At 73.5% G+C, this 56,794-nt stretch carries 49 protein-coding genes and 1 other RNA gene (1 of these 50 cut by a window edge); 18 read left to right on the forward strand and 32 right to left on the reverse strand.

Annotated elements, in window-relative coordinates; genetic code table 11:
- Positions 1-126: 126 nt before the first annotated feature.
- The gene (locus tag ACE3Q3_RS02785; RefSeq protein WP_374441480.1) at positions 127-651 is read right to left on the reverse strand and encodes a carbonic anhydrase; all 525 of its coding nucleotides are present in this window, start codon (positions 649-651) and stop codon (positions 127-129) included.
- A gap of 554 nt (positions 652-1,205) precedes the next feature.
- On the opposite strand from ACE3Q3_RS02785, the gene ACE3Q3_RS02790 reads away from it, so the two are divergent.
- The 3 genes from ACE3Q3_RS02790 to ACE3Q3_RS02800 are packed head-to-tail and all read left to right on the forward strand — an operon-like array spanning position 1,206 to position 3,959.
- Positions 1,206-2,780 (forward strand): AMP-binding protein, encoded by a 1,575-nt coding sequence (locus ACE3Q3_RS02790; RefSeq protein WP_374441482.1) that lies wholly within the window; start codon positions 1,206-1,208, stop codon positions 2,778-2,780.
- A gap of 13 nt (positions 2,781-2,793) precedes the next feature.
- Entirely contained in the window at positions 2,794-3,666 is an 873-nt protein-coding gene (locus tag ACE3Q3_RS02795; protein ID WP_374441485.1) for a phosphonopyruvate hydrolase, read from the forward strand.
- Positions 3,667-3,692: 26 nt separating this feature from the next.
- A complete protein-coding gene (locus ACE3Q3_RS02800) occupies positions 3,693-3,959 on the forward strand; it encodes a GIY-YIG nuclease family protein (protein WP_374441609.1) in 267 nt (88 codons plus the stop codon).
- A 144-nt stretch (positions 3,960-4,103) separates the two neighbouring features.
- Here ACE3Q3_RS02800 and ACE3Q3_RS02805 read toward each other — a convergent pair whose 3' ends face one another.
- Together ACE3Q3_RS02805 and ACE3Q3_RS02810 are read right to left on the reverse strand one after the other, a co-directional pair.
- On the reverse strand, positions 4,104-4,955 hold the full coding sequence (locus ACE3Q3_RS02805) for a GNAT family N-acetyltransferase (RefSeq protein WP_374441488.1): 852 nt from the start codon (positions 4,953-4,955) through the stop codon (positions 4,104-4,106).
- Positions 4,942-5,979, reverse strand: a complete 1,038-nt coding sequence (locus ACE3Q3_RS02810) for an NAD-dependent epimerase/dehydratase family protein (RefSeq protein ID WP_374441491.1) — start codon at positions 5,977-5,979, stop codon at positions 4,942-4,944. The genes ACE3Q3_RS02805 and ACE3Q3_RS02810 overlap by 14 nt, the downstream gene beginning before the upstream one ends.
- Positions 5,980-6,090: 111 nt before the next feature.
- On the opposite strand from ACE3Q3_RS02810, the gene ACE3Q3_RS02815 reads away from it, so the two are divergent.
- From ACE3Q3_RS02815 to ptsP, 5 genes are all read left to right on the forward strand, one after another.
- On the forward strand, positions 6,091-6,528 hold the full coding sequence (locus ACE3Q3_RS02815) for an HPr kinase/phosphorylase (protein ID WP_374441494.1): 438 nt from the start codon (positions 6,091-6,093) through the stop codon (positions 6,526-6,528).
- A gap of 82 nt (positions 6,529-6,610) precedes the next feature.
- Positions 6,611-7,501 (forward strand): RNase adapter RapZ, encoded by an 891-nt coding sequence (gene rapZ, locus ACE3Q3_RS02820; RefSeq protein WP_374441496.1) that lies wholly within the window; start codon positions 6,611-6,613, stop codon positions 7,499-7,501.
- 57 nt (positions 7,502-7,558) lie between these two features.
- Complete coding sequence (locus tag ACE3Q3_RS02825) at positions 7,559-7,963, forward strand: PTS sugar transporter subunit IIA (protein WP_374441499.1); 405 nt, start codon at positions 7,559-7,561, stop codon at positions 7,961-7,963.
- On the forward strand, positions 7,960-8,244 hold the full coding sequence (locus ACE3Q3_RS02830) for an HPr family phosphocarrier protein (RefSeq protein ID WP_374441502.1): 285 nt from the start codon (positions 7,960-7,962) through the stop codon (positions 8,242-8,244). Before ACE3Q3_RS02825 ends, ACE3Q3_RS02830 begins: the two co-directional genes overlap by 4 nt.
- Positions 8,234-9,994 (forward strand): phosphoenolpyruvate--protein phosphotransferase, encoded by a 1,761-nt coding sequence (gene ptsP, locus ACE3Q3_RS02835; protein WP_374441504.1) that lies wholly within the window; start codon positions 8,234-8,236, stop codon positions 9,992-9,994. Before ACE3Q3_RS02830 ends, ptsP begins: the two co-directional genes overlap by 11 nt.
- Here the strand turns inward: ptsP and ACE3Q3_RS02840 are convergent.
- Genes ACE3Q3_RS02840 through ACE3Q3_RS02850 form a run of 3 tightly spaced genes read right to left on the reverse strand, consistent with a single transcriptional unit; the run spans position 9,978 to position 14,304 of the window.
- Positions 9,978-10,868, reverse strand: a complete 891-nt coding sequence (locus tag ACE3Q3_RS02840) for a 4-(cytidine 5'-diphospho)-2-C-methyl-D-erythritol kinase (protein ID WP_374441507.1) — start codon at positions 10,866-10,868, stop codon at positions 9,978-9,980. The genes ptsP and ACE3Q3_RS02840 overlap by 17 nt on opposite strands.
- The gene (locus ACE3Q3_RS02845; RefSeq protein ID WP_374441510.1) at positions 10,858-12,657 is read right to left on the reverse strand and encodes a tetratricopeptide repeat protein; all 1,800 of its coding nucleotides are present in this window, start codon (positions 12,655-12,657) and stop codon (positions 10,858-10,860) included. Before ACE3Q3_RS02845 ends, ACE3Q3_RS02840 begins: the two co-directional genes overlap by 11 nt.
- A gap of 12 nt (positions 12,658-12,669) precedes the next feature.
- The gene (locus ACE3Q3_RS02850; RefSeq protein WP_374441512.1) at positions 12,670-14,304 is read right to left on the reverse strand and encodes an electron transfer flavoprotein-ubiquinone oxidoreductase; all 1,635 of its coding nucleotides are present in this window, start codon (positions 14,302-14,304) and stop codon (positions 12,670-12,672) included.
- Between the two features lie 73 nt (positions 14,305-14,377).
- Here ACE3Q3_RS02850 and ACE3Q3_RS02855 point away from each other — a divergent pair, with 73 nt between their 5' ends.
- The 7 genes from ACE3Q3_RS02855 to ACE3Q3_RS02885 all read left to right on the forward strand — a co-directional run bounded on the left by ACE3Q3_RS02855 (position 14,378) and on the right by ACE3Q3_RS02885 (position 22,588).
- Positions 14,378-15,238 (forward strand): uracil-DNA glycosylase, encoded by an 861-nt coding sequence (locus ACE3Q3_RS02855; protein ID WP_374441514.1) that lies wholly within the window; start codon positions 14,378-14,380, stop codon positions 15,236-15,238.
- A 239-nt stretch (positions 15,239-15,477) separates the two neighbouring features.
- Positions 15,478-17,196: a lytic transglycosylase domain-containing protein gene (locus ACE3Q3_RS02860; RefSeq protein WP_374441516.1), complete on the forward strand. Its 1,719-nt coding sequence runs from the start codon at positions 15,478-15,480 to the stop codon at positions 17,194-17,196.
- On the forward strand, positions 17,183-17,725 hold the full coding sequence (gene moaB, locus ACE3Q3_RS02865) for a molybdenum cofactor biosynthesis protein B (RefSeq protein ID WP_374441518.1): 543 nt from the start codon (positions 17,183-17,185) through the stop codon (positions 17,723-17,725). The genes ACE3Q3_RS02860 and moaB overlap by 14 nt, the downstream gene beginning before the upstream one ends.
- A gap of 7 nt (positions 17,726-17,732) precedes the next feature.
- A complete protein-coding gene (locus ACE3Q3_RS02870) occupies positions 17,733-18,767 on the forward strand; it encodes a phosphotransferase family protein (RefSeq protein ID WP_374441519.1) in 1,035 nt (344 codons plus the stop codon).
- Positions 18,768-18,811: 44 nt separating this feature from the next.
- Positions 18,812-21,106, forward strand: coding sequence for an ATP-dependent helicase (locus tag ACE3Q3_RS02875; protein ID WP_374441521.1), 2,295 nt, complete (start codon positions 18,812-18,814; stop codon positions 21,104-21,106).
- Positions 21,103-21,744 carry a pyrrolidone-carboxylate peptidase gene (locus ACE3Q3_RS02880; protein ID WP_374441523.1) on the forward strand — a complete coding sequence of 214 codons (642 nt, stop codon included), beginning with the start codon at positions 21,103-21,105 and terminating at the stop codon, positions 21,742-21,744. The genes ACE3Q3_RS02875 and ACE3Q3_RS02880 overlap by 4 nt, the downstream gene beginning before the upstream one ends.
- Positions 21,719-22,588: a 50S ribosomal protein L11 methyltransferase gene (locus ACE3Q3_RS02885; protein ID WP_374441526.1), complete on the forward strand. Its 870-nt coding sequence runs from the start codon at positions 21,719-21,721 to the stop codon at positions 22,586-22,588. Before ACE3Q3_RS02880 ends, ACE3Q3_RS02885 begins: the two co-directional genes overlap by 26 nt.
- Before the next feature lie 61 nt (positions 22,589-22,649).
- On the opposite strand, the gene ACE3Q3_RS02890 is transcribed toward ACE3Q3_RS02885, so the two are convergent.
- Positions 22,650-22,859: a hypothetical protein gene (locus ACE3Q3_RS02890; protein ID WP_374441529.1), complete on the reverse strand. Its 210-nt coding sequence runs from the start codon at positions 22,857-22,859 to the stop codon at positions 22,650-22,652.
- A 4-nt stretch (positions 22,860-22,863) separates the two neighbouring features.
- Positions 22,864-23,196, reverse strand: coding sequence for an RSP_7527 family protein (locus tag ACE3Q3_RS02895; protein ID WP_374441532.1), 333 nt, complete (start codon positions 23,194-23,196; stop codon positions 22,864-22,866).
- Between the two features lie 185 nt (positions 23,197-23,381).
- Between ACE3Q3_RS02895 and ACE3Q3_RS02900 the strand changes: the two genes are divergently transcribed.
- The gene (locus ACE3Q3_RS02900) at positions 23,382-25,241 is read left to right on the forward strand and encodes an aminopeptidase P family protein (protein WP_374441536.1); all 1,860 of its coding nucleotides are present in this window, start codon (positions 23,382-23,384) and stop codon (positions 25,239-25,241) included.
- Between the two features lie 8 nt (positions 25,242-25,249).
- Positions 25,250-26,581 (forward strand): methyltransferase, encoded by a 1,332-nt coding sequence (locus ACE3Q3_RS02905; RefSeq protein WP_374441539.1) that lies wholly within the window; start codon positions 25,250-25,252, stop codon positions 26,579-26,581.
- A gap of 7 nt (positions 26,582-26,588) precedes the next feature.
- Here the strand turns inward: ACE3Q3_RS02905 and ligA are convergent, their stop codons facing one another.
- Complete coding sequence (gene ligA / locus ACE3Q3_RS02910) at positions 26,589-28,703, reverse strand: NAD-dependent DNA ligase LigA (RefSeq protein ID WP_374441541.1); 2,115 nt, start codon at positions 28,701-28,703, stop codon at positions 26,589-26,591.
- Positions 28,700-30,409 (reverse strand): DNA repair protein RecN, encoded by a 1,710-nt coding sequence (recN, locus tag ACE3Q3_RS02915; protein WP_374441544.1) that lies wholly within the window; start codon positions 30,407-30,409, stop codon positions 28,700-28,702. Before recN ends, ligA begins: the two co-directional genes overlap by 4 nt.
- Positions 30,410-30,524: 115 nt before the next feature.
- Between recN and ACE3Q3_RS02920 the strand changes: the two genes are divergently transcribed.
- The gene (locus ACE3Q3_RS02920) at positions 30,525-31,265 is read left to right on the forward strand and encodes a peptidoglycan-binding protein (RefSeq protein WP_374441548.1); all 741 of its coding nucleotides are present in this window, start codon (positions 30,525-30,527) and stop codon (positions 31,263-31,265) included.
- Between the two features lie 357 nt (positions 31,266-31,622).
- Here ACE3Q3_RS02920 and ACE3Q3_RS02925 read toward each other — a convergent pair whose 3' ends face one another.
- The 22 genes from ACE3Q3_RS02925 to ACE3Q3_RS03030 form a co-directional block, all read right to left on the reverse strand.
- Positions 31,623-32,444, reverse strand: coding sequence for an outer membrane protein assembly factor BamD (locus ACE3Q3_RS02925; RefSeq protein WP_374441550.1), 822 nt, complete (start codon positions 32,442-32,444; stop codon positions 31,623-31,625).
- Between the two features lie 126 nt (positions 32,445-32,570).
- A complete protein-coding gene (lpxC, locus tag ACE3Q3_RS02930; protein ID WP_374441612.1) occupies positions 32,571-33,497 on the reverse strand; it encodes a UDP-3-O-acyl-N-acetylglucosamine deacetylase in 927 nt (308 codons plus the stop codon).
- Between the two features lie 172 nt (positions 33,498-33,669).
- Positions 33,670-35,211, reverse strand: coding sequence for a cell division protein FtsZ (gene ftsZ / locus ACE3Q3_RS02935; RefSeq protein ID WP_374441553.1), 1,542 nt, complete (start codon positions 35,209-35,211; stop codon positions 33,670-33,672).
- A gap of 102 nt (positions 35,212-35,313) precedes the next feature.
- The gene (ftsA, locus tag ACE3Q3_RS02940) at positions 35,314-36,567 is read right to left on the reverse strand and encodes a cell division protein FtsA (protein WP_374441556.1); all 1,254 of its coding nucleotides are present in this window, start codon (positions 36,565-36,567) and stop codon (positions 35,314-35,316) included.
- Positions 36,568-36,594: 27 nt separating this feature from the next.
- Entirely contained in the window at positions 36,595-37,467 is an 873-nt protein-coding gene (locus tag ACE3Q3_RS02945; RefSeq protein WP_374441558.1) for a cell division protein FtsQ/DivIB, read from the reverse strand.
- A complete protein-coding gene (locus tag ACE3Q3_RS02950) occupies positions 37,455-38,375 on the reverse strand; it encodes a D-alanine--D-alanine ligase (RefSeq protein ID WP_374441560.1) in 921 nt (306 codons plus the stop codon). Before ACE3Q3_RS02950 ends, ACE3Q3_RS02945 begins: the two co-directional genes overlap by 13 nt.
- A complete protein-coding gene (murB, locus tag ACE3Q3_RS02955) occupies positions 38,372-39,328 on the reverse strand; it encodes a UDP-N-acetylmuramate dehydrogenase (protein WP_374441615.1) in 957 nt (318 codons plus the stop codon). The genes ACE3Q3_RS02950 and murB overlap by 4 nt, the downstream gene beginning before the upstream one ends.
- Positions 39,328-40,749 (reverse strand): UDP-N-acetylmuramate--L-alanine ligase, encoded by a 1,422-nt coding sequence (gene murC / locus ACE3Q3_RS02960; RefSeq protein WP_374441563.1) that lies wholly within the window; start codon positions 40,747-40,749, stop codon positions 39,328-39,330. The genes murB and murC overlap by 1 nt, the downstream gene beginning before the upstream one ends.
- Positions 40,746-41,861: an undecaprenyldiphospho-muramoylpentapeptide beta-N-acetylglucosaminyltransferase gene (gene murG / locus ACE3Q3_RS02965; RefSeq protein WP_374441565.1), complete on the reverse strand. Its 1,116-nt coding sequence runs from the start codon at positions 41,859-41,861 to the stop codon at positions 40,746-40,748. Before murG ends, murC begins: the two co-directional genes overlap by 4 nt.
- Positions 41,858-42,979, reverse strand: coding sequence for a putative lipid II flippase FtsW (gene ftsW / locus ACE3Q3_RS02970; RefSeq protein WP_374441568.1), 1,122 nt, complete (start codon positions 42,977-42,979; stop codon positions 41,858-41,860). The genes murG and ftsW overlap by 4 nt, the downstream gene beginning before the upstream one ends.
- Entirely contained in the window at positions 42,976-44,367 is a 1,392-nt protein-coding gene (murD, locus tag ACE3Q3_RS02975; protein WP_374441571.1) for a UDP-N-acetylmuramoyl-L-alanine--D-glutamate ligase, read from the reverse strand. Before murD ends, ftsW begins: the two co-directional genes overlap by 4 nt.
- Before the next feature lie 8 nt (positions 44,368-44,375).
- Complete coding sequence (gene mraY, locus ACE3Q3_RS02980; RefSeq protein ID WP_374441575.1) at positions 44,376-45,464, reverse strand: phospho-N-acetylmuramoyl-pentapeptide-transferase; 1,089 nt, start codon at positions 45,462-45,464, stop codon at positions 44,376-44,378.
- 17 nt (positions 45,465-45,481) lie between these two features.
- The gene (locus ACE3Q3_RS02985) at positions 45,482-46,918 is read right to left on the reverse strand and encodes a UDP-N-acetylmuramoylalanyl-D-glutamyl-2,6-diaminopimelate--D-alanyl-D-alanine ligase (RefSeq protein ID WP_374441578.1); all 1,437 of its coding nucleotides are present in this window, start codon (positions 46,916-46,918) and stop codon (positions 45,482-45,484) included.
- A complete protein-coding gene (locus ACE3Q3_RS02990; RefSeq protein WP_374441581.1) occupies positions 46,915-48,354 on the reverse strand; it encodes a UDP-N-acetylmuramoyl-L-alanyl-D-glutamate--2,6-diaminopimelate ligase in 1,440 nt (479 codons plus the stop codon). Before ACE3Q3_RS02990 ends, ACE3Q3_RS02985 begins: the two co-directional genes overlap by 4 nt.
- Positions 48,355-48,430: 76 nt before the next feature.
- Entirely contained in the window at positions 48,431-50,185 is a 1,755-nt protein-coding gene (locus ACE3Q3_RS02995) for a peptidoglycan D,D-transpeptidase FtsI family protein (RefSeq protein ID WP_374441584.1), read from the reverse strand.
- Entirely contained in the window at positions 50,182-50,571 is a 390-nt protein-coding gene (locus ACE3Q3_RS03000) for a hypothetical protein (RefSeq protein WP_374441587.1), read from the reverse strand. Before ACE3Q3_RS03000 ends, ACE3Q3_RS02995 begins: the two co-directional genes overlap by 4 nt.
- Entirely contained in the window at positions 50,568-51,572 is a 1,005-nt protein-coding gene (gene rsmH / locus ACE3Q3_RS03005) for a 16S rRNA (cytosine(1402)-N(4))-methyltransferase RsmH (protein ID WP_374441590.1), read from the reverse strand. Before rsmH ends, ACE3Q3_RS03000 begins: the two co-directional genes overlap by 4 nt.
- A 41-nt stretch (positions 51,573-51,613) precedes the next feature.
- Positions 51,614-52,087: a division/cell wall cluster transcriptional repressor MraZ gene (mraZ, locus tag ACE3Q3_RS03010; protein ID WP_374441593.1), complete on the reverse strand. Its 474-nt coding sequence runs from the start codon at positions 52,085-52,087 to the stop codon at positions 51,614-51,616.
- A gap of 2,016 nt (positions 52,088-54,103) precedes the next feature.
- An RNA gene (gene rnpB / locus ACE3Q3_RS03015) (RNase P RNA component class A) lies at positions 54,104-54,515 on the reverse strand.
- Between the two features lie 52 nt (positions 54,516-54,567).
- Positions 54,568-55,194 carry an N-acetylmuramoyl-L-alanine amidase gene (locus ACE3Q3_RS03020; RefSeq protein WP_374441617.1) on the reverse strand — a complete coding sequence of 209 codons (627 nt, stop codon included), beginning with the start codon at positions 55,192-55,194 and terminating at the stop codon, positions 54,568-54,570.
- 68 nt (positions 55,195-55,262) lie between these two features.
- Entirely contained in the window at positions 55,263-56,135 is an 873-nt protein-coding gene (locus ACE3Q3_RS03025) for a DMT family transporter (RefSeq protein ID WP_374441595.1), read from the reverse strand.
- A gap of 61 nt (positions 56,136-56,196) precedes the next feature.
- Positions 56,197-56,794 carry the final stretch of a TRAP transporter large permease gene (locus ACE3Q3_RS03030; RefSeq protein WP_374441598.1) on the reverse strand. The gene runs 722 nt beyond the window's last position, so the window shows 598 of its 1,320 coding nt (coding positions 723-1,320); its start codon lies off the right edge, out of view; the stop codon is at positions 56,197-56,199.

Below are 56,794 nucleotides of genomic sequence, written 5' to 3' on the forward strand. Positions count from 1 at the left end.
GTTTCGACTTGACGACGGCCACCACCAACCCTTTCCTCTAAAAGTCTAACATCAGCACCCCGCCCATTATGTGCGCGGCCGCCGGCCGGCCGGGCTTGCCCCGGCCGGCCGGCATCTCGCGACGGCTCAGGCGAAGAACTCGACCCGCCCCTCGTCGAGGTCGTAGCGCGCGGCCACCACCTTCACCTTTCCCGCCTTGATCAGGTCGGCGACGATCGGGCTCCTGGTCGCGACCTTGCGGGCCACCCGGCGCGCGTTCTCGCGCACCGTGTTGTCGACGAAGTCCCCCGGCTGCTTGGCGACCGCCTTCGCCGCCGGCACGATCGGCTTCACCATCGGCCCGATCGAGCCCGGGAACTTGGCGTTCTTGGTGACGACATCGCAGGCGGCGGCGACGGCGCCGCAGCGCTCGTGTCCGAGGACCACGATCAGCGGCACGCCGAGCGCCGCCGAGCCGTACTCGATCGTCCCCATCGTCGCGGTGTCCACGAGGTTGCCGGCGTTGCGCGCGACGAAGAGCTCGCCGGGGCCGACGCCGCCGAAGAGCAGCTCCGGCGTGACGCGGCTGTCGGCGCAGGCGACGATCGTCGCCCACGGCGCCTGCGAGTTGGCGACCGCGCTGCGGCCGGCGGCGAGCTGCTGGACGCACATGTCGGGCGCTGCGACGTAGCGCGCGTTGCCCGCCTTCAGCTTCTCCAGCGCCTGGTCTGCCGTCAGGCTGGTCGTCGCGCCGCCGATCAGGCGGGCCCCACCCCGGCCCCCCGCGGCGCCGGCGCGCCCCGCCCCTCCCGACCCCCCCCACGCGCGCCCACCGGTCGGCCGCGCCCCCGACGCCCCCGTGCCCCGCCTGCCGCTCCCCCCCCGCCGGGTCGCCCGCCCGCCTGCCCGACGCCCCCCCGCGGGCGCGGGCCGATCCCGGGCCGAAGGCGGCGACGGCGAGCCCGGCCAGTCCGAACCCCAGCAATGCGCGACGGCCGACGCGGCGGTCACGGTCACAGATTCTGCACATCGCATCCCCCATGCGTTCCGGTGTCGAACCGGCGGCGACCCCCCATCGGGATCGCCGGGGCGCATGCTATTGCCGGGCGATTGCATAACTCAAGGCGAACCTAGCCCATGAATAGCGGTCGCTCCGGTGGCGTCGCCCGCCTTGCCTCGCCGCGGGCCCGCCGCTCACAATGGCGCCGCCGCTGGGAGGGCGGTCCATGAACGACAATCCCGCAACCCGTCTCTCGCCGACCGATGCCGCCGCCGTCGGCATGCACATCGCCATCCACGCGGCGGCGGCGCCGGACCGCCTGGCGCTCGACGGGCCGCTCGGCCGGCGCAGCTACGGCGAGCTGAACGCCGCCTGCAACCGGCTGGTCCGCCTGCTCCGCAGCCGCGGCCTGCAGGCGGGGGACGCGATCGCCCTGCTGGCGCCGAACCGGCCCGAGTTCGTGGAGGTGATCTATGCCGGGCTGCGCGCCGGCTTCCGGGTGACGCCGCTCAACTGGCACATGGTCGCCGACGAGGCGACCTATGTCGTCGGCGACTGCGAGGCCAAGGTGCTGGTCGCCGATCCCCGCTTCGCCGCGGTCGCCGGGGCGCTGGCGGCGGCGCTGCCGGCGGCGACCAAGCTGGCGCTGGGCGAGGGGCTGCCCGGTTTCGAGTCCTACGACGCGGCGTTGGCCGGACATCCCGGGCACGACATCGCCGACCCGGTGCTCGGCTCCTCGATGCTCTACACGTCCGGGACCACCGGCCGGCCGAAGGGCGTCCACCGCGTCCATTCGCCGATGGAACTCCTGGGCGCCATCCTGAAGACGGCCGACCTGCGGCCCGGCGACGATCTGGCGCTCAACACCGGGCCGCTCTACCACGCCGCCCCCCTGCGCCTGAACCTGCAGCTGCCGCTCAACAACGGCGTCGGCGTCTACCTCATGGACAAGTGGACGCCGGAGGAGATGCTGGCGGTGGTCGCGGCCCGGCGCATCACCCATACCCACGCGGTGCCGACCATGTTCCACCGCCTGCTGGCCCTGCCGGAGGCCGAGCGGCGGCGCCACGACCTTTCCTCGCTGCGCTGGCTGCTGCACGGAGCGGCGCCCTGTCCGCCGATGGTGAAGCAGGCGATGATCGACTGGCTGGGGCCGGTCCTCTACGAGTACTACGCCGGCACCGAGGGTGGCGGCACCTTCATCGACTCCCACGAATGGCTGCGGCGTCCGGGCAGTATCGGCCGGCCGGCCGCCGGCTGCCGGGTCGAGGTGCATGACGAGGAGGGCCGCGTCCTGCCGCCGGGACAGTCGGGCCGGATCTTCGTCTACACCGCTCCCGAGAAGCGCTTCGTCTACTTCAAGGACCCGGCCAAGACGGCGGCCGCCTGGGACGGCGACTGGTTCACCATGGGCGACGTCGGCTACACCGACGCCGAAGGCTACTTCTTCCTCTCCGGCCGCAGCGCCGAGACGATCATCTCGGGCGGCGTCAACATCTACCCGGCCGAGATCGACGCCGTCCTGCTCCAGCATCCCGCCGTCGAGGACGTCGCCACGGTCGGCGCGCCCGACGACGAGTGGGGCGAGGCGGTGGTGGCGGTGGTCAAGCTCGCGCCCGGGCACGCCGCGACGCCGGCGACGGGCGAGGCGATCCGCGCCTTCTGCCGCGGCCGCATCGCCGACTTCAAGGTGCCGCGCCGGGTCGACTTCGTCGATGCCCTGCCGCGGATGGAGACGGGCAAGATCCAGCGTCACCTCGTGCGCGGCCGCTACTGGCAGGGCCGCGACCGCAAGATCTGAAGGAAGAACTCCCATGTCCAAGCGTGCGACCTTCCGCGCCCGGCTGGCGCAGAAGCCCCTGACCGCGATCATCGGCTGCCACAACCCGCTCGGCGCGCGGCTCGCCGCCGAGGCGGGATTCGACGGCATCTGGGCCAGCGGCTTCGAACTCTCCGCGGCGATGGGCGTGCCCGACGCCAGTATCGTCACCATGACCCAGCATCTCGAGATCGCCCGCGCCATGGACCAGGCCACTTCGGTCCCGGTGGTTGCCGACATCGACACCGGGTTCGGCAATGCGACCAACGTCATCCATGCCACCCGCCAGTACGAGGCGGCCGGGGTGGCGGCGCTGGTGATCGAGGACAAGACCTTCCCCAAGGACACGAGCCTGCTCGCCGGCGGCCGGCAGGAACTCGTCCGGGTGGCCGAATTCGAGGGCAAGATCGCCGCCGCCTGCGCCACCCGCCGCGACCCCGACCTGCTCGTCGTCGCCCGCACCGAGGCGCTGATCGCCGGCCTCGGCCAGGAGGAGGCGCTGATGCGCGCCCGCGCCTACGAGAAGGCCGGCGCGGACGCCATCCTCATCCATTCCAAGCAGAAGACGCCGGACGAGATCGTCGCCTTCGTCGATGCGTGGGACGGCGGCGTGCCGCTGGTGCTGGTGCCGACCGCCTACCCCGACCTGACCGAGGAACGCATCCGGGCGCTCGGCAAGGTCCGGCTCGTCATCTACGGCAACCACGGGGTGCGGGCGATCACCCAGGCGCTGACCGACACCTTCCGCCGCATCCGCGCCGACGGCGGCGCGCTCGGCGTCGAGGCGACGATCGCGCCCACCGAGCGCGTCTTCGCGGTCCAGGGGGTGCCGGAGATGAAGCGCGAGGAGGAGCGGTTCCTGCGCTGACCGGGCCCGGCGCGAGCGTCTACATCCTGCGATGCGCCGACGGCAGCTGCTATGTCGGCCTCACGCGGACCACCGGCGCCGAACGCCTCGCCCAGCACGAAGCCGGAACGTTCGACGGTTGGACCGCGCGGCGACGGCCGATCGCGCTGGCGTTCCAGGAGCACTGCCCGAACATCGTCGATGCGATCGCGGCCGAGCGCAGGATCAAGGCCCGGAGTCGCGGCAAGAAGGAGGCCCTGGTCGCGGGCGATTGGGCGCGACTGCGGGAACTGGCGCGAGGGCGGGACCGCTGACGCCGACTGTGCCCGCCGATCGCTCACGGCGCTCGCCGGTGCCCGTGCCTCCCTCGACTTCGCTCGGGGTGAGGGAATCCGAGAATGCCGGCAGTCCTCATCCCGAGCGAAGTCGAGGGACGCACCGGCAGTAACTGCCCGGCGCTACCCGAACTCCGGCCCCGCCAGGGCGTAGAGCCGGTCGGTGCGGTCCAGCGCCGGGTCGTCGCCCTTGACCATGCGGGTGAAGCCGCGCTGGCGGGCGAAGCCGGCGGCGGCCAGCGCGGCGGCGAACGCCGTCCGGCCGTCCGGCACGTCGATCATCGTCGGGCCCGGAGTGGCGCGGCCCGCGGCGGCGGTGAGCGCGGCCGCGGTGGCCGGGTCGTCGGCGACGACCGGGCCGATGCCGCTGGCGCGGACGCCGTCGCGCCCCAGGACGAAGCCCGCGATCCGGCCGCCCCGTTCGGCGAGCCAGGCGGCGGCGGGGCGGCGCGTGCGGAGATGGGCGAGGAGGAAGAGCCGGTCCGAGCCGGTCGCCCGGGCGTCGTAGGCGGCGACCGCCGGCAGGTCGTCGGCGCCGATCGGGCGCAGTCCGACGCCAGGGTCCGCCGCCGGCCAGTGCGGCGCGTCGGCGCCGAGGCGCGACAGCGCGAAGAGGGGTCGGAAGCCGAGCCGCTCGTAGACCGGCCGGCCGAGTTCGGTCGCGTCCAGCCCGGGCACCAGGCCCTGGCCCTCGACGGCCGCGATCTGCCGCGCCATCAGCCGCGTCGCGTGGCCTTGCCGGCGCGCCGACGGCGTCACCAGGACCATGCAGATCCACCGGCTCCGCGGCGTCAGCGGCACGGCGCAGGCGCTGGCCAGCGGCCGCCCGTCGGCGGCGAAGACGCCCTCGCCGGCGCCGTGCTCGAGGATGACGCGCCAGTCGTCGGCGGTCTGGTTCCAGCCGGCCTCGGCCGAGAGCCCGGTCAGCGCCGCCGCATCCTCAGGTGCCAGCGCCCGCGGCTCAGTAGGTGCCATCGCGCGTCTCGAAATGGGTCGGCTTGTCGAGCGAGGCGCCGCCGCCGGCGAGCCAGTCCGCGACCCAGTCGATCATCGCCGCGAGCGGCACGGCCGGATAGCCGAAGAGGCCGTGGGCGAGGCTCGCGTCGTTGAGCCAGGCGGTGGGCGCCTCGCTGCCGGTGACGATGGCGGGCCGGCCGAAGCGGCGGCCGAAGGCGTGGGCGAGCGCGCGCACGCTCACCGTCTCCGGCCCGGTGACGTTGATCGGCGTGGTCGGTGCCGTGGCATGGGCGAGGCAGCGCAGCGCCTGGCTGTTGGCGTCGCCCTGCCAGATGACGTTGACATGGCCCATGGTCACGTCGACCGGCTCGCCCGCGAGGACCTTGCGGGCGACGTCGTGGAGCACGCCGTAGCGCATGTCGATCGCGTAGTTGAGGCGGAAGAGGCGGCCGGCTGTGCCCCAGCGCCGGCTGCCATACTCGAACATGCGCTCGCGGCCGACGCAGGTGGCGGCATAGGCGCCGGGCGGCGGCACCGCGGGCACCTCCTCGGTGGCGCCGCCCGAGAGCACGTCGACGTAGGGATAGACGCACCCGGTCGAGAAGGCGACGATCCGCGAATCGCGGAAGGCCTCGGCCACGGTCGCCGGGACCAGCACGTTCATCGCCCAGGTCAGTTCCTCCGACCCGGAGGAGCCGAACTTGCGTCCCGCCATGAAGACGACGTTGGGCAGGCGCGGCAGCGCCATCACCGCCTCGCGGTCGAGGAGGTCGCACTCCATGGTCTCGATCCCCCAGCCCTGCAGCCGCTCGCGCAGGCCGGGCTCGCTGAAGCGGGCGACGCCGACGACCCGGCGGTCGGGACAGGCCCGCTTGGCGAGCCGGGCGAGCGTCGGGCCCATCTTGCCGCCGACGCCCAGCACCAGGATGTCGCCCGGTGCGCGGGCGAGATCGGCCTGGAGCGCCGCGGTCGGGCGGGTCATGAACTCCTCGACCGCCGCCACGTCGGGAAAGCGGTCGGGCAGGGCGGTCACGCTGGTCATGGGCGATCCTGACGTCGGAAGGAACGGGGCGAAGCAATATCGGAACCGGCTCCGGCTCGCCAGCGGCGCGGCCCGGTTCCGATGCCCGGCCGCCGGCCCTAGGATGCGCCGATGACGCAAGCGCCGGACGCCGCCGAACTGCTGCTCCACGCCACCACGGTGGCGGTCGCCGGCGTCGGCGTGGCGATCACCGGGCCGAGCGGCAGCGGCAAGTCGGATCTGGCGCTGCGGCTGATCGACGGCGGGGCCCGGCTCGTCGCCGACGACCAGACCCTGGTCGCGCGTCGCGCCGACCTGCTGACGGCCCGCGCGCCGCCCGCCATCGCCGGCCTTCTGGAGGTGCGGGGGATCGGCATCGTCCGCCTGCCCAGCCTCGCGGAAGCGGAGCTGCGGTTGATTGTCGCAGCCGTGCCGCCCGCGGAGGTCGAACGGATGCCCGAACCGGCGTCGCGGACGCTGCTGGGCGTGGTGCTGCCGCTGCTCCGTCTCGATCCGTTCGCGGCATCGGCGGCCGCCAAGCTCCGGCTTGCTGTCTCCAACCTCGCCTGACCATAATGCCGCCGCCATGAGCGGGCCCGCCCTCTGCATGACCCGGAACGTCGACCCAGCCGCAACGGGTCGGGAGGCCGAGGTGCGACCGGAGCCGGACGCCGCCGCCGGGGCCCGGCCCAGCGTCGTCATCGTCACCGGCATGTCGGGCGCCGGACGGACCACGGCGCTGCGCGCGCTCGAGGATCTCGGCTACGAGGCGGTCGACAATCCGCCGCTGGTGCTGCTGGCGGGCCTGCTGCACGCCGATGCTCCGGCGCCGCGGCCGATGGCGATCGGCATCGACGTCCGCACCCGGGACTTCGCCGCCCCCACCTCGCTCGCGCTCCTCGACCGCATCGTCTCCGAGAGCGGGCGGCGGACGACGCTGCTCTTCCTCGACTGCGAGGACGAGGTCCTGGGCCGTCGCTTCACCGAGACCCGCCGGCGGCATCCGCTGGCGACCGACCGGCCGGTGCTGGACGGCATCCGCCGCGAGCGCGAGGTGGTGTGGCCGCTGCGCCGCCGCGCCGACCTCGTCATCGACACGACCGCGCTGCCGCCGGCCGAACTGAAGCGCCTCCTCGAGGGACACTTCGCGCTCGGTGTCGCCCCCGGCCTCGCGCTCTCGGTCATGTCCTTCTCGTATCGCCAGGGCCTGCCGCGGGAGGCCGACCTGGTGATCGACGTGCGGTTTCTCGACAACCCGCACTACGACCCGGTGCTGCGCCCGCTCACCGGCCGCGACCCCGCCGTCGGCGCGCGCGTCGCCGCCGATCCCGACTTCCGTGCCTTCTTCGAGGGGCTCACCGGCTGGCTCGGCCCGCTGCTGCCGCGCTATGCCAAGGAAGGCAAGAGCTACCTCACCATCGCCGTCGGCTGCACCGGCGGCAAACACCGGTCGGTCTATGTCGCCGAGCGCCTGGCCGCCTGGCTCGCCGCCGAGGGGCGGCCGGCGCGCGTCCACCATCGCGACGTCGACCGTGCCTCCTGACCCCGACCGCCCCCGGACGGCCCCACGGCCGGTCGCCCGCCGAACGGTAGGAAATTCATGATCGGAATGGTTCTCGTGACCCATGGACGCCTCGCCGAGGAGTTCGTGGCAGCCCTGGAACATGTCGTCGGCCGCCAGACCCACATCGCCGCCGTCTGCATCGGCCCCGAGGACGACATGGAGCGGCGGCGGCAGGACATCCTCGACGCCATCCAGGCCGTCGATGCCGGCCAGGGCGTCGTCCTGCTGACCGACATGTTCGGCGGCACCCCGTCCAACCTCGCCATCTCCGTCATGGAGCCGAACCGGGTCGAGGTCATCGCCGGGGTCAACCTGCCGATGCTCATCAAGCTCGCCTCGGTGCGCGCCGGCACGAAGCTGCAGCCGGCCGTCGGCGCCGCCCAGGAGGCGGGGCGCAAGTACATCAACGTCGCCTCGCAACTGCTGGCGGAGGGGCGATGAGCGGGGATGCGGCGGCGGTGCGCCGCACCGTCGTCGTCGTCAACAAGCGTGGCCTGCATGCCCGCGCCGCCGCCAAGTTCGTGAAGCTCGCCGCAACCTTCACCGCCGAGGTGAGCGTGTGCCGCAACGGGACGGCGGTCTCCGGCAGTTCGATCATGGGGCTGATGATGCTGGCCGCCGGGCCGGGGGCCGATCTGACGATCCTCGGGTGCGGCGACGGGGCGGAGGCGGCCGTCGAGGCCCTGGCCCGCCTCGTGGCGGCGGGCTTCGATGAGGACTGACCGGCCGGAGCGGGTGCTGGCCGGGCTGGCGGTTTCCCCCGGCATCGCCATCGGCCCCCTCCACCTGCACGATCCGGGGGCGGTCTCGGTCCGGGCCTATGCCGTCGCCGAGGACGAGGTCGCGGCCGAGCGCGGGCGCTTCCGCCGTTCGGTGGATGCCGCGCTCAAGCAGATCGACAAGCTCCGCCAGCGCGCCGAGCTCCTGCCCGAATCGGCGCAGGAGGCGGCGGTCGCGCTCCTCGACGTCCATCGCCAGATGCTTTCCGGCTCGCGGCTGGTGCGCGGCGTCGACCGCCGCATCGCCGAGACCCGCACCAATGCCGAGGCGGCGCTGGAGGCGGAACTGGCGACGATCGTCGAGAGCTTCCAGGCGATCGCCGACCCGACGATCCGCTCGCGGGTGGACGATGTCCGCGGCGCCGGCCAGCGGGTGCTGCGCCACCTCACCCAGACCGGCTACCAGTCCTTCGCCCGCATTCCGGCGGGGTCGATCATCCTGGCCGAGGAACTGACCCCGGCCGACGCCGCGCTGATGGACCCGGCACGCATCGCCGGCTTCGCCGCCGCCATGGGCGGCGTCGAGGGGCACACGGCGATCATGGCGCGCGCGCTCCACCTGCCGGCGGTGCTGGGGGTGCGCGGGCTGCTCGACGCCGCCCATGGCGGCAGCACCGTCATCGTCGACGGCAGCGAGGGCCGGCTGGTCCTCGACCCTGGCGCGGACACGCTCGCCGCCTACCGCCGCCGCCGAGCCGCGCTCGCCCGCCAGCGCCGCCGGCTGGTCGCCGTGGCGGCGCTGCCGGCCGTCACCGACGACGGCGTCGAAATCTCGCTCAACGCCAACATCGACCTGCCGGTCGAGGTCGACGAGGCCCGCGCCCTGGGCGCCGACGGGGTCGGGCTGCTGCGCACCGAAGTCCAGTTCATGAACCGCGACGACCTGCCGGACGAGGAGCAGCAGTACGAGATGCTGCGCGCCGTCGTCGAGGGGCTGGAGGGGCGCCCGGTGACGATCCGGACGCTCGACATCGGCGGCGACAAGCGCGCGCCGGCGCTGGCCGCGCATTTCCCGGAGGGCCCGAACCCGGCGCTCGGCCTCCGGGCGATCCGCTACTCGCTCAAGATGCCGAAGCTGTTCGAGACGCAGGTGGCGGCGATCCTGCGCGCCGGCGCCCACGGCTCGATCCGCATCCTGCTGCCGATGCTGACCTCGGTCGGCGAGATGCGGCAGGCACGGAACCTGATCCAGCGCACGGCGCGGCGGCTGCGCCGGCAGCGGGTGCCGATCGCCGATCCGCTGCCGCCGATCGGCGCCATGATCGAGACGCCTGCCGCCGCCCTCGGCGCCGACGCGCTCGCCGCCCATTCCGACTTCTTCGCCATCGGCACCAACGACCTCACCATGTACACGCTGGCGATCGACCGCAGCGACGAGCAGGTGGCCAACCTCTACAACCCGTTCCATCCGGCGGTCCTGCGCCTGATGGTCTTCGCGGTGACGGCGGCGCGGGAGCGCCAGATCCCGATCAGCGTCTGCGGCGAGATCGCCGGCGACCCGCGCTATACGGCGCTGCTCCTCGGGCTCGGGCTGCGCGAACTGTCGATGTCCCCGGGCAGCCTGCCGCGGGTCAAGGAGCGGCTCCGCGCCATCGACGCGGCCGAGGCCCAGACCCTGGCGGCACGCTCGCTCACCGCCCATGACGCCGCCCACGTCATGGTGCTGGTCGAGCATTTCAACGCGGCGCTGTAGCCCCTTCGAGGCGGGTCGCCCGCACCCACCAGCCGGGATGGCGGCGGCGCAGGCGGCGGGCCGCCCGGGTCGCGGCCTGGGCGTCGCCGAAGAGCCCGAAGCAGGTGGCGCCGCTGCCGGACATGCGCGCCAGGCGGCATCCGGGCGTGCCCTCGAGGGCGCGCAGGGCGGACCCGACCTCCGGCTCCAGGGAGCGGGCCGCCTCGGTCAGGTCGTTGGCGGTCCCGGCCAGCGCCGCGAGCAGTGGCTCCATCGCGGCGGTCGCGACGTCGGGCCACGGCGCCCGCCACGGGCCGCTGCGGGCGCGGAAGACGTCGGGGGTCGCCAGCGGGCGACGGGGATTGACCAGCAGGATCGGCAGGGCGGGAAAGGCCGCGCACGGGCGGATCACCTCGCCGATGCCGGAGATCCGGGCCGGGCGGGCGGCGAGGCACATCGGGACGTCGGCGCCGAGGCCCTGCGCGATCTCCTCCAGGCCGACCGACGGCGGCGCCCGCCACAGCCGGGCGAGCGCCCGCAGCACCGCCGCGGCGTCGCTGGAACCGCCGCCCAGACCTGCCGCCACCGGCACCTGCTTGTCGAGCCGGATGGCAGCCCCGGGGGCGCCCGGGAGGCGCGCCCGGAGCGCAGCCGCGGCGGTCAGCGCGAGGTTGCCCTCGCCGGCCGGCACCGCGTCGGCGAACGGTCCCGTCACCGCGAGCGACAGCCCGTCCGCGCGGGTCGCCCTGACCCGGTCGCCGAAGCGGGTGAAGGCGACCAGCCCGTCGAGCAGGTGATAGCCGTCCGCCCGGCGGCCGGTCAGGTGCAGGAAGAGGTTGACCTTGGCGGGCGCCCGTTCGCGAACCGCGCCGGCGGCGCGCCCGTCAGCCGCCATTCGGCCGCGGGTCCGAGGCCTCCAGGCCGCGGCTGACCTTGTCCTCGATCGGCTTCACCTGATCCGGCTCGGGCTTGAGCGTCAGCGCGCGCTGCCACTGCACGCGCGCCTCGTGTCGCCGGCCGGTGCGCCAGTAGGCGTCGCCCAGGTGGTCGTTGATGACGGGGTCGAGCGGGCGGAGTTCGACGGCCCGCTCCAGTTCCTTCACCGCCTCCTCGAAGCGGCCCATGCGGTACATGACCCAGCCGAGGCTGTCGACGATGTAGCCGTCCTCGGGCCGGAGTTCGACCGCCTTGCGCAGCATGGCGAGCGAGCGTTCGAGGTGGAGGCCGCGGTCGACCCAGGAGTAGGCGAGATAGTTGAGCACGTAGGGCTGCTCGGGCTGCAGTTCGAGCGCCTTCAGGAAGTCGGCCTCGGCGCGGTCCCACTGCTTGGAGCGCTCGAGCGCGATGCCGCGGGAATAGAGCGCCGACCAGTGGCGCTGTTCGATGGTCGGGATGCGGGCGATGCCCTGGTCGTAGGCCTGGACCGCCTCGGGAAAGCGCGAGCGGGCGCGCAGGATGTCGCCGAGGCGCAGCGCCGCCTCGGCGCGGTCGGTGCGCTCGTCGACCAGCCGGCGCAGTTCCGCCACCGCCTCGTCGGTGCGCTCCATCTTGTCGAGCGCGCTCGCCGCGCGGAGCCGGGCGGACCATTGCAGCGGCGAGTCCGGCGCCACCTCCAGATAGACCTTCCGCGCCGCTGCCGGCTGCTCGTAATCCTCCAGGAGGTCGGCCAGCAGCATGTGCGCCAGCGTGTGCCGCGGCGCCAGCGCCAGCGTCAGGCGGACGACGATGAGCGCCAGGTCGCGCGACTGCGGCTGGTTGGCGGCGGTTGCGACGTCGAACATCGCTTCGGCGAGGCCGGCCGCGGCGTCCGGGACCAGCGGCGCCACCGTCGCCTGACGGGCCTCGACCTGGCGCCGCTCCGCCGCCAGCAGGTCGGGCTCGCCGCTGACGGTGGCGAAGCGGCGCAGCGCCTCGTCGGCGGCGTCGAAATTGCCCTGGCGGACGAGGAAGTTCACCATCAGCCGGGTGACGCGCAGGTTGCCGGCCGCGGCGCTGGCGGCGACCCGGTAGCGCTCGGCCGCCTCGGCCGCCCGGCCGGCGCGGTCGAGGATGAGCGCGCTCTGCAGCGCCACCACCACCTGGAGGGGCGGCTGCGGCCGCAGCGGGTCGAGCGCCGTCAACGCCGGATCGAAGCGGCCGGCGGCGGCCTCGATCCACGCCCGCACCAGGGGCAGCACCAGCCGGTTGACGCCGCCGTCCGGCATCCGCTGCAGGAAGCCGCGCGCCGCCGCGGCGTCGCCGCGGCGGACCGCGTCGACGGCCAGCGCCAGGTTCGCGAGCCCGGTGCCGGGATTCTCCGCCGCGATTTCGCGCGCCAGCGGCAGGGCCTCGGCGATCCGTCCCTCGCTGACCAGGAGCTGGAATGCGCGCATACGAAGTGCGGGCTCGCCGGGGTCGGCCGCCAGCGCCTGGAGGATGAAGTCGACGGCCTCGCCGTAGTCGTGCTGGCGCTGGGCATGCAGGCCGGCGAGGTAGGCGCCGGTCGCCGTCCTCCCGGGCTGCCCGGCCGCCGCCTCCAGCGCCGCCCGGACCTCGGGTTCGAGATCGGCCCTGGCCGCGGCCGCGGCGTCGCCGGCCGCCCCGAGGGCGAGCAGCATGCCCGCGACGAGGCCGATGGCGCGCACGCCGTTCGCCGGGCGTGTGGTCGCCAGCGGCGGCGAGCGGAGGAGCGGGGCAACGGGCATCGCGGTCGGTCCTCACATGTTCGGATAGTTGGGCCCGCCGCCCCCCTGCGGTACCACCCAGTTGATGTTCTGGGTCGGATCCTTGATGTCGCACGTCTTGCAGTGGACGCAGTTCTGCGCGTTGATCTGCAGCCGCGGCGCGCCGCCCTCGCCGTCGCGGACGATCTCGTAGACGCCGGCCGGGCAGTAGCGCTGCTCCGGCGCGTCGTAGAGCGCCAGGTTGTGGGCGACCGGCACCGCCGGATCGAGAAGCTGCAGGTGGATCGGCTGGTCCTCCTCGTGGTTGGTGTTCGAGATGAACACCGACGACAGCTTGTCGAAGGTCACCTTGCCGTCCGGCTTGGGATACGCGATGCGCGGCGCCTCGCTGGCCTTCTTCAGCGACTCGTGGTCGGCATGGTGGTGGAAGGTCCAGGGGGCCTTGCCGCGGAAGAGGTAGGTGTCGAGCGCCGAATAGACGAGCCCCCCGTAGAGCCCGTGGCGGAAGGAGGGCCGGATGTTGCGCACCCCGTGCAGCTCCTCCCAGACCCAGCTTCGCCGCAGCATCTCGGGATAGGCCGTGACCTCGCGCGGCCCGTCCTCGGCGGCGAGCGCCTCGTAGACCGCCTCGGCCGCCAGCATCGCGGACTTCATCGCGGTGTGGGTGCCCTTGATCTTGGGCACGTTGAGGAAGCCCGCCGCGCAGCCGACGAGGAGCCCGCCCGGGAAGGTCAGCTTCGGGATCGACTGCAGCCCGCCCTCGTTGATCGCGCGCGCGCCGTAGGCGATGCGCCGGCCGCCCTCGAACGTCGGCCGGATCGCCGGATGCGTCTTGAAGCGCTGCATCTCGTCGAACGGGCTGAGATGGGGGTTCCAGTAGTCGAGCCCGATGACGAAGCCGACCGCCACCTGGTGGTTCTCCAGGTGATAGAGGAACGAGCCGCCGTAGGTCCGGGGGTCGAGCGGCCAACCGATCGTGTGGATGACCGTCCCCTGGCGGTGGACCGACGGGTCGACCTCCCACAACTCCTTGATGCCGATGCCGAAGGTCTGCGGATCGACGCCCTCGCGCAGCGCGTAGCGCGCGAAGAGCGTCTTGGTCAGCGACCCGCGGGCGCCCTCGGCGAAGATCGTCTGGCGCCCGCGCAGCTCGACGCCCGGCTGGTAGGCGGCCGTCTGCTCGCCGTCGCGGCCGATGCCCATGTCGCCGGTGGCGACGCCGATGACGGCGCCGGTCTCGTCGTAGAGCACCTCGGCCGCCGCGAAGCCCGGATAGATCTCGACGCCCAGCGCCTCGGCCTGGGTCGCCAGCCAGCGGCAGACGTTGCCGAGGCTGACGATGTAGTTGCCGTGGTTGTTCATCTGCGGCGGCGTCGGCAGCCGGCGGGCCGAGCGCTCGGTCAGGAACAGGAACCGGTCCTCGCCGGCCGGCGTCTCGAGCGGCGCGCCGCGTTCCTTCCAGTCCGGGAAGAGCTCGTTCAGCGCCCGCGGCTCCAGCACCGCGCCGGAGAGGATGTGGGCGCCGATCTCGGAGCCCTTCTCGACGACGCACACCGAGAGTTCGTGCCCGCGCTCGGCCGAGAGCTGCTTCAGCCGGATCGCCGCCGTCAGGCCCGACGGGCCGCCGCCGACGATCACGACATCGTACTCCATCGCCTCGCGCTGCATGCAGGGGAACTCCGGCGGGTTGAGCGAAGCCGCGCTTCTGTCACAGAAATACGGCAAATGCTAGGCTTGCGCCATGCGCGCGGACGAAGCCCTGACCCTCCTGCGATGGCAGATCGCGATCGGCGCCGACGAGGCCATCGAGGCCGTCGCGCCCGACCGGACGCGGCCGACCGAAGCGCCGGTCCGCCCCGTGGCGCCACCGCCCGCCGCCCAGCCGTCGCCCCCGTCCCACCCGCCCGCCTACCCGCCCACCCGCCCGCCCGCCCGCGCGGCGGCGACGGGTGGCGCGGCGATCCCGGTGGAGCGCCGGGTGGTGGCGATGCCGGGCATCGCGGCCTCCTCGGCGGAGATCGCCGCGGCGGCGACCGACCTGCCCGCGCTCGCGGCGGCGATCGCGGGGTTCGAGGGCTGCCAGCTGCGCAACACGGCCACCAACCTCGTCTTCGCAGACGGCAACCCGGCGGCGCGGGTGATGCTGATCGGCGAGGCGCCGGGGGGCGACGAGGATCGGCTGGGCAAGCCCTTCGTCGGGGTCAGCGGCCAGCTCCTCGACCGGATGCTGGCGGCGATCGGGCTCGACCGCAATTCCGCCTACATCACGAATATCCTGCCCTGGCGTCCGCCCGGGAACCGCAAGCCGACGGCGGCGGAGATCGCCATGTGCCTGCCCTTCGTGCGCCGCCACGTCGAACTGGTCGCGCCCGAGGTGCTGGTGTTCGTCGGCGGCACCTCGGCCTCGGCGATGCTCGACCGCAGCGAAGGGATCATGCGGCTGCGCGGCCGCTGGTTCCAGTATCGGTCAGACGAGGGCAAGAAAACGACCGATGCGATCTGTATATTCCATCCCGCCTTCCTGTTGCGCTCGCCGGCACAGAAGCGCGAGGCGTGGCGGGATTTGCTGATGATCCGGTCGCGTTTGGTAACTCCGGATTGAAATCTCGGGAAAACAAGCGGTTATCGGACTTGTCCACAGAAAATTCCAGCTAGCCGGTCGGAATTCTCTTGCCGGCCGCGAATCGCCGCTCTATTCGGCGATCGATGTCCGGTTACCTGTCCGCGGCCCCCCCGGCCCGCAGACACGGCCCGGTGGTGGCGCTCGCGCTGTCCGCCGGCGTGTTGTTCGCCTCGGGGACCGTTTCCGCCCGCCCGGATGATTCGCACTCCGCCAGCTGGATGCCGCACGCATCCGAGCGGCGCGGAGAGCACGGCCTTCCCCGCATCCTGGGGCCGGCCGACATCCAGCGTTATCGCCGTGCCTTCGCCGCCATGCGCGAGGGCTCGTTCGCCGAAGCCGAACGCGCGGCATCCACCATCGCCAACGAACTCCTCTTCGGCCATCTCCAGGCCGAGCGCCTGCTGCACCGCGACCACCGCTCCAGCTATCGCGAGCTCTTCGACTGGATGAAGCTCTATGCCGACCTGCCGTCGGCCCGGACCATCCACGCGCTGGCGATGAAGCGCCGCGGCCGGAGCCCGGCGCCGCCGTCGCCGGCCGCGCCCGTGTCGGAGGCGATGTTCGATCTCTTCGATACGACGTCGCTCCTCGACGGCGCCGATGCCAAGATCACGGCCGGCGAGGCGGAGCGCCCGCGCGAGGTGCGGGGCCGCATGTCGGCGGTGCGCCAGCGGGTCCGCCAGCTCGTCGGCAAGGGCGATTTCGACGGCGCCGGGCGCGCGCTCGCCGCGGCCGAGAAGCGTGGCCTGTCCGAGGCCGACCGGGCGCTGGCCGAGGGCGACATTGCCCGCTTCGCCTTCTTCGCCGGCCGCGACCGGCAGGCGCTCGATGCCGTGCCGACCGACCGCGAATCCGCGCCGGTGGCCCACTGGTTCGCCGGGCTCGCGGCCTGGCGGCTCGGCCGCCCCGAACTGGCGGCGAGCCATTTCGGCGTCGTCGCGCGGGCGCCGGACCTCTCCGGCTGGATGACCGCGGCCGGCGCCTTCTGGGCCGCCCGCGCCCATCGCGCGCTCGGCGCCGGCGATGCCGCCCACGCCGCGCTGCGCCAGGCGGCCGACCACCCGATCACCTTCTACGGCCAGCTCGCCCGGCGCCAGATCGGCGATCTCGCCGCCTACGGCGAGGGCACCGACCGGCCGGAGATCGAGGTCGAGGCGATGATGGTGGTGCCGGCGATGCGCCGGGCGATCGCGCTCATCGAGGTCGGCGAGACCGGGCTGGCGATCGACGAGCTGGTCGCCGTCGCCCGGTCCGCGCCGACCGCCATCGCCGATTCCATCGTCGCCTTCGCCCGGGCGACCGGGCTGCGCCGGGCGGTGCCGCAGATCACCGCCGCCATCCGCGAGGCGGAGGGTGCGCTCTTCGACGACGCCATGTACCCGATGCCGCGCTGGGCGCCGGAGGGCGGCTTCACCGTCGACCGGGCGCTGATGTTCGCCATCATCAAGCAGGAATCGAACTTCCGCCCGAACCTGGTCAGCCCCGCCGGCGCGCTCGGGCCGATGCAGATCATGCCCAAGACGGCGGCCTTCATCGGCCCGGACAGCCTGCGCGGGCGCGACCTGCACAACCCGGCGGTCAACCTCGCGATCGGGCAGCGCTACATCCGCCACCTGCTGGAGCAGGAGCCCGTGCGCGGCAACCTCATCTTCACCGTCGCCGCCTACAATGGCGGCCTCGGCCGGGTGAGCCGGTGGCTGCAGGAGATCCGCCACAACGACGACCCGCTGCTGTTCATGGAGGCGATCCCGGTCGCCGAGACGCGCCAGTTCGTCGAGCGCGTGGTGGCCGCCATGTGGGTCTACCAGCGGCGCCTCGGCGACCGGCCCCAGAGCCTGGACGCGGTTGCCGCGGGTCAGTGGCCGGTGTATGGCTCGGGCCCGGACGTCGAGCGTCCGAGCGTGGCCAGCACCGAGGGCTCCCGTGCCGAAGATTGACGAAAGCCGCCCCTTCCTCGCGGTCAACGTCGCCATCCTGACGGTGTCCGACACCCGCACCGAGGCGGACGACCGGTCGGGGAACACGCTTGCCGAGCTGGCCACGGCCGACGGCCACCGCGTCGTCGCCCGCCGCATCGTCCGCGACGAGCAGGCGGCGATCGTGGCCCAGCTCCGGGAATGGATCGCCGATCCCCTGGTCGACGTCGTGGTTTCGACCGGCGGCACCGGCGTCACCGGCCGCGACGTGACGCCGGAGGCGTTCGAGTCCGTCTTCGAGAAGCGCATCGACGGCTTCGGCGAGCTCTTCCGCTGGCTGAGCTACGCCAAGATCGGCACCTCGACGATCCAGTCGCGGGCGACCGGCGGGGTCGCCGGCGGCACCTACCTCTTCGCCCTGCCGGGGTCGCCCGGCGCCTGCCGCGACGGCTGGGAAGGCATCCTGCGGGCCCAGCTCGACAACCGCCACCGGCCCTGCAACCTGGTCGAGCTGATGCCGCGGCTGCTGGAGCACCAGAAGGCCTCCTGAGCCCGCCTTGCCCCTCGTCGTCGATCTCGACCGGCTCGCCGCCGCGCTCGTCCGCGCCGGCTGGCGCGCCGACCGGCTCGAGCCGCTGGCCGGCGGCGGGGTTGCCCACGACCATGTGCGGATCGTCGGCACCGGGCTCCTCGCCCGGGTGCCGCGCCTCAGCCAGTTCGCGCTCGCCGCCGCCGACAACCTCGCCTACCAGGCGGAATGCTTCCGCCGGCTGGGTGCCAGCGGCCGCGTGCCGCGGCTGGCCGCCGTGCTGCCGCCCGGGGACGGGCTGCCGATGGGCGCGCTCCTGGTCGAGGAGATCGCCGGCCGCCCGGCCCGGCTGCCCGGCGACCTGCCGGCGATCGCCGGCACCCTGGCCGCCATCCACGACCTGCCCCTGCCGGCCGAGCGCGCGCCGCTCGGCGACCATCCCGATCCCGTGGGCGGCACCTGGGCGGTGATCCGCGACCAGGCGCGCTTCTTCGCCACCGCACCCGCGGTGCCGGCCGTCCGGGCGGCGCTCGCCCAGGAGATCGCCTGGGCGGAGGCGTTCGCCGCGGCCGCCGCGGGCCGGCCGCAGCCGCGCACGCTGGTCGCGACCGACACTCATCCCGGCAACTTCGTGATCGAGGCGGGGACCGGCCGGGCAGTCTTCGTCGACGCCGAAAAGGCGCTCTACGGCGCCCCGGCCATCGACGCCGCCCACGTCACCCTGGCGACCTCGGTCCTGTGGAGCGCGCCCGGCGCCGAGCCGGTGGCGCCGGACGCGATCCTGCGCTTCGAGCGGGCCTGGCTCGGCGCGCTGCGGCCGGATCTGGCGGCCGCGATCCGGCCATGGGTGCGGCCGCTGCGCCGGCTCACCTGGCTGCGCTCGATGAGCTGGTTCGCGCGCTGGTGGACCCTGTCGCGGGACGACCCGGCCTGGTCGGCCGAAATGCTCGACCCGGCCCTGGCGGCGCACATCCAGGGGCGGGTCCGGCAGTTCTTCACCGCGGCGATGGTCGCCGCGGTGCGCCGGGAATGGCTCGGCCCGGACCCGCTGCCGGAGCCGTAGCGGCGCCGCGGCCGTGCGGCCCGTGCTATATCCGTTCCCGACCCATGGACGAATCGCTTCCCTCCGCCGCGGCGCCCGTCATCGCCGGCCCGGCCTGGCTCGCCGACCTCAATCCCGCGCAGCGCGCGGCGGTGGAGGCGGTCGACGGCCCGGTGCTGGTGCTGGCCGGCGCCGGCACCGGCAAGACGCGGGTGCTGACGGCCCGGCTCGCCTACATCCTGCTGACGCGCCGCGCCTGGCCCAGCCAGATCCTCGCCGTCACCTTCACCAACAAGGCCGCGCGCGAGATGCGCGAGCGCGTCGGGCGGATGATCGGCGACGCCGTCGAGGGGCTGTGGCTCGGCACCTTCCACTCGGTCGCCGCCCGCATCCTGCGGCGCCACGCCGAACTGGTCGACCTCAAGCCGAACTTCACCATCCTCGACACCGACGACCAGATCCGCCTCGTCCGGCAGATCCTCCAGGCCGAGGGGATCGACGACAAGCGCTGGCCGCCGCGCGCCGTGCTCGGCGCGATCGAGCGCTGGAAGGACCGCGGCCTCGTGCCCGACAAGGTGCCGGCGGGCGAGGCGGGCGACATGGCGGGCGGCAAGCTGCTGCTCGTCTATCGCCAGTACCAGGAGCGGCTCCGGACGGTGAACGCGGTCGATTTCGGCGACCTGCTGCTGCACAACCTGACGCTCTTCCAGACCCGGCCGGAGGTGCTGGAGGAGTATCACCGCCGCTTCCGCTACCTGCTCGTCGACGAGTACCAGGACACCAACGTCGCGCAGTATCTCTGGCTGCGCCTCCTGGCGCAGGGGCACCGCAACCTCTGCTGCGTCGGCGACGACGACCAGAGCATCTATGGCTGGCGCGGCGCCGAGATCGGCAACATCCTGCGCTTCGAGGCGGACTTCCCCGGCGCCCGGGTCATCCGGCTGGAGCAGAACTACCGCTCGACCGCCTCCATCCTCGCCGCCGCCTCCGGCCTCATCGCGAAGAACGCGGGCCGGCTCGGCAAGACCCTGTGGACGGAGGCCGACGGCGGCGAGCGGGTGCGCGTCCACGGGCTCTGGGACGGCGAGGCCGAGGCGCGCTGGGTCGGCGACGAGATCGAGGCGCGGCAGCGTGCCGGCGAGGGCCTGTCGTCGATCGCGATCCTGGTCCGTGCCGGGTTCCAGACCCGCGAGTTCGAGGAGCGTCTGCTGACGCTCGGCGTGCCCTACCGCGTGGTCGGCGGCCCGCGTTTCTACGAACGCCAGGAGATCCGGGACGCGCTCGCCTATCTCCGCCTCGTCCACCAGCCGGACGACGACCTCGCCTTCGAGCGCATCGTCAACCTGCCGCGCCGCGGCCTCGGCGACGTGGCCCTGCGCCTCGTCCACCAGCGGGCGCGGGCGGACGGCGCGTCGCTCTCGGCCGCCGCCGCGGCGCTCGTCGCCGACGGCGGCATGAAGTCGGCCGCGCGCAAGGCGCTCGCCCTCTTTCTCGACGATCTCGACCGCTGGCGCCGCAAGGCGGCGACCGAGCCGCACACCGACCTCGCCCGCACCGTCCTCGACGAGTCCGGATACACGCGCATGTGGCAGGCGGACCGCTCGCCCGAGGCGCCGGGCCGGCTGGAGAACCTGAAGGAACTGGTGGTCGCGATGGCGGAGTTCGAGAACCTCTCGGGCTTCCTCGAGCATGTCGCGCTGGTGATGGAGAACGCCGAGGCCGCCGGCGGCGACATGGTCACGCTGATGACGCTGCACGCCGCCAAGGGGCTGGAGTTCGACACCGTCTTCCTGCCCGGCTGGGAGGAGGGGCTGTTCCCCCACCCGCGGGCGCTGGAGGAGAAGGGGGCGGCGGGCCTGGAGGAGGAGCGGCGGCTCGCCTATGTCGGGCTGACGCGGGCCAGGCGGCGGGCCTTCGTCTCCTTCGCCGCCAACCGCCGCGTCTACAACCAGTGGACGGCCGCCATTCCCTCGCGCTTCGTCGACGAACTGCCGAAGGACGCGGTCGAGATGTCGGCCGACCAGGGGCTCTACGGCTCGGGCGGCTTCCAGACGGGCTTCGGGTCCGGCGGCGTCGCCGAGCCGCGCTGGTCCTACGGCGGCGGCGAGGCGCCGCGTTTCGCCGCCAGCCCGCCGCGGCCGCCGCCGATGGTGCTGGAAGGCAAGGCGAAGGCGGTGCCGCCGCGGCCGGCGCCGAAGGTGCCGTTCCAGCGCGGCGACCGGGTCTTCCACGGCAAGTTCGGCTATGGCGACGTCACCGCGGTCGACGGCGACAAGCTGTCGATCCGCTTCGACAAGGCGGGGGAGAAGAGCGTGATCCACAGTTTCGTCCAGCGCGCCGAGGACGCGGGCACGGCATGAGGCCGATCCTCGTCACCGGCTTCACGCCCTTCGCCGGGCTGGCCGACAACCCGTCGGCGATCGTCGTCGACGACCTGGCGCGGGCGGGCGTGCCCGGCGTCGCGGTCGAGACCCGTCTCGTCGACGTGCTGTGGGAGCGCGCCGGCGCCGAGGTGGTGGCGGCCATGGAGGCGGTGCGACCGGCGGCGGTCGTCTGCTTCGGCCTCGCCCGCGGCCGCGACGCCGTCAACCTGGAGCGCTTCGCAGTCAATGTCGACGACAGCCCGACCGCGGACAATGCCGGCCGGCATCGGCGCGGCACGCCGATCGCAGCGGACGGCCCCGACGCCTACCGGACCACATTGCCGATCGCCGCGATCGAGCGCGCGCTGGCGGCGGCGGACCTGCCGGTCCGGGCGTCGAACCATGCCGGCGCCTTCCTCTGCAACCACGTCTTCTATGCGGTGCGCCACCGCCTGGAGCGCACCGGCCGCGGCATTCCCGCCGGCTTCGTGCATCTGCCGCCGCTGCCGCCGGAGGCCGGCGCCCTGGCGGCCGAAGCGCAATGCCGGGCCGCCCGGATCATCGTCGCGACGCTGGCCGCCAGCCTCGCGACCAAAGAGGGGACCGCCGATGGCGTCGACCGCCTGGCGGGTTGAACTGGTGGTGCCCGCGGTCGCGGCCGAGCCGGTCGCGACCGCGCTGGAGCCGCTGGGCGAGGCGCTCTCCGCCTTCGAGCTGGCGCCGGGCGGCGACTGGCGCCTCGTGCTGCATTCGGAGGACGAGCCGGACCGCGGCCGGCTGGCGGCGGTGCTGGCGCTGGCCGGCCTCGCCGCCGGCGTCGCCCTGCCGGAGCCGGAAATCGCGCGCGAGATCGAGGTCGACTGGATGGCGCGGCTCGCCGACAGCTTCCCGGCCATCCGGGTCGGCCGCTTCCATCTCCACGGCTCCCACCTGCCGCCCGGGCCGCCGGGCAAGATCTCGCTGCTGGTCGATGCCGCCACCGCCTTCGGCTCGGGGGAGCACCAGACGACGCGCGGCTGTCTCCAGGCGCTGGACCGGCTGGGCGCGAAGGGCCGCCGGCGCCGGCCGCTCGACGTCGGCACCGGAACGGGCGTGCTCGCCTTCGCCGCGGCGAAGCTGTGGCGGGTCAAGGTCCGGGCCACCGACCTCGACGCCGAATCGGTGCGGGTGGCGCGGGCCAACGCCCGGCGCAACGGGGTCGCGAAACTGGTGCGGATCGATGCGGCCGACGGGCTGTCGCCGTCGGGCTGGGTCGGGCGGCGTGGCCACGACCTCGTCTTCGCCAACATCCTGGCCAACCCGCTGACGCGGATGGCGCGGCCGATCCGACGGGCGCTGGCGCCGGGCGGGGTGGCGATCCTCTCGGGATTGCTGGCGCGGCAGGAGCGCCAGGTGCTCGCCGCCTATCGCCGGCAGGGGCTGCGGCTGGAGCGGCGCATCGCCATCGACGGCTGGCACACGCTGGTGCTGCGGCGATAGCGGACGAAGCCCCGCGCGCCTGCCGACCGGTCCTCCGGGGATCAGAAACCCGGGGGAGCGGTCAGGCGAGGCGGCGCGGGATGTTGGTGTTGGCGGGCCGGGCGGACAGCACGGCCAGGTTGTCGTTCACCGGCCGGGCGGGACCGCCCGCCGCCTCCCCTCCGGCCGTTCCGGCGAGCCGCGCCAGCAGGCGGGTCGGCAGCCAGAACAGCCGGTCGAGAAGGGCGAGCCAAGTCGCTGCCCAGCGTCCCGGAGCGTAGCGGACCGGCATCGGCTCAGGCGACGCGGCGGAGCGCGGCCGGCTTGCGCTCGTTGGTGTTGGCGCCGACGGCCGGGACCTTCGGCTCGACGCGGTAGGAATCCGGCGCGAAGGTGCCGGCGACCACCGCGGGGATCTCGCTGCGCGCCAAGCCCATGTCGCGGAGCTGCCGGTCGTCGAGCGCCATCAGCTCGTCGTAGGCGCGGCGCTGGTCGTTCCAGGCTGCGAGCGAGCGGGCGATCTTCCGCGGTGCAGCAACGAGGAACGCGCCGACGCCCGACAGCGTCCGACCGACCATCTCGGCCCGCATCTGCCGGGCCTTGGCCTCAACCTCCTGAATGGACATCATGTCCTGCATCTCCGACCTCCTGTGTCCCGGGGGACCTCCCCGGTGTCTGATGACGGTAAAGGTAAGCGATCCTGTCGCGTTCACCATCTCGGATGCTGCATTGCAGCAATGCAGTTGGTGCAAGTCTTGTGTCGCCGATGGGCGCCGCTTAGGTTCGATGGCGAGTGGCGCAGGAGTGCAGGGGCATGCAGGATCGGGTACCGGCGAATGCCGCGCGGATCGCGGGCGACATCCCGCCGCCCTCACCGGTGGCACCGGGTTCGCGCGCGGCGGTGGCGGCGCGGCTGGGCCTCCTGCGGGCGGAACTGGCCCGTCGCGGCCTCGCCGGGTTCGTCGTGCCGCTCGCCGACGAGCATCAGGGCGAGTACCTGCCGCCCCGGGCGCAGCGCCTGACCTGGCTCACCGGGTTCACCGGCTCCGCCGGCATGGCGGTGGTGCTGCCCGAGCAGGCGGCGATCTTCGTCGACGGCCGCTACACCCTGCAGGTCCGCGACGAGGTGCCGACCGACGTCCTGGCGCCGCGCCACATCGTCGAGGAACCCCTCTCCGACTGGCTGGCGACCGAACTCGCGGCCGGCCAGCGGGTCGGGTACGATCCCTGGCTGCACACGCCGGCCCAGGTGGCGCGGCTCGGCGCCGCCGTCGAGGGCGCGAAAGGCGTGCTGGTGGCGGTCGACGGCAACCCGCTGGACGCCGTCTGGGCCGACCAGCCGGGCCCGCCGACGGCGCCCGTCCACCCGCACCCGCTGGTCTTCGCCGGCGAGACCGCGGCCGCCAAACGGCTGCGGATTGCCGACCTGCTGGGGCCGGCCGGCGCGGTTGTCCTGTCGGCGCCCGATTCCATCGCCTGGCTGCTCAACATCCGCGGCGGCGACGTGCCCTGCACGCCCTTCGCCCTCTCCTTCGCCATCCTGCACCACGACGCCCGGGTCGACTGGTTCGTCGACGCCGGCAAGCTCGGCCCCGAGATGGCGGACCATCTCGGCAACGGCGTCGAGGTGCAGCCGCCGGCGGCGCTCGGCCCGGCCATCGACGCCCTGGTCGCGGCGAAGGTGCGGGTGCAGGCCGATCCGGCGAGCGCACCCGCCTGGGTCTTCGACCGCATCGCGGCCGCGGGCGGCACCGCCATCGCCGCGGACGATCCGTGCGCGCTGCCCAAGGCCTGCAAGAACCCGGTCGAGATCGCGGGCTTCCGCGCCGCCCACCGGCGCGATGCGGCGGCACTGGTGCGCTTCCTCGCCTGGCTCGCCGCCGAGGGCGGGAACGGCATCGACGAACTCGACGCCGTCGCGCGCCTGCGCGAACTCCGGGCCGAGCATCCCCTCTATCGCGGCGGCAGCTTCGAGACGATCTCGGGCGCGGGGCCGAACGGTGCCATCGTCCACTACCGTTCGTCGCCGCGCACCAGCCGGCGCCTGGAGCGGGGCCAGCTCTATCTCTGCGATTCCGGCGCCCAGTACCCCGACGCCACCACCGACGTCACCCGCACGGTCGCGATCGGCGAACCGTCGGCGGAGATGCGCGACCGGTTCACCCGCGTCCTCAAGGGCCATATCGCCATTGCGACCGCGGTCTTCCCGCGCGGCACCACCGGCGCCCAGCTCGACCTCCTGGCGCGGCAGCCGCTGTGGCAGGCCGGACTCGACTTCGATCACGGCACCGGCCACGGCGTCGGCAGCTACCTCTCGGTCCACGAGGGACCGCACCGCATCTCCAAGGCCGGATCGGCGGTGGCGCTGCGGCCGGGCATGGTCGTCTCCAACGAGCCCGGCTACTACAAGACCGGCGCCTACGGCATCCGGATCGAGAATCTGGTGACGGTGGTTCCAGTCGACCTGCCCGGGGCCGAGCGGCCGATGCTGGGTTTCGAGACGCTGACCCTGGCGCCGATCGACCGCGCGCTGGTGGTGACGGAGATGCTGTCGCCCGGCGAGCGGACCTGGCTCGACGCCTACCATCTGCGCGTGCGCTCCGACGTGACGCCCCTGGTCGACGCGGCCACCGCCCGCTGGCTCGCGGAGGCGACGCGGCCGCTGGCCGCCTAGGGCCGGCGATGGCTGGCTATCCGACCGGCGTCGCCTATCCCGCCACCCACCAGCCCCGGATCGCCCCCGCCCATCTCGCGGCCGTGGCGTGGCTGGCGGGCGCCGGCCATCCGGCGATCGACCGCCCGTACCGCTTCTGCGAGCTCGGCTCGGGGACCGGGTTCACCACCAACCTGCTGGCGGCCGCCAACCCGTTCGCGGAGTTCCACGCCGTCGACTTCAACCCCGCCCACGTCGCCGAGGGGCGACGGCTGGCGGAGGCGGGGGCGCTGCCGAACGTCCGTCACCACGCGCTCGATTTCGCGGCGGCGCGGGCGGCGTTGCCCGATCTCGACTTCGTGGCGCTGCACGGCGTCTGGACCTGGGTCGACGATGCGGCGCGGCGCGACGTGCTCGCCTTCCTCGCCGAACGGCTGCGGCCGGGCGGGCTCGTCTATGTCAGCTACACGGCGAGGCCCGGCATGGACGGGGTGGCGGCGCTCCGCGGCGCGATGGCCGCGGCCGGGCTCCTCGCCGACGACCGGCCGCCGCCGGAGCGGCTGGCGCGCCTCGCCGGCTGGCTCGCCCGGCTGCGCGCCGCCCAGCCGGAATTCGCCGAGGGCGACCCGACGCTGGCCGCCTATGTCGAGGCGCTGCCTGCGATGGACGAGGCCGGCGCCCTGCACGACCTGCTGGCGCCGGACTGGCGGGCGGAGTTCCACGGCAGCGTCCGCGCGGCCATGGCGACGGCCGGGCTCGACTGGGTCGGCGATGCCGACCTCGCCATGAATCTTCCCGGCGCCGGCCTGCCGCCCGCCCAGGCGGCCCTGCTGGCCGCCGGCGGCGGCGAGGCCGTGAAGGACCTCCTCCTGCGGCGCGCCTTCCGCCGCGACGTCTATCGCCGGCCCGGACCGGCCGCGGCGACGCCGCTCCGCTGGTTCCGCAAGGACGGCGGCGCGGGCGAGCCGACGGCCGAGGTGGTGGCCGCCGGCGGCGCCGTCCCGCTGGTCGCCGCACCGTCGCCGCCGGCCGGGCTGCCGCGGCTGTCGCCCTTCAACCGCACCACCCTCGAGCTCGGGATCGGCCGCGAGGACGCCCGCATCGTGGCGGGCACGACGATCGGCGGCGGCGTCGTCCTCGACCGGACGACCGCCTACCTGCTCTCCGCCGTGGCCGCCGCCGGCCCCGGCGGCGGCGCCCGCATGATGGCGTGCCGCCTCGCCGCCGAGGGCAGGGGCATCAGCGCCGGCGGCCGCACCGTCACCGACCCCGCCGGCCTGGAACACCTCATCGCCCCCCGCATCGCCCAGTTCGAAGCGACCGACCTGCCGCGCCTGCGCCGGCTGGGCGCGGTCGCCTAGCCGCGCCTCAGCCCTCGCCGACCAGCGCCAGCCATTCCGCCTCGTCGAGGATGCGGATGCCGAGTTCGCGGGCCTTGGTCGCCTTGGAGCCGGGGCTGGCGCCGACGACCACGAGGTCGGTCTTCTTCGAGACGGACTCGGCGACCTTGGCGCCCAGCGCCTCGGCCCTGGCCTTGGCCTCGCGCCGGGTCATGCGCTCGAGTTCGCCGGTGATGACCACGGTCTTGCCGGCGATCGCCGAGGCGACGGTGCGGGGTGCTTCGACCGGGGTCACCGTCACGCCGGCCGCCAGCAGGTCGTCGATGACCTGGAGATTGTGCGGCTCGGCGAAGAACTGCACGAGGTCGCGGGCCATGCTGGTGCCGATGCCGGTGATCGAATCGAGGTCGTGGAATGCCTCGCCCGCCTCGTCGGCGGCGGCGATCATGGCGGTGCGGAATGCCTCCAGCGTCTCGTAGTTGCGGGCGAGCAGGCGCGCCGTCGCCTCGCCGACCTGGCGGATGCCGAGCGCATAGACGAAGCGGTCGAGCGGGATCTGGCGCCGGGCGCGGATGGCGCGCTGTAGGTTGGCGATCGAGGTCTCCTTCCAGCCCTCGCGGCCGACCAGCGGTGCGGGGTCCTCGGCCAGGCGGAAGAGGTCGGCCGGACTGCGGACGATGCCGTCCTCCCAGAAGGCGGCGATGTGCTTCTCGCCGAGCCCCTCGACGTCGAAGGCATCGCGCGAGACGAAGTGGCGGAGGCGCTCGACCGCCTGCGCCGGGCAGATCAGGCCGCCGGTGCAGCGCCGCACCACCTCGCCCGGCTCGCGCACGGCATGGCTGCCGCAGGCCGGGCAGATCTCGGGGAACCGGAAGGGCTCGGTCCCGGGCGGCCGGCGGTCCAGCACCACCGAGACGATCTGCGGGATGACGTCGCCCGCCCGCTGCAGCACGACGCGGTCGCCGACGCGCACGTCCTTGCGCTGGATCTCGTCCTCGTTGTGCAGGGTCGCGCGGGAGACGACGACGCCGCCGACCGTCACCGGCTCCAGTTCGGCGACCGGGGTGAGGGCGCCGGTGCGGCCGACCTGGATGGCGATGGCGCGCAGCGTCGTCTCCGCCTGCTCGGCCGGGAACTTGTGGGCGATCGCCCAGCGCGGCGCCCGGGTGACGAAGCCGAGCCGCTCCTGGAAGGCGAGGCGGTCGACCTTGTAGACGACGCCGTCGATGTCGTAGCCGAGGTCGGCCCGCCGCCGGCCCAGGTCGCGGTGGCGCTCCAGCGCCTCCTCGATCGAGGCGCAGAGCCGGGTCTCCGGGTTCACCTGGAACCCCCAGGCGCGCATCCGGTCGAGCGCGTGCCAGTGGCTGTCGGCGATCCGCTCGCTGGTCTCGCCCCAGGCATAGGCGAAGAAGCGCAGCGGCCGGTCGGCGGTCACCGCCGGGTCGAGCTGGCGCAGCGAGCCGGCGGCACCGTTGCGTGGGTTGGCGAAGAGCGGCTCGCCCGCCGCCTCCCGGCGGGCGTTGAGGGCGAAGAAGTCGGCGCGGCTCATGTAGACCTCGCCGCGGATCTCGACCACCGCCGGGGCGTCGCCGGCGAGCTGCTGCGGCACGTCGCCGAGGGTGCGCAGGTTGGCGGTCACGTCCTCGCCGACCTCGCCGTCGCCGCGGGTGGCGCCCAGCACGAAGCGCCCGCCCTCGTAGCGCAGCGTCGCCGACAGGCCGTCGATCTTGGGCTCGGCCACCACGGCGATCGGCGCGTCGGGGTCGGACTTGAAGGGCTCGTCCTTGCGCAGGAACTGGCGGACCGAGGTGAAGAAGGCGACGACGTCTTCGTCGGTGAAGGCGTTGCCGAGCGACAGCATCGGCCGGGCATGGGCCACCTTGCGGAAGCCCTGGCCGGGCGCGGCGCCGACCCGCCGGCTCGGGCTGTCCTCGCGCACCAGCTCCGGGAAGCGGGCCTCGATCGCCTCGTTGCGCTGCCGGAGCGCGTCGTAGGCGGCGTCGCTGATCTCGGGCGCGTCCTCCTGGTGGTAGCGCCGGTCGTGATGGGCGATCTCGGCCGCGAGCCGCTCCAGCTCGGCCGCCGCCTCCTCGATCGTCAGGTCCGCGACCGCGCGGCCGCGGCTGCCGTCGGCTGCTGTCATCGGCTTCTCCGTCCCCGCGGCGGCGGGCCGGACCCGCCGCCGCCCGCGGGCTGCATCAGGCTGTCGGCGGCGGCGCGCGCGGCGTCGGTCACGGCCGACCCGGACAGCATGCGCGCGATCTCCTCCCGCCGCGCACCCTCGTCCAGGGCCTCGATGCGGGTGGCGGTGGTGCCGCCCTGCACCTCCTTGCGCACCTGGAGCTGGCGGTCGGCGAGCGCGGCCACCTGCGGCGAATGGGTGACCACCAGCACCTGCACCTCGCGGGCGAGCCGGGCCAGGCGCTCGCCGACGGCCGAGGCGACGGCGCCGCCGATGCCGGAATCGACCTCGTCGAAGACCAGCGTCCCGACCGGGTCGGCAGCGGCGAGCACGACCTTGAGCGCCAGCATGAAGCGCGACAGCTCGCCGCCCGAGGCGATGCGGGCGAGCGGGCCCGGTGCCGAGCCCGGGTTGGTCGCGACCGTGAAGGCGACCCGGTCCATGCCGTCCGGCCCCCAGTCGCCTTCGGGGGCGGCGGCGACGTCGGTCGAGAAGCGGGCCCGCTCGAGCTTGAGCGGCGGCAGTTCGCGGGCGACGGCGGCGTCGAGCCGGGCGGCGGCGTCCCGCCGCGACGCGGCCAGGGCCTCGGCGGCGGCGCGGTAGGCGGCCTCGGCGGCCGCGGCGTCGCGGGCGGCGCGCTCGAGCGCGGCCCCGCCATCGGCCAGCGCCGCCAGGCGGCGGGCGAAATCGCGCGCGAGGTCGGGCAGGGCGGAAGCCGCGACGCCGTACTTGCGCGAGGCGGCGCGGAGCGCATGGATGCGGTCCTCGATCGTCTCCAGCGACCGGCCGCCGTCGCCCAGCTCGCGCGCCAGCCCTTCGAGCAGCCCGGCCGCCTCCCGGAGCTCGGCCAGCGAGCGGTCGAGGGCGGCGATCACCGGCTCGAAGCGGTCGCCGGCGCGCTCGCCCTGGCGCTCGATCAGGCGCGCGGCGGCGGCGATCCGGGTTTCGGCGCCACGGTCGCCGGCGACCTCGGTCAGTGCCCCCTGGACGGCCTCGAGCAGGCGGGTGCGCTGGCTCATCAGGGCCCGCTCCTCGGCCAGCCCGGCCTCCTCGTCGGGCTCGGGCGCGAGTTCGGCCAGCTCGGCCACGCCCAGGCGCAGGTATTCCTCGTCGGCCCGTGCCTTCTCGACGGCCGCCTGCGCCTCGGCCAGCCGGTCGCGGGCGGCCATGCGGGCCCGATGGGCGTCGGCGACCGTCGCCAGCAGGTCGCGATGTCCGGCGAAGGCATCGAGCAGCCGGCGGTGCTGGGCCTGGTCGAGCAGGGCCTGCTGGTCGAACTGGCCATGGACCTCGACCAGGGCCTCGGCGAGGCGCCGCAGGCTCGTGACCCCGCTCGGCACGTCGTTGACGAAGGCACGGCTGCGGCCGTCGGCCGAGAGCACGCGCCGGAGGCGCAGCGTCTCCTCCGGGGCGACGCCCAGTTCCTCCAGGGCGGGGCGCAGGTCGGGCGCGTCGCCCGGCACGAACTCCGCGGTCACGCTCGCCTGCGGGCAGCCCTGCCGGACCAGGCCGCTGTCGGCGCGGGCGCCGAGCGCAAGGCCGAGCGCATCGAGCAGGATCGACTTGCCCGCCCCGGTCTCGCCCGTCAGCGCCGTCAGGCCGGGCTCCAACACCAGGTCGAGCCGGTCGATCAGCACGACATCGCGGATCGAGAGCGTGGACAGCATGGACCAGGATGGGCTGGAAGGGCGGCGGGCCGGCCGGGACGGGGTGGAATGCGCACCATGCGGGAACCGTTGTAGGATGTCGCTCTTATACTGCCAACGCCGGACGAGGTGGGTCATGCAGGTGAAACTGGCGATCGCGGCGATGGGCGTGGCGCTGGCGGGATCGGCCGCAGCCCAGCCCTACTATCCCTACCATCCCTACTGGGGGCCGCGCTGGGTGGCGCCGCCCTACTATCAGCCGGCGCCGGCCTATCCGCCGCCGGTCTACGTGCCGCCGCCCGCCTACCTGCCGGCCCCCGCCTACGACCACCGCGCCCTGGTGAATGCGATCCAGGACGAGCTGGAGGAGCACGGCTACCGGCCGGGCCCGACCGACGGCCTGCTCGATTCCGAGACGGTGTCGGCGATCCGCGACTACCAGCGCGACGCCGGCCTGCCGATCACCGGCGAGGCGACGCCGGCCCTGCTCGACCATCTGCGCTACGCGCAGCCGCCGGTCTATGCGCAGACGCAGGCGGCCCCGCCGGCCTATCCGCCGCCCGCCTACCAGCCCCCGGCCTACAGCCCGCCGGCGCCGACCGCGCCGCCGGTGTCGGCGGCACCGAGCGAAGCGCCGACCTACACCGCCCGGCCCGAGCCGCTGCCCGGCCCCTACTACTCGCCGCGGCCGGCGATGCGCGGCGACCCCGACGTCGCCTGGGTGCAGTCCGCCCTGCAGCGGCGCGGCTACACGCCGGGACCGGCGGACGGGGTGATGGGCGAGCGCACGCGCCGGGCGATCGAGGCCTTCCAGCGCGACAACGGGATGACGCCGGACGGCACGATCGGTCCGAACCTGCTGAGCCGCCTGCGCTGACCGGCCGATCGGACGAAGAAGGCCGGCGGGACACCCCCGCCGGCCTTTGTCGTCATGGGCGCGTCCGAACCCGCGCGGGGTCGGGTGCCCGGGATCGGATGCCAGGGCCTGATCCCAAGTCCGGTCGTCTCTCCGAGACGCTGTCCGCGCGGCAGCCCCCACCGTCGTTTGCGTCCTTCGACGGCTCGGTCCGCTTCGCGGTCCTCCGCGCTCAGGATGAAGTCGTCCTTATCGTACTGAATACAAAGGAACAACCTCATCCCGAGCGCGCCGCGCAGCGAGCAGTCGAGGGACGCGCCAGAATCGACCACGGGCTCCGTTCGACGACCGATCGGTCCCAATCCGCCGGACTTGGTATCAGGTGATCGAGTTCCAGATCCGGCTGATCCAGGAGCCCTCGTCCTTCTTCGGCGCGAGGTCCTTGCCGGTCAGCATCCGGTAGCTGTCGGTGTACCAGTCGCTGCCCGGGAAGTTGTGGCCGAGCACGGCGGCGGCGGTCTGCGCCTCCGAAGTGATGCCGAGGGCGAGATAGGCCTCCGTCAGGCGGTGGAGGGCCTCCGGCGCCTGGCTCGTCGTCTGGTATTTCTCGACGACGACGCGGAAGCGGTTGATGGCGGCGAGGTAGTTGCCCTGGCGCAGATAGTAGCGGCCGATCGCCATCTCCTTGCCGGCGAGATGGTCGTGCGTCAGGTCGATCTTCAGCTTGGCGTCGCGGGCGTAGCGGCTGTCGGGGTAGCGCTTCACCACCTCCTGGAGGGCAGCCAGGGCCCGGTCGGTGTTGCGCTGGTCGCGCTGCACGTCGGTGATCTGCTCGTAGTAGCAGAGCGCCTTCAGGTAGTAGGCGTAGGCGGCGTCGCGGTTGCCCGGGTGAAGCTGGATGAAGCGGTCGAGCGCGACGATGGCGTCGTCGTAGCGGCTGTTCTCGTAGTGGGCGAAGGCGGCCATGAGCTGCGCCTTGGTCGCCCAGACCGAATAGGGGTGCTGGCGCTCGACTTCGTCGAACTTCTTGGCGGCGTCGCGGTAGGAACCCTCCGCGACCTTGTCCATGCCCTCGTTGTAGAGCTCCTCCACCGGGCGCTCGACGTAGGTCTCCTCCTTGGTCGAGCTGCAGGCGCCGAGGCCGAGCGCGAGCAGGGCGGCGGCGGCGAGGGTGCGGGCGAGGGTCGTCGGGCGCGGCATCCGCTTCGTCCCATCTCAGGTTCTGCGATCGGCGGCGGCCGCGGTCGGCCGCCGTCCGGGCGCGATAGATACCAAGTCCGGGGCCGAAGGGGAAATCTCGTCTCCGCCGGCTCGGGGAAGGACGGATCAGGCGGTGGCGGCGAGCGGGCCGCTTTCCCACGCCGGGGTCATGATGCCCTCGGCGACGTCGTCGGCGGCCCAGGCGGAGGGGTCGGTCATCACCGTGCGCAGCAGGCGGGCGGAGAGCGCATGGCTCGACCGGTGGCCCTCGAAGCGGCCGATGATCGGGCCGCCCGCGAGATAGAGGTCGCCGATGCTGTCGACGATCTTGTGGCGCACGAACTCGTCCGTGTAGCGCAGGCCGTCCTCGTTGAGGATGCCGTCGTCGGCGACCACGATGGCGTTGTCGAGCGAGCCGCCGCGGGCGAGGCCGAGCTCGCGCAGCTTGTCGACCTCGTGCAGGAAGCCGAAGGTCCGGGCCCGGCTGACCTCGTTCTTGAAGGCGCCGTTGTGGAGTGTCACCGCATAGCTCTGCCGGGCGATGACCGGGTGCGGGAAGTCGATCTCGAAGCGGAAGGACGGGACCGGGCCCGGGCGCAGCGACGCCCAGGCGCGCGCGTCACCGACCCGCACTTCCTTCAGGATGCGGATCGCCCGCCGCGGCGCCGCCAGTTCGACCGCGCCCGCGCACTCGATCAGGAACACGAAGGGCGCGGCGCTGCCGTCCATGATCGGCACCTCCGGCCCATCGATCTCGACCACGACGTCGTCGATCTCCATGCCGGCGAGCGCCGCCATCAGGTGCTCGACCGTCGAGACGACGACGCCGTCCTCGACCAGGGTGGTGCAGAGCGGCGATTCGACCGCGCGGTCCCACAGCGCCCGCACCTCGGGCGCGCCGGCGAGGTCGATCCGGCGGAAGACGATGCCGGTGCCGGCGGCGGCGGGAAGCAGGCGCAGCACCGTGCGCTGGCCGGAATGCAGCCCGACGCCGGTGCAGTGGATGGCCGACTTGATCGTGCGTCGCAATGCCGGGCAGGCCGAAGGTCTGATCGCGTTCACGGATACCTTCCGTTGGAACGGAACCTGCCGGGCAGGGGGAGGCGACGGGTTCGCGCGGGACAAATGGAAACTCCCTCCCATCTAGGTCGATGGGAGGGAGCCCGCAATTCAAAGATTGTTGCGCGGTATTACACGAAATATCGCGCTATTTCAGGCACTTGGTCTAGTTCGCCTGACGCCGCAGGAAGGCCGGAATGTCGAGCATGTCCTCGTCGCCGCCCGACTGCGGGTTGCGCTCGACCGTTTCGGCCGGGCGAACGCGCGGCGCCGGAGCGGCGGCCGGGGCCGGCGGCGCGGCCTGCGGCCGTGCCATGCCCATCGGGGTGGCGGGCTCGATCTTCTCGGCCGGGGCGCCGGCCGCACGCGGCCGGTCGAGCCCGGTCACCCGGCGGATCAGGCTGCCGAAGCCACCGCCGCCGCCGGCCGCCGTGCGCAGCTGCTGCTCCTCGCCCAGCGCCTGTGCCTCGCTGTTCACCGAGATCGCCACCGCCTGCTCGAACTGCGTGTGGCTCGCGACCTCGCTCTGGCGGGTGGGGGGCGGCGCCTCGTTCGCCATGCTGCCGCCGCCCAGCGGCAGCGAGATGGCGGAGCCCGCACCCGTGCCGGTCGGGGCCCCGGCCGCGCGGGCCGGTTCGGCGCTGCGGCTCGGCTCGAGCGGCGCCGGTTCCGGCGCCAGCGTCGCCTGGGCGGCGCGGTCGCTGACGAGCTGGATCACCGTCCGCGGCTTCTCGGCCTGCTCGACATCCATGCCGGTGGCGACGACGGAGACGCGCATCCGGCCGGACAGCTTCTCGTCGAAGGTCGAACCGAAGATGATGTTGGCGTCCGGGTCGACCTCGTCGCGGATGCGGTTGGCCGCCTCGTCGACCTCGAACAGCGTCATGTCGAGGCCGCCGGTGATGTTGATGAGGACGCCCTTCGCGCCCTTCATCGAGACGTCGTCGAGCAGCGGGTTGGAGATGGCGGCCTCGGCGGCGTCGATGGCGCGCTTGTCGCCCGTCGCCTCGCCGGTGCCCATCATCGCCTTGCCCATCTCCTGCATGACCGTGCGGATGTCGGCGAAGTCGAGGTTGATGAGGCCCGGCATGACCATCAGGTCGGTGATGCCGCGGACGCCCGAATGCAGCACGTCGTCCGCCATCTTGAAGGCGTCGGCGAACGTCGTCTTCTCGTTGGCGATCCGGAACAGGTTCTGGTTCGGGATGATGATGAGCGTGTCGACGAAGCGCTGCAGCTCCTCGATGCCCTTCTCGGCGGCGCGCATCCGGTGCGTGCCCTCGAAGTGGAAGGGCTTGGTCACCACGCCGATGGTCAGGATGCCCTGCTCGCGCGCCGCCCGCGCGATCACCGGGCCGGCGCCGGTGCCGGTCCCGCCGCCCATGCCGGCGGTGATGAAGACCATGTTCGAGCCGGCGATGTGGTCGAGAAGCTCGTCGAGCGCCTCCTCGGCCGCGGCGCGCCCGACGTCCGGACGGGCGCCGGCGCCGAGACCGCGGGTGACGGTCGCGCCGAGCTGCAGCTTGCGGCTGGCGAGCGACTGCGCGATCGCCTGGGAATCGGTGTTGGCGACGACGAATTCCACGCCCTCGAGGTTGGCGCGGATCATGTTGTTGACGGCATTGCCCCCGGCGCCGCCGACGCCGACCACCGTGATGCGCGGCTTGATCACGTCGTCGTGGGAAGGGACGGAAAGGTTGATCGGCATGGGTTCCCTCCGGGTTCGGAGCTGTCTTGGGTCGAGACTAGGGGCAGTGGCCGTGGCTTGTCGAGGCCCCAGATCATGTGTTTGCGGGAAAAACGACTCGCATCAGAAGTTCTCCTTCAACCAAGCACCGAAGCGTCCGAAGTAACCCTTTTGCGAAGCTCGCGTTGCCCGCACCGTGGTCGCCTCCTCGGCCCGCTGGACGACGGCGTAGTGGAGCAGTCCGGCGCAGACCGAGAAGGCGGGTCCGCCCGCCGCCTCGGCCAGCCCGGCGATGCGGATCGGCCGCCCGAGTCGGGTCTGCTTGTCGAGAACCTGCCCCGCCAGCTCGCGGGCGCCGGGGAGCTGGCTGGCGCCCCCGGTCAGCACGACGCGGCGGCCGGCGATCTTGTCGAGGCCGCTCGCCTCCAGGCGGGCGCGGACGAGCTCGAAGGTCTCCTCCATCCGCGGCCGGATGATGTCGACCAGGAACGATTTCGGCACCTGGTTGCCCTGGCCGTCGTCCTCCTCGCCGACCTGGGGCACCATGATCGTCTCGCGCTCGTCCGCGGGCGAGCCGATGCAGCTGCCGTACAGCGTCTTCATGCGCTCGGCATGGACGGTCGGGGTCGACAGGCCGCGGGCGATGTCGCTGGTGACGTGGGCGCCGCCGATCGGCACCATGTCGGTCAGCACCACCTTGCCGTCGAAGAAGACCGCCATCGAGGTGGTCCCGCCGCCCATGTCGACGACGGTGACGCCGAGATCCATCTCGTCCTCGACGAGGCAGGCGAGGCCGGCGGCGAAGGGCGAGGAGACCAGCCCCTCGATCTCGAGCTGGGCCTTGTGGGCGCACAGCACCAGGTTGCGGACGACGCTGGCCGCGGTCGTGATGGTGTGGACCTGCACGCCCAGCCGCTCGCCGTACATGCCGCGCGGGTCGCGGATGCCGCGGTTGCCGTCGACGATGTAGCTGGTCGGGATCGAGTGCAGGAGGTGGCGGTCGCCGGGCTCGACCATGGAGCGGCCGTGCTCGTGCAGCCGGCGGACGTCGCCGTCGTCGATCTCGCGGCCGGAGAGGGCCATGTCGACCGTGACCATGCGCGAGGTCGGCTGGCCGCCCGAGACGTTGACGAAGATGTCGCGGATGCGGTCGCCCAGCATCTTCTCGGCCGCGTCGACCGCGTTGGTGATCGAGGTGGTGACCGTCTCCATGTCGAGGATCGTGCCGGCGCGCATGCCGTGCGACGCCTGATGGCCGATGCCCAGGATCTGGAGCTGCCCCTCGTCGGCACGGGCGATGAAGCAGCAGGTCTTCGTCGTGCCGACGTCGACGGCGACGATCGGGCCGCGCGGGCGCGGACGGGCCAGGGCCTTCATGCCGTCGGACCCTTCATGCAACGACCGTCAGACATCGCGGTCCTTCTTGCCGGGCTGGCCCGGGCCGGCATCCTTGGCGCGCCGCAGGTGGATGCGGTCGGGATCGCGCAGGTCGACGATGGTGATCTGGCGCGACAGCAGGCGGTGGGCGCGGTCCATGGCCGCGACCTCGGTCCAGGCCTCGGCGGCGCGCGCCTCCGGCAGCCGGATCTCGATGCCGTTGTCGAGCTGCAGGTTCCAGCGCCGGCCGCCGACCCGGACCGCCGACACGACGCGGCCGCGCAGGCTGGGTTCGGCCGCCAGCATCGCCACCAGGTCGGCGGCGACGCGATGGGCGTCCTCGCCGACGATGAAGGGCAGGCGCGGGAAATACTCGATGCCTTCGTCGCCGAGCTCCCGGCCCTGCTCGTCGATCAGCACGAGCTGGCCGCGGCGCTGCCAGACGGCCATCGGCCGGCGCTCGACGAGGCGGATGAACAGGGTTCCGGGGAGCTGCCGCTCGACGGCCGCCGCGCGGATCCAGGGCAGGCCCTCGAGCCGCTCCTTGACGGTGTTGGGATCGATCGAGAGCAGCGGCGTGCCGCGATGGGCGTCGACCGCGGCCAGGATCGACTCGCGCGGCGTGTGCAGACGGCCCTCGACCAGGATCTCCTCGACCGCGAGGCCGGCATCGGCCGTCGCGGCGACGAAGCGGCCCATCGCCTCCTGCGCCTGGCGGGTGGCCCAGCCGCCCTGCCACGCCGCCCAGCCGGTCGCGACCGCCGCCACCGCGAGCAGCGCCGCCCCGGCGGTCGCCGCCGGGCGGACCCAGCGCGGCCAGATGCGCCGCTGCGCGACGCGGCGGCCGGTCTTGTCGCGGCGCTGGCCGAGCAGGCCCAGCGGGTGGTTCAGGAGCCGCATCGTGCCTCCTCGACCATCCACGACACCAGTGCCGGGAAGGAGTAGCCCGCCATGGCGGCGATCTCCGGCACCAGCGACGTCGGGGTCATGCCGGGCTGGGTGTTGACCTCGAGCAGGTAGAGCTCGCCGCGGCCCGGCCCGGAATCGTCCCAGCGCAGGTCGGCGCGGCTGACGCCGCGGCAGCCGAGCGCGCGGTGGGCGCGCAGCGCCATGTCCATCGCCTCGGCATGGACCTCGCGCGGCAGCGCCTCGCCGGCGACATGGTCGGACCCGCCGGGGGCGTACTTGGCGGTGTAGTCGTAGAACTCGCCGCGCGGGCGGATTTCCAGCGCCCCCAGCGCCCGGTCGCCCATCACCGCCACCGTCAGCTCACGGCCGGGGATGAAGCGCTCGGCCAGCACATCGCGCCCGTGCGGCCAGTCGGCGGCGCTGGGCAGCGGCGCGTTGGCGCCCTCGCGGACGATGACGACGCCGACGCTCGACCCCTCGTGCGTCGGCTTCAGGACGTAGGGACGGGGCAGCGGCTCGCCGTCCCGCAGCCGCTCCAGCGGCAGCACCCGGCCCTCGGGGCAGCGCAGGCCGGCGGCGGCGAAGATGCGCTTGGCGGTCGGCTTGTCCATCGCCAGGGCGGACGCCAGCAGGCCGGAATGGGTGTAGGGGATCTCCAGGAAGTCGAGCACGCCCTGGATCGTGCCGTCCTCGCCGCCGTTGCCGTGCAGCGCGTTGAAGACGACGTCGGGCCGGGGGGTCAGCGCCCGCATCAGCGCCTTGAGGTCGCGGCTGACGTCGATCGTCTCGACGTCGTAGCCGGCCTCGCCGAGCGCCGCCGCGCAGTCGCGGCCCGATGCCAGGGAAACCTCGCGCTCGGCGGACCAGCCGCCCATCAGTACCGCGACTCGCTTCGTCATGATGACGCCTCTACAGCCGAATGCGCATGGCGCGCGACCGGAATTCCGATGCGCCGGATTTCCCAGGCAAGGCGGATGCCGGACCGGGCGGCGACCCGCCGCCGCACCTCCTCGCCGAGCCCCTCGATGTCGGCTGCCGTCGCGTCGCCGAGATTGACCAGGAAGTTGCAGTGCTTTTCGGACACCTGCGCCCCGCCGACGACGAGGCCGCGGCAACCGGCCTCGTCGACGAGCCGCCAGGCGCGGTCGCCCTCGGGGTTGGCGAAGGTGCTGCCGCCGGTGCGGGCCCGGATCGGCTGCGTCTCCTCGCGCCGGCGGGCGAGTTCGGCCATGCGCCGGCCGATCGCCTCGGGATCGTCCGGCGTGCCGCGGAAGGTGGCGGCGAGGAAGATCCAGTCCTCGGGCAGGCCGCAGTGCCGGTAGGAGAGGCCGGCCGCGGCGGCGGCGACGCGGTGCCGTCGGCCGGCGCGGTCGACGGCCTCCAGTTCGACCAGCGCGTCCGCCACCTCGCGGCCGTAGCAGCCGGCGTTCATCCGGAGGGCGCCGCCGATGGTGCCGGGGACGCCCGAGAGGAACTCGAGCCCGGCGAGGCCGGCGTCGCGGGCGACGGCGGCGACCGTGCCGTCGAGCGCGCCGGCGCCGGCGGTGATGCGGTCGCCGGCGACCGTGACCCCGGCGAAGCCGCGGCCGAGGCGGACGACGACGCCCGGCACGCCGCCGTCGCGGACCAGCAGGTTGGAGGCGACGCCGATCGGGGTCACCGGCACGTCGGCCGGGCAGGCGGCGAGGAAGGACGCGAGATCGTCGGCGTCGGCCGGGCGGAACAGCACCTCGGCCGGGCCGCCGACGCGGAACCAGGTGACGGGGGCGAGCGGCACCGCGGTCCCGAGGCGGCCGCGCACCGGCGGCAGCCGCTCGATCAGGGTCGCTTCGCGCGCCCGGGCGGCCGCCATCATGCGCGCATCCCCTGGCGCAGGTGCTCGAGCTGGCCCGGCAGCGCGTGCGCCCACTGGGTGATCGAGCCGGCGCCGAGGCAGACGACGAGATCGCCCGGCCGCGTCAGTTCGCGCACCATCGTCGCCAGGCGGTCGGGGCCGGGCAGGGGCAGGACCTGGCGGTGGCCGTGGGCGCGCAGCCCCTCGACCAGGGCGTCGCGGTCGATGCCGGCGATCGGCGCCTCGCCGGCCGCATAGACGTCGGCGACGATCACGGCGTCGGCGTCGTTGAAGCAGGTGCAGAACTCGTCGAACAGGCTGGCGAGCCGGGTGTAGCGGTGCGGCTGCACCACGGCGACGACGCCGCGCCGGGTCGCCGCGCGCGCCGCCCGCAGGACGGCGGCGATCTCGACCGGATGGTGGCCGTAATCGTCGATGACCGTGACGCCGTTCGCCTCGCCGGTGCGGGTGAAGCGCCGCTTCACCCCGGCGAAGCTGGCGAGCCCGCGGCGGATGACCGCGTCGTCGAAGCCCATCTCGATGCCGACGGCGATGGCGGCGAGCGCGTTCTGCACGTTGTGCTCGCCCAGCATCGACATCGATATGTCGGCGATGGTGCGGCGCGTGTCGTTCGTGCGGTCGGACACGACGGCGTCGAAGCGGCTGCCGCCGGCGCCGATGCGCACGTCGACCGCGCGGACGTCGGCCTGCGGCGACAGGCCGTAGGTGATGACCCGCCGGTCGGAGACGAGCGGGATCATGGTCTGGACCACCGGATGGTCGATGCAGAGCACCGCGAAGCCGTAGAAGGGCAGGTTCTCGACGAACTGGACGAAGGCGCGCTGCTCGGCCTCGAAGGTCTTGTAGAAGTCGAGATGCTCGGGGTCGATGTTGGTGACCACGGCGATCGTCGCCGGCAGCTTGACGAAGGTGCCGTCGGACTCGTCGGCCTCGACCACCATCCACTCGCCGCGGCCGATCCGCGCGTTGGTGCCGTAGGCGTTGATGATGCCGCCGTTGATGACGGTCGGCTCCATCTCGGCCGCGTCCAGCATCGCCGCCACCATCGAGGTGGTGGTCGTCTTGCCGTGGGTGCCGGCGATCGCGATCGACCAGCGCAGCCGCATCAGTTCGCCCAGCATCTCGGCGCGGCGGACCACCGGCAGCAGCCGGGCGCGGGCGTCGGCGACTTCGGGATTGTCGGCCTTGATGGCGGAGGAGACGACGACGACCTGGGCCGGCCCCAGGTTCTCGGCGCGATGGCCGATGGCGACCGGGATGCCCTGCTGGCGCAGGCGCTGGACATTGGCGCCGTCGGCGACGTCGCTGCCCTGAACCTGGTAGCCCAGCTGGTGCAGCACCTCGGCGATGCCGCTCATGCCGATGCCGCCGATGCCGACGAAATGGATGGTGCCGATCGAGAGCGGGATGGTCCTCATGCCGCGTGCTCCATCGGCCGGCGGTCGGAGACGAGGGCGAGGACGGCGTCGGCGAGGCGGTCGGCGGCGTCCGGTCGGCCGAGCGCCAGCGCGCGTGCCGCCGCCGCGGCGAGCGCGGCTGGATCGCCGAGGGCCCGCCCGAGCAGCGCCGCGAGGCCGGCGGCGTCGGTTTCGCCTTCCGGCGCCAGCCAGGCGGCGCCGGCGTCGGCGAGGTGCCGGGCATTGTCGGTCTGGTGGTCGTCGGCGGCGTGCGGGTAGGGCACCAGCAGGGCCGGGCGGCCGGCGGCGGCGATCTCGGCCACCGTCGAGGCGCCGGACCGCGAGACGACGAGATGGGCCCGCCCCAGCCGCTCCGGCACGTCGTCGAAGAAACGCTCGACGGTGGCCGGGATGCCGGCGCGGGCATAGGTCTCGCGGACCAGGGCGACGTCGTCGGGCCGCGCCTGCTGTGTCAGACGCAGGCGGTCGCGCAGCCCCTCCGGCAGCAGCGCCAGCGCCTCGGGCAGGCGGGTGGCGAAGACGCGCGCGCCCTGGCTGCCGCCCATCACCAGCATCTCGATCGGGCCGTCGGCGGCCGGCGGGGCGTAGGGGCGGCGGCCGATCTCGGTGATCGCCGGGCGCACCGGGTTGCCGGTCTCGACGACCTTGCCGGCGAGGCCGGCGTCGAGCAGGCGGACGCGGGGGAAGGAGGTGGCGATGCGCGTGGCGCGTCCGGCCAGCATCCGGTTGGCCTTGCCCAGCACCGCGTTCTGCTCGTGCAGCAGGATCGGCCGGCCGAGATTGCGGGCGGCGAAGACGGTCGGCACCGAGGGATAGCCGCCGAAGCCGACGACGGCGTCCGGCGCCAGCCGGCGCAGCAGCCCGCGCGCCGCCAGCGTGCCGGCGCAGAGGCCGATGCCGCCGCGGATGCGGCCGACGACGCCGCCGCGCATCGGCTGCAGCGGCAGGCGGTGGACCGCCATGCCCGGCACCGGCTGGGCGAAGCCGGCGGTCCGCGGGTCGGTGACCAGCACCGGCTCGGCGCCGTGCCGGGCCAGCGCCCGCGCCAGCGCCTCGGCCGGGAAGAGATGGCCGCCGGTGCCACCGGCGGCGAGGACGACGCGGACGGTCACGGCTCGATGCCGCCGAAGCGGCGGCGCGTCAGGGCGAGCAGCATGCCGGTGCCGAGCGCCAGCGCCAGCATCGACGAGCCGCCATAGCTGATGAAGGGCAGGGTCATGCCCTTGGTCGGCATCAGGTGCAGCGACGACGCCATGTTGACCACCGCCTGGAGGCCGAGCTGGGTGGCGAGGCCGGCGGCCGCCAGGATGACGAAGAGGCTCTGCTCGCTGGTCACCCGCAGGACGCTGCGGACGACGACGACGGCGAACAGCAGCACGATGAAGAGGCAGGCGATGAGGCCGAGTTCCTCGCCGGCGACGGCGAAGACGAAGTCGGCATGGGCGTCGGGCAGCCAGTTCTTGATCGTGCCCTCGCCGGGGCCGCGCCCGAACAGGCCGCCATTGGCGAAGGCCTCGATCGAGCGGTCGATCTGGTAGCTGTCGCCGGCGGCCGGGTCGAGGAAGCGGTTGATGCGGCTGGTGACGTGCGGCAGCAGCATGTAGGCGCCGAACAGCCCGGCGACGCCGAGGCCGGCCAGGATCAGCACCAGGATGATCGGCAGGCCGGCGAGGAAGACCTGGACGAACCAGACGGCGCCGACGACGACCGCCATGCCGAGATCGGGCTGCTTCAGCAGCATGGCGACGATGACCGCGAACAGCGTCACCGCGACGAGCCCGCCCGGGAAGCGGGCGCTCGCCTTGCCCTGGGCGAGCAGCCAGGCGGTGAGCACCGCGAAGGTCGGCTTCACGAACTCCGACGGCTGGATCGACATCCCGGGCAGCGAGATCCAGCGCCGCGCGCCCTTGATCTCGGCCCCCATGACGAAGGTCAGGGCGAGCATGATGACCGAGACCGAGAAGACCGCCAGCGCCAGCCGGCGGATCACCCGCGGCGGCTGCAGCGAGACGAAGAAGATGACGCCAATGGCGACCGGCAGCAGCAGCATCTGCCGCTTCACGAAATGCAGCGGCTCGAGGCCGATGCGCTCGGCCACGGGCGGGCTCGCCGCCAGCAGCATGACGGCGCCGACGCCGATGATGGCGGCGAGCGCGAAGACCGTCCAGCGGTCGACGGTCCACCACCATTGCCCGAAGAGCGAGGTGTCGGTGCGGGGGATCGTCGTCATGCCGCGGTCTCCGCCGGAGCGATCAGGACCCTGCGTCCGGGCAGCGCCGAGACGAGGGAACGGAAGCGGTTGCCGCGATCCTCGAAATCGCGGAACTGGTCGAAGGAGGCGCAGGCCGGCGACAGCAGCACGACTGCGCCCATGCGGCGCTCGGAAGCGGCGCGCTCCTGGGCGAGGCGCAGCGCCTGGGCGAGGTCGCCCGCCACGGTGTGCGGCACCCGGCCGGCCAGCGTGCGCGCGAAGTCGGGCGCCGCCTCGCCGATCAGGAAGGCGTGGGCGATGCGTCCGAAGAGCGGCGCCAGCGCGGCGATGCCGCCCGCCTTGGGCACGCCGCCGGCGATCCAGTAGACGGCGTCGTAGCAGGCGAGCGCCCGGGCCGCGGCGTCGGCATTGGTCGCCTTGCTGTCGTTGACGTAGGGCACGCCGTCGATGACCGCCACCAGTTCCTGGCGGTGCGGCAGGCCCGGATAGTGCGGGATCGCGCGGGCGACCGCGGCGCGGTCGAGGCCGAGGGCGCGCGCGGCGGCGAAGGCGGCGGCGGCGTTCTGGGCGTTGTGGCTGCCGGGCAGGGTGGCGGCGCGCGCGAGGTCGAGCACCGGACCCTCGGCGTCGGTCAGCACGCCGTCCGCGACGCGGACGTCGGCGCCGGCCGCGTCGGCGCCCGAGATGCGGACGACGCCGGCCGCCAGCGGCCCGTCGGCGATCGCCGCCGCGACCGCGTCGTCGATGCCGACGACCGCGGTGCGGCGGCCGTCCTGGCCGGCGAAGATGCGCTGCTTGGCGGCGACGTAGTTGGCCATCGTCCCGTGGCGGTCGAGATGATCGGGCGCGACGTTGAGGAGGACCGCGACCTCGAAGGTCGCGCCGTCCACGAGGTCGAGCTGGAACGAGGATAGCTCCAGCACATAGACCCCATCGGGGCCGAGCCGGGGCAGATCGAAGGCGGCGGTGCCGAGATTGCCGCCCGTCGCCGCCGGCACGCCCGCCGACGTCAGGATATGGCCGATGAGCGCCGTCGTCGTCGACTTGCCGTTGGTGCCGGTGACGGCGCAGATGCGCGCCTCCGGGCAGGCGCGGCGGAAGAGCTGGATGTCGCCCGTGACCGGGACGCCGGCCGCGCGGGCCGCCAGCACGGCCGGATGCGGTGCGGGATGGGTGAGCGGCACGCCCGGGCTCATGACCAGCGCCGCCACCCGCGACCAGTCCTCGGCCGCGGGATCGGCGAGGGCGAGGCCGGCGGCGGCCGCCGCCGCGCGGCCGGCCGGGCCGTCGTCCCACACCCCGACCTCGGCACCGCCCGCGATCAGCGCGCGCGCCGCCGCCAGCCCGCTGCGGGCGAGGCCCAGCACCAGGACGCGGCGGCCGGCATATTCGCGAACGGGGATCATCGCCGCCGTCACCGCAGCTTCAGCGTCGAGAGCCCGGCCAAGGCCAGGATCGAGGCGATGATCCAGAAGCGGATGACGATGGTCGGCTCCGCCCAGCCCTTCTTCTCGAAATGATGGTGCAGCGGCGCCATCCGGAAGACCCGCTTGCCGGTCAGCCGGAAGGAGAGGACCTGGACGATGACCGATACCGTCTCCAGCACGAAGAGCCCGCCGATCATGATGAGGACGATCTCGTGCTTGACGATCACGCTCATGGCGCCGAGGGCGCCGCCGACCGACAGCGATCCGGTGTCGCCCATGAAGACCATCGCGGGCGGCGCGTTGAACCAGAGGAAGCCGAGGCTGGCGCCGACCAGCGCGCCGCAGAAGACCGCGAGTTCGCCCGAGCCCGGAATGTGGTGGATCTGGAGATAGTTGGCGAAGATGGCGTTGCCGGCGAGGTAGGTGATGAGGGCGAAGCAGCCGGCGGCGATCATCACCGGCACGATCGCCAGCCCGTCCAGCCCGTCGGTGAGGTTGACGGCGTTGGACGCCCCCGCCATCACCAGCACGCCGAAGGGCAGGAAGAGCCAGCCGAGGTCGATCAGCACGTTCTTGAGGAACGGTACCGCCAGCTGGGTCGACAGCGGGTCGCGCGTCAGCTGCATGATCCAGAAGGTCGCGACGAGGCCGATCAGGATCTGGGCGGCGAGCTTGAGGCGTCCCGGCAGGCCGCGATGGTTGCGCCGCGTCAGCTTCAGGTAGTCGTCGCCGAAGCCGACCAGCCCGAAGCCGAGGGTGACGAAGAGCACGACCCAGACATAGCCGTTGCCGAGGTCGGCCCACAGCAGGGTCGAGATGGTGAGCGCGATCAGGATCAGCGAGCCGCCCATGGTGGGCGTGCCCTTCTTGGTCAGCAGGTGGCTCTGCGGGCCGTCCGCGCGGATCGGCTGGCCGTGCGGCTGGCGCGACTTCAGCCAGCGGATGATCGAGGGCCCGAGCGCGAAGCTGATGAAGAGCGCGGTCACGACGGCGCCGCCGCTGCGGAAGGTCAGGTAGCGGAACAGGTTGAACGCGCTGAATTCGTCGGCCAGCGGCGCGAGCAGGTTGTAGAGCACGGGACCCGGAAGCCTCTTCAGAGAGCCGCCTGCGGCACGCGGCCCCAGGGGCCGGCCGTCAGGCGCTGGACGATGGGCGCCATGCGCGTCCCGAGCGAACCCTTGACCGTGACGACATCGCCGGCGCGGACGGCTTCGGCGACGATCGCTGCCAGTTCGTCGGAGGTCGCGACATGGGCGCCGCGGGCGGCGGCCGGAAGGCGGGCATGGAGATGCGCCATCAGCGGACCGCAGCAGAACACCATATCCACTCCCGCCTCGGCCAGGGGCTCGGCCAGCGCGGCATGTAGCCGCGGGCCCGGCTCGCCCAGCTCGCGCATGTCGCCCAGCACCGCGATGCGCCGGCCGCCGGGGCCGGGCCGGGTCGCGGCCAGGACCGAGAAGGCGGCGCGCATCGACGCGGGATTGGCGTTGTAGCTCTCGTCGAGGAGCGTGAAGGCGCCGCCGCCCGGCAGCGCGATCTCGCGCCGCGCACCCCGTCCGGCGGGTGCGGCGATCGCGGCCAGCGCATCGGCCGCGGCGGCGACGTCGGCGCCGAGCGCGTCGACGGCGGCGAGCGCGGCCAGGCTGTTCACGACCCAGTGCCGGCCGGGCGCGCCCAGCCGGTAGCGGAGCCGCCGCCCGCCGACCGTCGCCGCGACGGTGCTGCCGGCCTCGCCGAGGTCGGCCGCCTCGAGATGGGCGTGGGTCCCGGCCGCGGTGCCGAAATCCAGGATGCGGCGGATGCCGCGCGCCCGTGCGTGCGACGCCAACCGCTCGAAATGCGGGTTGTCCCGGTTGAGGACGGCCGTTCCGTCGGCATCCATGCCGAGGAAGAGCTCGGCCTTGGCGTCGGCGATCGCCTCGACCGAGGGGAAGAACTCGATATGCACCGGCTCGACCGTGGTGACCACGCCGACATGCGGGCGCGCGATCGGCGCCAGCGCGGCGATCTCGCCGGCGTGGTTCATGCCGACCTCCTGGACGACCCAGTCGACGTCCCGCGGCACCCGCGCGAGGCTGAGCGGCAGGCCCCAATGGTTGTTGAGGCTGGCGCGGCTGGCGATCGTGCTGCCGTTGGCCTCGAGCGCCAGCCGCAGCAGTTCCTTGGTCCCGGTCTTGCCGACGCTGCCGGTGACCGCGACGACGCGCGCCCGGGTGCGGTCGCGGCCGGCGCGGCCGAGCCGGGCCAGTGCCGCCAGCGTATCGTCGACCCGGACGAGGCGCGGATCGGCCGGGTCGGTCCCGTCCGGGACATGGTCGACCATGGCTCCCGCCGCCCCGGCGGCCAGGACGCGGCCGACGAAGCCGTGGCCGTCGAAGTTCGGGCCCTTCAGCGCCACGAACAGGTCGCCCGCGGCGAGCGTCCGGCTGTCGATGGAGACGCCGTCGGCGCTCCAGGCGGCGCCGGCCGGCAGCGCCGCCCCCGTGGCCGCCGCGATCTCGGCCGCGGTCCAGAGCGGGCGCGCGGTCACTGGATCGCGGCCGCCGTGGCGACCGCCTCCCGCGCGACCGTGCCGTCGTCGAAGGGCAGGGTCTGCCCGCCGATCGTCTGCCCGGACTCGTGGCCCTTGCCGGCGACCACCAGCACGTCGCCGGGGCCGAGTTGGGCGACCGCCGTGAAGATCGCCTGCCGGCGGTCGCCGATCTCGGTGACGTCGGCGGCGAAGCGGCGGGCGGCGGCGACGGCCGGGGCGCGGATCGCCGCCGGGTCCTCGCCGCGCGGATTGTCGTCAGTGACGATGACGCGGTCGGCGCCGCGGCCGACCGCCGCTCCCATCTCGGGGCGCTTGCCGGGATCGCGGTCGCCGCCGCAGCCGAAGACGCAGACGAGGCGGCCGGCCGTGTGCCGGCGCAGCGCCTCCAGCACCGTGGTCAGCGCGTCCGGGGTATGGGCGAAATCGACATAGACCGCGGCGCCGTTGGCGAGGCGGGCGACCTGCTGCATCCGGCCCGGCACGCCCGCGAGCCGCGCCAACGCCGGCACCGCCGCCTCGGCCGCGACGCCGTCCGCGAGCACGATGCCGAGCGCCGCCAGCGCGTTCATCGCCTGGAAGTCCCCGGCGAGCGGCAGGTCGACCGTCCATTCCCGCCCGGCGACGCCGATCGTCAGGCGCTGGCCTTCGGTGTGGAGCTCCTGCCGCAGCAGGCGGATGTCGGCGCCACGGTGCCCGTAGCCGACGATGCGATGGCCCCGCTCGCGGCAGATGGCGGCGAGACCCGGGAACTCGTCGCTGTCGGCATTGAGGACGGCGGTGCCGCCCGGCTCCATCACCGCGGCGAACAGGCGGAACTTGGCGGCGCGATAGGCGGCCATGTCGGGATGATAGTCGAGATGGTCGCGCGTCAGGTTGGTGAAGGCGGCGATGGCGATGCGGATGCCGTCGAGGCGGAACTGGTCGAGCCCGTGGCTGGAGGCTTCCAGGGCGACGCGGGCGACGCCGCGCTGCGCGAGGTCGGCCAGGGCGGCGTGCAGCACCACCGGGTCGGGCGTCGTCAGCGTCCCCTTGCGCTCGAAGCCGGGGGCGCGGATGCCGAGCGTGCCGAGGCTGGCGGCGGCGCGGCCGGTCGCGGCCCAGAGCTGGCGGGCGAAGTCGGCGGTCGAGGTCTTGCCGTTGGTGCCGGTGACGGCGGCCACCCGCTCCGGCTGCGGTGCGTGGAAGGCGGCGGCCAGCAGGGCGAGGCGGCGGCGCGGGTTGGGGTCGGTCAGCAGCGCCAGGTCGACGCCGTCCGGCAGGGCCGTGCCCTCGGGCGCCAGCACCGCGACCGCGCCGCGCGCCGCGGCGTCGGCGATGAAGCGGCGGCCGTCGGTCGCGAGGCCGGGCAGGGCGGCGAAGAGGAAGCCCGGCTCGACGGCACGGGAATCGACCGCGATGCCGCGGATTTCGGGACCGGCGGTGGCTCCGCCCATCTCGATTCGGGGCGGGACCGAAGCTGGGCGCGCGTCCTGGATCCTCGCTGGCCGGGTCTCCGTCCGGGCCATCAGCTCAGCGAGCCGCATTGGGGCTGCGCCCCGGGGCGCTGGCCTGGACGATCAGGTCGCGGCGGATCTGCGGGCTGTCCTCGTCGACCGGGCGGACGCCGACGATGGGCGCGATGCGCTCGACGATCCGGCCGAAGAGCGGGGCCGCGACCCAGCCGCCGGTGGCGTAGCCCTGCGACTGGGCGTTGCCCTGCGGCTCGTCGACCATGACCAGCATGACGTATTGCGGGTCGTTCATCGGGAAGGCGCCGACGAAGGAGGAGAGCAGGGCCTTGCGGCGATAGGCGCGGCCCGCGGCCTTCTCGGCGCTGCCGGTCTTGCCGCCGACGAGGTAGCCCGGCACGTTCGCCCGCTTGCCCGAGCCGTCGGTGACGACCAGCCGCATCAGCCGGCGGATGTCGTCCGAGGTCTTCGCCTTGATGACCCGGGTGCCGGCGGGGCTGGTGCCGTAGGGGTGCTTGAGGAGGGTCGGCCGGCGCAGGATGCCGCCATTGACCATCGCCGCCTCGGCCGTGACGACGTGCAGCGGCGTGACCGAGATGCCGTGGCCGAAGGCGATGGTCATGGCGTTGATCTCGCGCCACGGGTTGGGCACCAGCGGCGCCCCGAGCTCGGGCAGCTCGAGCTGCGGCATCTTGAGGAAGCCGATCTTGTCGAAGAAGGCGCGCTGGGCCGGGATGCCGAGGTCGAGCGCCATCTTGGCGGCGCCGATGTTCGACGAGTACTTGATGATCTCCGGCACCGAGAGCCAGCGGTTCTTGCCCTTGTAGTCGCTGATCGAGAAGCGCGAGACCTGGATCGGCCGCGAGGCGTCGTAGCCGCTCGCCATGCCGATCTTGCCGCTGTCGAGCGCCATCGCCGCGGTCAGCACCTTGAAGACCGAGCCCATCTCGTAGACGCCGAGCGTCACCCGGTTGAACAGCGTGTCGGGATTGGCGGTGCCCGGGAAGTTGGCGTCGTAGTCGGGCAGCGAGACCAGCGCCAGGACCTCGGCGGTGTGGGCGTCCATGACGATGCCGGCGGCGCCGATCGCATTGAACTCCTTGACCGTGCGCTGCAGTTCGTCGCGCAGGACGTGCTGGACCCGGAGGTCGATGGCGAGCTGCACCGGTTCGGTGGCGCCGCGGATCTGGCGCTCCAGGGTCTTCTCGACCCCTTGCAGGCCGACATGGTCGACGCCGGCGAAGCCGACGACATGGGCGGCGAGGCGGCCTTGCGGATAGATGCGGCGCTCGTCGCGCTGGAACTCGAGCCCGGGGATGCCGAGGCGGATGACGTCGTGCTGCTGGCGCGGCGTCAGCTGCCGGCGGACCCAGACGAAGCTGCGGTCCTCGGAGAGCTTGGCGCGGATGTCGGCCTCGCTCGTGCCGACGAGGATGGGCGCGAGGCGCCGCGCCGCCTCGGCTGCGTCCGGCACCACCTTGGGGTTGGCGTAGAGCGAGGGCGTCGGCAGGCTGGTGGCGAGCAGGGTGCCGTTGCGGTCGACGATGTCGGCCCGCTCCGTCTCGGTCGGGCGGGGCGGCGCGTGAACGGTCTTCGGCTCGGCCGGCTGGGCCATCAGGGTGACGTCGACGAGCCGCCCGGCGATGACCAGGAACGCCAGCGAGAACATCGCGGCGAGGAAGACGAGCCGGCTCTGCCCCTTCTCGACGGCGGCGTGCAGCGGACCCCCCGGCGGGCCGCCGCGGAAGGCCGTGCCGCGGGTCTGTGGGCGGCAGGCGGCGAGGTCGGTGACCGGCGGCGGTCCGTCGCGCGTCATCGCCGCACCGGCGTCGTGTAGGTGGCGCCGACGACGGGCCGGGTGGCGGGCGAGGGCGGGGCGGTGTGGCGGACGAGCGGGGGCGTCATCGGCGCCGGCGCCGGGGCCGCCTGGCGCAGCGGCACGTCCTCGATGGTGCCGATCTGGCTGGCGGCGATCGGCCCCAGCGGCAGGTGCCGCTTGGCCAGCGTCTCCAGCCGTGCGGGCTGGTTGAGGTAGCTCCACTCCGCCCGCAGGACGTGGATCGCCTGCTGCTCGCTGACGATGCCGCGCTGCAGCTGGACGAGGCGGGCCTCCATCTCCTGGACCTCGTACTTGACCTGGAACACGCCGTATCCCAGGGCGCAGACGAGCCCGATCCAGAAGGCGAGCGTGATCCGGATCACGAGACGCTCCCGCCGGCGCGCGGGGCTCGGCCGGACGACGATCCGGCGGCGTCCGCCGCGGAGAAGGAAGCTAGCGTCCATGCCGGCGCATGGGTGCGCTCCGCGGCCCGCAGCCGGGCCGAGCGGGCGCGCGGGTTGGCGCGGCACTCGGCGTCGGACGGGCGGACGGCGCGGCCGCCGAGCAGGCGGAAGCTGGCGGCGGCGCGGGCCGTCGGCGGCAGATGGCGCGAGCCCTCGCCGCCGGCGCCGCTGCGGCCGCGCAGGAACGCCTTGACCGTCCGGTCCTCGAGCGAGTGGAAGGCGACGACGGCGAGGCGGCCGCCCGGCGCGAGCAGCCGTTCGGCGGCGTCGAGCCCGCGCTCGAGCTCTCCCATCTCGTCGTTGACGGCAATGCGCAGGGCCTGGAACGTTCGCGTCGCAGGGTCGATCCCATCGTTCGAGCGCGGCACCGCGCGACGCACGATCTCCGCCAGCGCCGAGGTCCGGGTGATGGGGCCTTCCGCCCGGGCGGCGACGATGGCGCGTGCGACTCGACGGGCGTGCCGTTCCTCACCATAGCGGAAGATGATGTCCGCCATATCGCGCTCTTCGGTGGTCGCGACGAGGTCGGCGGCGGTCGGTCCGTCGCTGCCCATGCGCATGTCGAGCGGCCCGTCCTGGCGGAACGAGAAGCCGCGCTCGGGGGTGTCGATCTGCGGCGAGGAGACGCCGAGGTCGAGCGTCACGCCGTCGACGGCAGCGACCCCGCGCTCGCCGAGCAGGCGGTCCATCTCGCCGAAGCGGCCCTCGACGACGTCGAGCCGGCCCGGGTAGCGCTCGGCCAGGGCGCGGCCGCGGGCGACCGCCTCCGGGTCGCGGTCGATGCCCCAGACGCGGCACGGCGCGGCGTCGAGGATCGCCCGGCTGTAGCCTCCGGCGCCGAAGGTGCCGTCGACATAGATGCCGCCCGCGCGCGGCGCCAGCGCGTCGAGGACTTCCGGCAGCATCACCGGGACGTGCACCGGCGCCTCCGCCGGCGTGGATGTGGTCGCTCCCCGTCCGATCACGGCGCTTTTCCCCCCGGCGCAACCGGACGGACGGGGAGCGTCGCGCCCTCACTCAGGGCGCGTCTCCGGACCTCCGCGGCATGCTCGCGGAAGGTCGCTGGTTCCCAAATCTGGAAGGACTTGCCGCGGCCGACGAAGGCGACCTCGGTCTGGATCCGGCAATGCTCGATCACCGCCTCGGGCAGGCTGATGCGGCCTTCGCCGTCGAAGGCCAGCTGATGGGCGTCGGCGAACACGATCGCGGTCAGCTCGTCCCGCCGGGGCGAGAACATGTCGAGCTCGTCGACGCTGGCCGAAAGACGCTCCATGAAATCCATCCCGCAGCCTTCGAACGCTGGCTGGCCCAATGCCGGGAAGGCCACGATCCCTTCGAAAGTCCCGTTCCGGAGGGCGGCGCGGAACGTCGCCGGGACGGAAACCCGTCCCTTGCGGTCGATCCGGTTCACGAACGTCGAGACGAACACCGTCATCGCCTCCCCCCGGACGACACCGGAACTGACCCCCTCCGGCATCGCTCCGCCCCGGAACGGCCCGTGGATGGTCCGCTCTGGGATTTCGTGGGATATCATGGGCATTGGTGGGAGTCAATGTGACCCTCCCCCTAAATGCTTGGGTTTGTTCTGTTTTGGACAAGATTTGCTTATCTCCCGAAGCATGCCTCCACGCGATGCCGGGAACGGCGCAGGAATGCTGGAGTGTTCGCGGTATGTTCTGTTGCGGTTCGACTTGCGTCGCCAACCCCGGAGGTCGCCGATGCCACCCATGGCCGTTCTCGGGATAGAGCTGTTCGCCGGGCCCAGCCTGGCCGCCCCCGGCCCGTCGGCGGTCGTCCGCCTGGAGGGTGGCGGGGCGACCGTCCGGCTGCCGTCCCATCGGCAACTGCCGCAATTGGGGGACTTTCCGACATCGACGGCGGCCGAGGCCGTCGCATGGCTCGGCGCTGCCTTGCAGCAGGCGCTGGGCCATGCGCCTTCCGCCGCCCGGGCCGGACGCGACTGGGCGGTGGTGCCGCTCTGGGATCGCGATGTCGGGGCGCTGGCGGTGCGGACGGCGGCGACGGCGGTTCGTCGCGCCGCGGCCGGCGAGCCGGCCTTGTTCCGGGCCGTGTTGGATCGCTTCTTCGCCCGCGCGGCGGTGATCGACCACAGCGAGAGCGCGCGGCGCCTGCTGCTGCGGGCGGCTGCCCGTGGGATACCATGGGCGCGGCTCCTGCCGGGGCGGGCCGGACTGCGGCTCGGCATCGGCTGCCGCCAGCGCCGCTTGATCGGCAGCTACACCCCCGGCACCAGCTTCCAGGCCGCCCAGCTCGCGACCCACAAGGACCAGGCCGCCGCCCTGCTGCGCCGGCAGGGCCTGCCGGTTCCCGCCAACGGCCGTGCCGACAGTCTGGAGGAGGCGCTCCGCCTCGCCGGTGAAATCGGGTTTCCCGTGGTGGTGAAGCCGGTCGCGACCGATTTCGGGACCGCGGTGGTGACGGGGATCGTCGATGCCGACGGGCTGCGGCGTGCCTATGCCGCGGCCGCCCGCCACGGGCCGGTCCTGGTCGAGCGCCAGATCGCGGGCGACAACGTGCGCCTGCTCGTCCTGCATGGCCGCTTCGTTTCCGCGGTGCGGCAGGAGCCGGCGGCGGTCGTGGGGGACGGCGTCGCCACCGTCGCCGCCCTGGTCGACCGGGTGAACGCCGGCCGCACCGCCGCCCTCTCCTCCAGCTTCAAGCGGATTGCGCTCGACGCCGAGGCGGACGTGCTGCTCGGGCGCCAGGGTCTGGAGCGGGGCGCGGTGCCGGCGGCCGGGCGCCGCGTCGTCCTGCGCCACACCTCGAACACCTCGCGCGGCGGCACGGCGCGCAACGTCACGGCCGAGGTGCATCCGGACAATCGCCGGCTCGCCGAGCGCGCCGCCCAGGTCGTCGGGCTCGACGGCGCCGGCATCGACTTCATCACCCCCGACATCGGCCGATCCTTCCGCGAGGTCGGCGGCGCGATCTGCGAGATCAATCCCGGGCCCGGCCTCTACATGCGCGAGCCCGAGGGCGTGATCGAGGACGCCCTGCTCGACGGCCTGTTCCCGGCCGGGAGCCGCGGCCGCATCCCCATCGTCTGCCTGCTCGCGGCCGAGGGGCCGGTGGCGGACGCCGTCTTCGACGATCTCGTCCGCCGGCTCGGCGCCGCGACCGCGGCGCTGGCGGTGGCGCGGCGCGGCGAGGTCCGGATCGGCGACTGGCCGGTCGCCGGCCCGACGGCACCGGCCGGGGCGCGGATCGCCCTCGACGACCCGGCGACCTCGGCGCTCGCCGTCCTCCTGACGCGCCGGGCGGTCGCGGCCGAAGGGCTGCCGTTCGATGCCTGCGACCTGGCGCTGGTCGCGCCCGGCGGCCCGGCGCCGGACCCGGTCGGCGACCTGCTGGCGGGCGTCGCCCGGCGAACGGTCGCGGCCGCCGACCGGCGCAGGGTCGCCGACGCCGTCGACCGGCTGATTGCGGAGAGATCGCCAGACGGCCTGTAAGCCGGGTTCTGTCCCGGGGGTCGCCCCCCATGGATGGTCATTCGTCTGGGACGCCCGTTACCGGACGCCTCGCGCGACCGACCCGGACGGCAGCCCGGAAACTGGCGCGCCGCACGCCGCCCGAAGGCGGCGCCGACCGGCCGTCCCTATTTGGTCTTGCTCCCGGTGGGGTTTACCGTGCCGCAGCCGTTGCCGGCATGCGCGGTGCGCTCTTACCGCACCCTTTCACCCTTGCCGCCCGGCGTTGCCGCGGGGTGGCGGTTTGCTTTCTGTGGCACTGTCCCTGGGGTCGCCCCCGCCGGGCGTTACCCGGCACCGTGTTTCCGTGGAGCCCGGACTTTCCTCCCTCCGCCGCCGCGAGCGGCGCCGGAGAGCGACCATCCAGCCGTCTGGCGGACCGGAAACTGGCCCTTCCGCGGCGGCGCGTCAATGGTCACGCGGGCGGTCACGCGGGCGGCCACGCGGCGACGACGGCGATGCGCCGCCTCGTCTCGGCGTCGAGGCCGCCATCGACGCGGGCGGGATACCAGTGGCGCTGGAAGGCAGCGACCGTCGCCGCCGGGTCGTCGAGATCGTAGCCGATGCGGGCGAGCAGCCTGAGGGCGTCGGCTGCGTCCGGCAGGCGCCCGCCGCCGGCGTCCAGCGCCGCCGGCCAGCGGCCGATGCCGGCGGCGGCGAGCCGCCGCCAGTCGAAGCGTTCGCCGGGGTCGAGCTTGCGGCGCGGAGCCACGTCGGAATGGCCGACGACCCGGCCGGGCGGGATCGGGTGGCGCGCCAGGATGTCGCTGGCGAGCGCCTCCAGCGCCGCCATCTGGGCCTCCGGGAACGGCAGGTAGCCCCATTCGTGGCCCGGATTCTCGATCTCGATGCCGATCGAGCGGCCGTTGACGTCGGTCTCGCCCTGCCACCACGCCCGCCCGGCGTGCCAGGCGCGCCGGTCCTCCGCCACCAGCCCGTGGATCGTGCCGTCGCGCTCGACGAGGTAGTGGGCGCTGACCTCGGCGGCGGGATCGCAGAGCCGGTCGAGCGCCTGGGCGGCATCGGCCATGCCGGTGTAGTGCAGCACCAGCATGTCGATCCGGCCGTCCCCGGGACGCGGCCCGTGGTTGGGCGACGGGCGCGGCCGGACGGGCGGGGCGGTCACGGCTGCGGCTGCCGGTCGGTCAGCCGCGGCCGCCGCCAGACGATGATGGCGACGCCGACCAGCGTCGCGCCGCCGCCGACCACGATCGGCCAGGACAGGGGCTCGCCGAGGAGCCCGATGCCGGCGGCGACGCCGATCACCGGCACCAGCAGCGTGTAGGGCATGACGAGGTTGACGGGGTAGGTGCGCAGCACCCGGTACCAGAGGCCGTAGCCGAGGATGGTGACCAGCACCGCCATGTAGAGGACCGAGCCGAACCCGGCGAAGCCGGCCGTGGCGGCGCGCGACCAGGAATCGCCCTCGACCAGCCAGGAGACGAGGAAGAGCTGCGGCGCGGCGAAGGCCGCCATCCAGCCGTTCAGGACCAGCCCGTCGATGGGACCGAGCCGCTTGACCTGGATGTTGGCGACCGCCCAGGCGAAGGCGCCGGCCACCACCCAGAGGAGCGGCCAGGGGTCGGCGAGGATGCGCGGCTCGCCCGCCATCACGGCGACGCCGCCGAACGCCACCGCCATGCCGAGCGTCCGCCGCCAGCCGAGATAGTCCTGGAAGACGATCGCGGCGAGCAGGGCGGCGAACGGCACCGTCAGCTGGCTGGCGATGGCGACGGTGGCCGAATCGAGGCGCGACAGCCCGATGAACATCAGGCTGAAATGCACCCCGCCCAGCACCGTCGCCAGCAGCAGCATCTGGCGGTAGCGCCCGGTCGGGCGAGGGACGAACGGCACCAGCAGCAGCGCCACCAGGGCGAAGCGGAAGGCCGTCAGCAGGATCGGCGGCAGCTCCGTGAAGCCGAGCTTGGCGACCGGGAAGTTCAGGCCCCAGACGACGACGATCAGAAGGACGATGCCGAGGTCGCGGCCGCTCACGCGCGGCCGCCCCGACCCGTCCCCGAGGTGCCCGTTCCCGGCCTCCTCGCCGCCGCCGCCATCAGCTTCCCGGGCCCATCAGGGTGTCGGGCAGCCACAGCGCGATGCCCGGGAAGATCGACAGGACGACCATGAAGAGGAGCATGATGACGACGAAGGGGAGCGACCCCAGCAGCACCTGGGGCAGCGGGACCTGGGGTGCCACGCCGCGGATGACGTAGAGGTTGAGGCCGACCGGCGGCGTGATCAGCCCGACCTCCATGTTGATGGTCAGCAGGATGCCGAACCAGATCAGGTTGAAGTCGTTGGCCTCCAGCACCGGCTGCAGGATCGGCATGGTCATGAGGATGATCGCGACCGGCGGCAGGAAGCACCCGAGGATGAGCAGCAGCACGTTGAAGAAGATGAGCAGCGTCCACCGGTCGAGGTTCCAGGCGACGAGGGCGTCGGCCATCGTCTGGGTGACGTAGAGCAGCGACATCATGTAGCCGAAGAGGCCGGCCGCCCCGATGATCATGATGATCATCGTCGATTCGCGGACCGTGTCGCTGAAGATCGCCCACACCTCGCGGGCCGAGGTCGCGCGGTAGATGACGAAGACCAGCAGCAGCGCCAGGAAGGCCGAGAGGGCGGCGATTTCCGACGGCGTCGCCCAGCCG

The sequence above is a fragment of the Allostella sp. genome (genome assembly GCF_041913585.1).
GTDB lineage: Bacteria > Pseudomonadota > Alphaproteobacteria > ATCC43930 > Allostellaceae > Allostella.

Coding starts and splice junctions, on each gene's coding strand:
- ACE3Q3_RS02785 (WP_374441480.1), bottom strand. CDS start 651: ATGTGCGTCCAGCAGCTCGCCGCCGGCCGCAGCGCGGTCGCCAACTCG.
- ACE3Q3_RS02790 (WP_374441482.1), top strand. CDS start 1,206: ATGAACGACAATCCCGCAACCCGTCTCTCGCCGACCGATGCCGCCGCC.
- ACE3Q3_RS02795 (WP_374441485.1), top strand. CDS start 2,794: ATGTCCAAGCGTGCGACCTTCCGCGCCCGGCTGGCGCAGAAGCCCCTG.
- ACE3Q3_RS02805 (WP_374441488.1), bottom strand. CDS start 4,955: ATGGCACCTACTGAGCCGCGGGCGCTGGCACCTGAGGATGCGGCGGCG.
- ACE3Q3_RS02810 (WP_374441491.1), bottom strand. CDS start 5,979: ATGACCAGCGTGACCGCCCTGCCCGACCGCTTTCCCGACGTGGCGGCG.
- ACE3Q3_RS02815 (WP_374441494.1), top strand. CDS start 6,091: ATGACGCAAGCGCCGGACGCCGCCGAACTGCTGCTCCACGCCACCACG.
- ACE3Q3_RS02825 (WP_374441499.1), top strand. CDS start 7,559: ATGATCGGAATGGTTCTCGTGACCCATGGACGCCTCGCCGAGGAGTTC.
- ACE3Q3_RS02830 (WP_374441502.1), top strand. CDS start 7,960: ATGAGCGGGGATGCGGCGGCGGTGCGCCGCACCGTCGTCGTCGTCAAC.
- ptsP (WP_374441504.1), top strand. CDS start 8,234: ATGAGGACTGACCGGCCGGAGCGGGTGCTGGCCGGGCTGGCGGTTTCC.
- ACE3Q3_RS02840 (WP_374441507.1), bottom strand. CDS start 10,868: ATGGCGGCTGACGGGCGCGCCGCCGGCGCGGTTCGCGAACGGGCGCCC.
- ACE3Q3_RS02845 (WP_374441510.1), bottom strand. CDS start 12,657: ATGCCCGTTGCCCCGCTCCTCCGCTCGCCGCCGCTGGCGACCACACGC.
- ACE3Q3_RS02850 (WP_374441512.1), bottom strand. CDS start 14,304: ATGCAGCGCGAGGCGATGGAGTACGATGTCGTGATCGTCGGCGGCGGC.
- ACE3Q3_RS02855 (WP_374441514.1), top strand. CDS start 14,378: ATGCGCGCGGACGAAGCCCTGACCCTCCTGCGATGGCAGATCGCGATC.
- ACE3Q3_RS02860 (WP_374441516.1), top strand. CDS start 15,478: ATGCCGCACGCATCCGAGCGGCGCGGAGAGCACGGCCTTCCCCGCATC.
- ACE3Q3_RS02875 (WP_374441521.1), top strand. CDS start 18,812: ATGGACGAATCGCTTCCCTCCGCCGCGGCGCCCGTCATCGCCGGCCCG.
- ACE3Q3_RS02880 (WP_374441523.1), top strand. CDS start 21,103: ATGAGGCCGATCCTCGTCACCGGCTTCACGCCCTTCGCCGGGCTGGCC.
- ACE3Q3_RS02885 (WP_374441526.1), top strand. CDS start 21,719: ATGGCGTCGACCGCCTGGCGGGTTGAACTGGTGGTGCCCGCGGTCGCG.
- ACE3Q3_RS02890 (WP_374441529.1), bottom strand. CDS start 22,859: ATGCCGGTCCGCTACGCTCCGGGACGCTGGGCAGCGACTTGGCTCGCC.
- ACE3Q3_RS02895 (WP_374441532.1), bottom strand. CDS start 23,196: ATGATGTCCATTCAGGAGGTTGAGGCCAAGGCCCGGCAGATGCGGGCC.
- ACE3Q3_RS02900 (WP_374441536.1), top strand. CDS start 23,382: ATGCAGGATCGGGTACCGGCGAATGCCGCGCGGATCGCGGGCGACATC.
- ACE3Q3_RS02905 (WP_374441539.1), top strand. CDS start 25,250: ATGGCTGGCTATCCGACCGGCGTCGCCTATCCCGCCACCCACCAGCCC.
- ligA (WP_374441541.1), bottom strand. CDS start 28,703: ATGACAGCAGCCGACGGCAGCCGCGGCCGCGCGGTCGCGGACCTGACG.
- recN (WP_374441544.1), bottom strand. CDS start 30,409: ATGCTGTCCACGCTCTCGATCCGCGATGTCGTGCTGATCGACCGGCTC.
- ACE3Q3_RS02920 (WP_374441548.1), top strand. CDS start 30,525: ATGCAGGTGAAACTGGCGATCGCGGCGATGGGCGTGGCGCTGGCGGGA.
- ACE3Q3_RS02925 (WP_374441550.1), bottom strand. CDS start 32,444: ATGCCGCGCCCGACGACCCTCGCCCGCACCCTCGCCGCCGCCGCCCTG.
- ftsZ (WP_374441553.1), bottom strand. CDS start 35,211: ATGCCGATCAACCTTTCCGTCCCTTCCCACGACGACGTGATCAAGCCG.
- ftsA (WP_374441556.1), bottom strand. CDS start 36,567: ATGAAGGCCCTGGCCCGTCCGCGCCCGCGCGGCCCGATCGTCGCCGTC.
- ACE3Q3_RS02945 (WP_374441558.1), bottom strand. CDS start 37,467: ATGCGGCTCCTGAACCACCCGCTGGGCCTGCTCGGCCAGCGCCGCGAC.
- ACE3Q3_RS02950 (WP_374441560.1), bottom strand. CDS start 38,375: ATGACGAAGCGAGTCGCGGTACTGATGGGCGGCTGGTCCGCCGAGCGC.
- murB (WP_374441615.1), bottom strand. CDS start 39,328: ATGGCGGCCGCCCGGGCGCGCGAAGCGACCCTGATCGAGCGGCTGCCG.
- murC (WP_374441563.1), bottom strand. CDS start 40,749: ATGAGGACCATCCCGCTCTCGATCGGCACCATCCATTTCGTCGGCATC.
- ftsW (WP_374441568.1), bottom strand. CDS start 42,979: ATGACGACGATCCCCCGCACCGACACCTCGCTCTTCGGGCAATGGTGG.
- murD (WP_374441571.1), bottom strand. CDS start 44,367: ATGATCCCCGTTCGCGAATATGCCGGCCGCCGCGTCCTGGTGCTGGGC.
- ACE3Q3_RS02990 (WP_374441581.1), bottom strand. CDS start 48,354: ATGGGCGGAGCCACCGCCGGTCCCGAAATCCGCGGCATCGCGGTCGAT.
- ACE3Q3_RS02995 (WP_374441584.1), bottom strand. CDS start 50,185: ATGACGCGCGACGGACCGCCGCCGGTCACCGACCTCGCCGCCTGCCGC.
- mraZ (WP_374441593.1), bottom strand. CDS start 52,087: ATGACGGTGTTCGTCTCGACGTTCGTGAACCGGATCGACCGCAAGGGA.
- ACE3Q3_RS03020 (WP_374441617.1), bottom strand. CDS start 55,194: ATGCTGGTGCTGCACTACACCGGCATGGCCGATGCCGCCCAGGCGCTC.